The sequence below is a fragment of the Ruegeria sp. P8 genome (assembly GCF_056534665.1).
This window is the reverse complement of record NZ_JBQERC010000011.1, coordinates 56,232-111,026: the sequence shown is the minus strand read 5'-3', so window position 1 is coordinate 111,026 and position 54,795 is coordinate 56,232. Positions and strand designations below refer to the sequence as shown.

The following is a 54,795-nucleotide window of genomic DNA, read 5'->3' as shown; positions in this document are numbered from 1 at the left end:
CGGTCACGCCGGGACGACGGGCAGACATCATCCTCAGCTCTGACCTGACCGAATTGCCGGTCGAACTGGTCATAGCGCGCGGGAAGGTTGTTGCGGAAAACGGGGTGATCAAGGTTGATTGCCCCCACCTGAACTGGCCCGACAAGGCTCGTCGCACCGTTCATCTGAAGCAGGAACTGGCCGCGTCCGATTTTGAGATCGCGGCGCCGAAGGGTGCAAACAAGGTAAGGGCCAACGTCATTGGCGTGGTAGAAAACCAGGCCCCCACTAAAGCCCTGAAAGCCGAATTGCCGATAATCGGCGGGCTTGTTGAAGGTGAGGGTGACGTATGCCAGATATCACTGGTCGAACGACACCGGGCGACAGGGGGCGTCACCAACGCCTTTGTCTCGGGGTTTGGATATCAGGGAAAAATGGCCATGGCCTCGACCGTGGCGCATGACAGTCACCACATGATCGTCGTCGGCACGGACCGTGAACAGATGGCGCTGGCCGCGAATCGACTGGCCGAAGTGGGTGGCGGCATCACGATCTTCCGGGACAGCCAGGAACTGGCGATGGTCGAACTTCCCATTGCCGGTCTGATGTCCGACAGCCCGGCCGCTGAAGTTGCGGCCAAGGCGGACAGGATGGTTCAGGCTATGCAGGAATGTGGCTGCAATCTGAACAACGCGTATATGCAACATTCGCTACTGGCGTTGGTCGTCATACCGGAACTCAGGATCTCTGATCTCGGGCTGGTTGACGTGCGCACATTCGAAAAAATTGATCTTCTGGAACCCTTGGCATGACGACACTCCTGACACCTGAAGCCCTTTCGCCAGAACAGTTCACCGATCCCGCAGCCGCAGTAGCGCGACTGGAGGAGCTTTACACTCAAGCAACGGAATTTCTGTGCGACAGCTTCTCGAAGGTACTGCAAGGTGGTGCGCCAACTGCCAGATACAGAGCCTATTACCCAGAGATTCGCATAAAGACATCGACCTATGCACAAGTCGACAGCCGCCTGAGTTTTGGGCATGTGTCAGAGCCCGGCGTTCACGCTACAACCGTGACGCGCCCGGATTTGTTCCGATCCTACCTGACCCAGCAGATTGCCCTGTTGATCAAGAATCATGACCAACCGGTGACGATTGCAGCGTCGGACACACCGATTCCGGTGCATTTTGCCGTGGCAAATACGTCAGATCTGGTTGTGCCGCATCAGGGTGCGGCTGCTTTCACCCTGCGTGACGTGTTTGACGTGCCGGATCTGACCACCACGAATGACGACATCGTCAACGGTGTGCATGAAAATGAAGACGCCGTCGGACCTTTGTCGTTGTTTACTGCCCAGCGGGTCGATTATTCACTTGCGCGGCTGGCACATTACACAGCGACAGATGCCCGGCATTTTCAGAATCACGTTCTGTTCACGAACTATCAGTTCTATGTCTCGGAATTCGAAAACTACGCCCGCGAACAGTTGGCTGATCCCAGCAGCGGGTACACCAGTTTTGTCTCGACCGGGAATGTCGAGATCACGGAGCCAGACGCAGAAATCGAGCAGCCGCTGAAACTGCCGCAAATGCCAACCTATCATCTGAAGCGTGAAGACGGTTCGGGTCTTACTTTGGTGAACATCGGTGTCGGCCCGTCGAATGCGAAAACAGCAACCGACCATATCGCGGTTCTGCGCCCACACGCGTGGTTGATGGTTGGCCATTGCGCCGGGTTGCGCAACACGCAGGCATTGGGCGATTTCGTTCTGGCCCATGCATATCTACGTGATGACAAGGTTCTGGATGATGACCTGCCAGTCTGGGTGCCCATCCCGCCCCTGGCCGAGGTTCAGGTCGCGCTGGAACGCGCCGTGGCCGAGGTGACCGAGCTGGAAGGGTATGAACTGAAGCGGATCATGCGGACGGGAACAGTTGCATCGGTCGACAATCGCAACTGGGAACTGCGCGATCAATCCGGACCGGTTCAGCGCCTCAGCCAGTCGCGGGCCATCGCGCTGGATATGGAAAGCGCCACAATCGCCGCGAACGGCTATCGCTTTCGCGTTCCTTACGGCACTTTGCTGTGCGTGTCGGACAAGCCCCTGCACGGCGAACTGAAACTACCGGGCATGGCGTCTTCCTTTTATACCACTCAGGTCGGGCGTCATTTGATGATCGGGATACGCGCTATGGAGCACCTGCGCGGCATGCCGTTGGAGCGTCTGCACAGCCGGAAATTGCGTTCCTTCGACGAAACTGCCTTCCTCTGACGCAAAAAAGCAACGTTTTCCCCATATTTTTAGGGGTTTCTGCGCTACTATTCGTTGTGTTTGGCCACAATATCCCGTTACAGTTACGCGGTGAGGCCCTATAGATCGGGCACGTTAAGGAGACCAAGAAATGGCAAAACCTATGACAAAGACTCAGCTGGTTGCTGCTCTCGCTGAGGAAATGGGAACCGATAAGAAATCCGCGAACTCTGCGCTTGAGGCCATCACCGGCCTGATCACGCGCGAAGTTTCCGCAGGTGGTGCAGTGACCCTGCCCGGTGTCGGCAAAATCTACTGCCGCGAACGCCCCGAGCGTCAGGTCCGCAACCCGGCAACCGGTGAAACCTTCACCAAAGAAGCCGACAAGGTTGTGAAAATGACCATCGCGAAAGCACTGAAAGACAGCGTGAACGGCTGATCTCAAGCGCTTGGAACCATGTAAAGGGGTGGCGGTTACGCGGCCCCTTTTTTTGTGTCTAAACTTTACATCCTACGGCCCGCGCAATTATGTGATAAGGCATCAGGCTGTAACTAAAGGCTACAATCCAACACTGGATGTTCTTGGAACGTTTTTTACGGACAACCCTTTGATTTCCTGCTTGGCCCGCTAAATCCCAGTTCTATGGAACAGGATATAACCTTCACGCGACTGCCCCTCGTCTCAGCACCTGAGATACTGGCGCATATGAGAAATCCAATTCTTGCCGAACACATGCCTCTCCTGACGCAGGATTGGGATGAGGAAACAGTCGCCGGTTTCATTCACGCGAAAGAGTCGTGTTGGGCGCGGGACGGCCTAGGTCATTGGGCAATTCTGCACCGCGGGCAATATGTAGGATGGGGTGGTTTTCAAAAAGAAGGTGAAGAGTGGGATTTCGGGCTGGTCCTTAAGCCCAGTGCATTTGGACTGGGTGCCAAAATAGCGCGTCAGGCCATCGCATTCGCAAAGCAGGACAATCGTATTCCGTTCGTGACATTCTTGCTGCCGCCTTCACGCACGAAACTGCGCGCAATGACTAAACTCGGCGCGTATTTTGTTGGGCAAGTAGACTACTCTGGCCACAGCTTCCTCAAATATCGTCTCGACACGGAATGAGGCGCGAACCGGGCAGCGCCAAAACACGGCTGCGGGCCTCGATGTCGAGGCCCGCTTTTGTTTTGGTAGGTTAGAAACAATCAGTGAATCGTCTCAACCTTGTGGAAGTCCAGATCGCGATCTTCCGGCATGGCGTCGATACTCATCACCTCTTTGCGCTTGGTGACCAGGATGTAGACCACGCAAGCCAGGTAGAGACCGACTACGACGGCTCCGATCCACTGGATTTGCAACCACTGACTCTGGAACAGCAGCGTCAGCACAAACAGCAGCGCGACGTTGCCAGCGACATAGGTCGCCTTGCCAAACCGCTCGGCGGTCATGTTCAGGTTGTCCGTATAGAGCCTAATCAGCGAGTCCAGCGAGTTGATCACAAACGTCACGCCCACGATTACCATCGCGATATTGGTGATGCCTGCGGTGCTGATGCCGTTCAGGTGATAGTAGTAGAGAACGGTGAACCAAATCCCCAGCGGGATCGACGGGAAGATCAACAACGCCGCCAGCAGCTGCCAGGTCTTCAAACCGCCCACAAAGCGCGAAGTAAACTGGCCAATCATGATTGACCACGCAAACCACCAGAACAAGTAGAAGGCATGATAATCGGTCAGCGGCAGGACAAATTTGTGCACATTGATGAAATAGGCACCAATGTTACTGCCGGTTTCGATAAACCCGGTCATTCCCATGCCAGCTGCCGCCCACATACCCAGAATCAGTGCAAGGAACAGAAAGGTCGAACCGACCGACAGGATGCGCACATATTTCAAATCGGTCGACGAGTATGCCGCCGCCAGAATGACCACAAACACGATGACGTAGAAGGTGGTAACGACAGATTCTCCATCTCCGACCTCTGGCAGATAGCCAGGCAGGTAGATCAGGAACAGGCTGGCGGTAAAGGCGCAGGTGCCGATGATGACGACGTTGTTGATCAGCTTGACCAGCGGAATCTCAAAGAAGTTCACGCGCGGTTCGATCACGCAGAAATAGAAGGCTGTCAGGAAGTAAAACGCCCAGATCAGAAATCCCCAGAAACCGAACTCGATCGCCAGTGGATTGGCAAAGGCATAGGCCGGATCTTCGGCATAGCCACCAAATTCTGTCAGCGGGAACATGATCAGGCCAACATCCAGACCGGACGTAAACAGGATCGCGATGAACGTGAAAAGGTGGACAGGTGTAACGCCAACGCAGCGCAGGTTCCACCACTTCACTACGAAGAACGCGACTAGGCCCAACGCCAGCAGAACGCCAAAAGATAGAATGTACTCCAGAAGCACCGACAACCCTCCCTTGATATGTCAGATCCCGGAGCCGATAACTTTAATTGTTCAGTCAATCAATAAAAACATCCTTGTGACTTTCGTTGCATCACGGATGTGTCTTTTTTGACGCGCAGCGCTTGCGACCCATCGGAAAATCGGGGACAGTCCGCGCAAAGTGACAGGGGGTCTCCATGGATCTGCGCGCCATAGCCATGGGGCTTACTTTTGCCCTGATCTGGTCGTCTGCCTTTACCTCGGCGCGGATCATCGTGGCAGACGCCTCTCCTTTGTTTTCGTTGGCTCTGCGGTTTTTGATCTCAGGGGGTCTGGGGGTTCTGATTGCCCGGGCGATGGGGCAAAGTTGGCACCTGACCCGGAACCAATGGCGGGCAACGATCCTGTTCGGAACTTGCCAAAATGCCCTTTATTTGGGTCTGAATTTTTACGCGATGCAGACGGTTGAAGCCTCGGTCGCGGCGATTATCGCGTCCACAATGCCCTTGCTGGTGGCGCTGGCAGGGTGGCTGATTTTTGGCGAGAAACTGCGCCCTCTCGGGATTTTGGGATTGTTTGCCGGATTCACTGGCGTCGCCCTGATCATGAGCGGCCGGATCAGTGCTGGTGTCGACATTTTCGGCGTCGCGCTATGCGGCATCGGAGCTTTGGCGCTGACCTTTGCCACCCTCGCGGTTCGCGGCGCGACTTCGGGCGGTAACTTCATGATGGTCGTGGGTCTACAGATGCTTGTAGGCTCAGCCATGTTGTTCGTGGCCGCGCCGATCTTTGAGACCATTTTCATCCACCCGACGCTGCCACTGGCCTTGGCGTTCACTTACACAACCCTGTTTCCTGGGCTGCTAGCCACGCTGATCTGGTTCCTTCTTCTGGATCGCATCGGCGCGATCCGCGCAGCCACGTTCCACTTTTTGAACCCGGTATTCGGTGTCACGATAGCGGCCATATTGCTGGGCGAGAAACTGGGCGCGATGGATGCAATTGGCGTTACAGTCACGACACTGGGTATTCTTGCTGTTCAACTGTCACGCCAACCTGCCGGCAAAACGACTTCGGCCTAACACAAGGGCCTATCTGTTTGCGTCAGACCGACCGCACGTCTGTGAGAGCTGTTTGAAATATCGCTTTGCTTTCTAGTCGGCAGCCCCCAGATAATGGCACAACCGTCAAATCAGCCGGAGGATCCATGACACGTTACACCAAAGACCCCACGGTTATTGCGGCACTTTCGCCCGAAGAATTTCACGTCACCCAACGCAACGGCACCGAACGACCGGGGACAGGCAAGTATTTGGAGAACAAGGAACCGGGTATCTACGTGGACATCGTGTCAGGCGAACCGCTGTTTGCTTCGACCCACAAATACGAATCCGGATGTGGCTGGCCCAGCTTTACCAAGCCGATCATCCATGAGCATGTGGAAGAGTTTCGCGACACGACACATGGTATGATCCGGACCGAGGTTCGATCGAAACACGGCGACAGCCATCTGGGGCATGTCTTCCCCGACGGCCCGCGAGAACATGGCGGCCTGCGGTATTGCATTAACTCGGCCTCGCTCAGGTTCATCCATCGGGATGAGATGGAGGCTGAAGGTTACGCCGAATTCCTGATCCACGTGGAGGAAATCCAATGACTGAACAACGTGCTGTACTGGCCGGAGGCTGTTTTTGGGGTATGCAGGACCTGATCCGCAGGCGGCCAGGCGTCTTGCGGACCCGGGTGGGCTACACCGGAGGCGATGTGCCCAACGCCACCTATCGCAACCACGGCACCCACGCCGAAGGGATCGAAATCTGGTTTGACCCATCGCTGATCAGTTACCGCGACCTGCTGGAATTTTTCTTCCAGATTCACGACCCGACCACTGTCAATCGGCAGGGCAACGACCGAGGAATGAGCTATCGTTCAGCGATTTACCACGTCGACGAAGCCCAAAGAGCAACCGCCCTGGATACTATCGCAGACGTGAATGCCAGCGGCTTGTGGCCGGGAAAAGTCGTAACCGAAGTCGAACCCGTCGGCGATTTCTGGGAGGCCGAACCCGAGCACCAGGATTATCTTGAGCGCATCCCGAACGGATATACCTGCCACTTCCCACGCCAGGACTGGGTTCTTCCCAAACGCGCCAGCGCCGCAAAATAATGCACCACCTGCCCGGCCCCTCTGAACAAGTCAGAGGGGCTAGCCCGCCGCAACCCGCGGTCGCCCGCTAGCCTCGACCGTGATCATTGCCTCGACAAACACATCATTGGCTTCGACCCGCGCGGTTTTGATGTCGCGATCCACGATCACGCGGATATCTTCTGCACCAGCTTCGCGCACCGCGCCTTCAGCTTCCGACCTCAGAACATTTTCCAGCAAAGCCAGCGCATCTTCTGATGCGGAAAAATCCTTGGGCCCGCCCTCGAGATGTACACGATACCGCCCTTCGGCGGGACTTGTCACCGTGCCCGATCGCCGTAAGGTCACCCGCCCCACGACGGCACCAATCGCATTGGCTACACCCGCATGTTCTGGCAGGATCATTCGGCAGTGCAGCCGTTCACCGACCGCCGGGTAATAGCTGGCGGCTGACGCCCCAAGCCCCACAACATCAACGTTCAAGGCTGCAGTCAGCGACAACAAACCGCGATGCTGCGCCAATCCGCGCTGTGTCAGGATATGCCGCGCCAGCTCCTGTGACGGCAGCCCGAAACTGTCCGGTTCCTCATCAAAAGCAGCCTCTAACAAGGTCAAACTGGTCTGTTTTGTCAACTGGTCCACGATCATCTGCGCCAGCGCTTCAGGGGAGTTTGCCAACATATCCCCGGACCCGACCCGTTTGCGCGCGACCAGTTCAAGAGCCTTACGGGCGGCATCCGCATCCCAGGCATCCACCCGCCCCAGTACATGGCTGGCATCCGACGGTGTCACGCCCGAGATCTGAACGATCCCGCGATCCACCAACCGGGTCAATGCGCCGCTTTCCATTCGGGACCGAAGCAAAGAACCAATCGGCAGAACCTGATCTCCCAACCGCTCTAGCAGGGCTTCTTCGCGTACATCTATACCGTCGTCATGTATTCCCGGCACGCGACGGGCAAAGCGCGTATCGTGCTCACCCACCGTCGTGGCCCGCAATTGCTCGTCCAGAATGGCATGAACGATCTCGGGCGCTTCCGAAGCGATCAAGGATACCGGAAGAACGCGGCGCGGCCCCAGAAACACACCGCCCTGCAATCCCTCGGTCACGACATGCACCTGACTATCACCTCCAAGGCCATGGGTGCGCATCGCAACGGCCTCGACCATTGTGCGGAACCCGCCTACTTGTGCCCCGGCCGAGTCGATCGCGGGCTTGCCGTCACGGATCAACGCCACGTCAGTTGTCGTACCGCCAATATCCGACACCAACGCATTCTCTGCGCCGGTCAACCAGCGCGCGCCTACAATTGACGCGGCAGGTCCGCTCAGGATCGTTTCAATGGGGCGTTCACGCGCCTGTTCAGCACTCATCAACGCCCCATCACCGCGCACGACCATCATCGGGGCCATTATCCCCAACTCGCGCAGCTGGTCCTGCGCCCGCCCGATCAAACGGTCGATCATCCCGATCAGCCGTGCATTCAACACGGCCGTCACGGCGCGTTTCGGCCCGTTCAGCTTTGCCGACAAGTGATGCGAACATGTGACCGGAGCCCCGGTTCTTTCCAAAACGATCCGTGCGGCTTCCAGTTCATGCGCGGGATTTCGTGTGGCAAACTGAGCGGCTATGGCAAAGCCTGAAATGCCCTTATGAGAGCCTAAAAATTGCTCCAGCGCTGCAATATCCAATGGCGCAGCTTCGCTGCCTGAATGGGAATGCCCACCAGACATAACCAGGGCCGGGTCCCCTTTTAACGCGTCCTTCAAACCGTGCTTTTCAAGGTCGCTGTCTTTGAATCCGATATAGATCAACGCAACGCGCCCGCCCTGCCCTTCGACCAAGGCATTTGTCGCCAATGTCGTGGACAAAGAGGCCATTGAAATCTGATCCGGCGTAACTTTTGCCTGCTCCAGAACGGCAGAAATCGCCTTGCCTACACCAATTGCCAGATCCGCGCGTGTGGTCAAGGACTTGGCTGAGGCTATCACCTCTTTTTCATCCCGGACCAGTACCGCATCGGTATAGGTTCCACCCGTATCCACCCCCAAAGCCAGCGCCATCGGGTTCTCCTTACTGTTCGCTGCAGATTGGTGTAGCGATTGGGGCCGACACGTCCAGCCTGTTTGCGGCAATTACAAAAGTTGTTCCACCGCCCAGCGCGCTGCGTCGGCTACGGTTTCATCCGGGTCATCTGTCAAACCCTGGGCCGCAGCCCTCAAATTCGGGTGCCCCGAGTTTCCAATGGCGTAAAGCACGTTGCGCACAAACCGGTCGCGCCCAATCCGTTTGATGGGTGAGCCAGAGAACTTCGCTCGGAAAGAAGTATCATCAAGCGTCACCAGCTCTTCCAGCGCAGGCGCCGCCAGATCTTCGCGCGCGGCATAGCGTATGTCACTTGCGGCAACCGCAAACTTGTTCCACGGGCAAGCCGCCAGGCAATCGTCACAGCCGTAGATTCGATTGCCCAGCTTTCCGCGGAGTTCGGGCTCCACAGGGCCTTTATGTTCAATGGTCAGATAGGAAATGCACCGCCGTGCATCTAATTGATACGGGCCCGGAAAGGCGTCCGTGGGGCAGCTGTCCAAACAGGCCCGACAAGACCCGCAGCGATCAATCTCAGCAGGATCTGCGGGTATATCCAAAGTTGAAAAAACAGAGCCTATGAAGGCCCAATTACCCCATTCTCGGCTGACGAGGTTTGTGTGTTTCCCCTGCCAACCCAACCCGGCAGCCTGCCCCAAGGCTTTCTCCGGCACGGGTGCAGTGTCAACAAACACCTTAACCTCGCCGCCCGCCACGGCAATCAGCCACCGCGCCAGGCGCTTCAGTCGCTTCTTGACCAGATCATGATAGTCTTTGTTCTGCGCATAGACAGAAATCGCCCCGTGGCCGTGTTGCTGCAAGACGTCTGTCGGATCATGTTCCGGCGTGTAACTCTCTGCCAGCATGATCACTGATCGCGCCTCGGGCCAAAGGGCCGCAGGATCACCGCGCCAATGCGTCCGCTCCGCCATCCACCCCATCTGCCCATGATACCCGGCGTCCAGGAATGCGGCCAGACGCTCGGGAACCTTTGGAACATCCCACGGGCGGCAGACACGGCACGCAACAAACCCCTCTGCAAGGGCCTGCTGAACCAGCTTTTCCTTCAAATCCGATCCGCTCTTCATCTGGCCAAAAATATCCTCGGGGGGAATCGCGCATCTGCGCGATGGGGGGCAGACAGCCCCCCTGGCGTACCCTATCAGAAATCCAGATCAGCGTAATGGGGCGGCGGCCGGAACCCTGGCACCTGATCCGCCAGAATGGACCGAAATGCCGGTCGAGACTTGATCTTGGCATACCAGTCCTTGACCACCTGGCTGCGGTTCCAGTCCACGTCCGAGATGTAATCCAGCGAAGACAGGTGCGCCGCCGCCGCGAAATCAGCCAGTGTCATCTGGTCACCGGCCAACCACCGGCGGTGATCCAGCAGCCATGCCATATAATCCAGGTGGTACTTGATCGCTTTGGCACCCAGCTTGACATTCTTGCTGTCCGGATAGCCTTGACCCGTCACTTTTTTGTTTACCCGTTCGTACAGCAGCTTCGACGTCACCTCTTGGTGGAATTTGTCGTCAAACCAGCCGACAAGGCGCCGCACTTCGTATCGGGCTTCGGGGCTTTTTGGCATTAATGGCGGTTCGGGACGGGTTTCCTCGATATATTCGCAGATCGCCGCGCTTTCCGACATCATTTGCCCGTCCAGACGCAATACTGGTACTTTGCCCGCAGGGTTTCGGCGCAAAAAGTCGGGGTCTTGCTCCCAGTATCGCTCTTCGACAAGCTCAACCTCAATCTTCTTTTCCGCCAGAGACAGCCGAACCTTGCGGCAATACGGAGAGAGGGGAACATGAAACAGACGCGCCATGGGCTTCCAATCGAACCAGTGAGTACCCGACAGATTTAGCCTTTGCAGGCGATGGGTTTCAATCCTCGAAACAATCTGCGCGACCATCTGCGCGGATGGTGGCCGCCCCATCCAGAATAGATGCCGCCCGCCTTCGCGTTCGCGCCGTCGGGTCAGTGACCGATCTGTTGCGCGGTGACGGCAGAATGGCGGCAATCCGCGCCGCCTGAACCGAGGTAAGCTTTGAAGCGCTGGTGTTGAAATAACGTTGCGCAGCAGCCTCGACCCCAAAAACGCCATTCCCGGTTTCAGCAACATTCAGATAGACCTCAAGGATGCGCTGCTTGCTCCAGAAAATTTCGACCACAGGAGTGATCGAAGTTTCCAGCGCCTTGCGTATCCAACTGCGCCCTTGCCAAAGAAATACGTTCTTTACCACTTGCTGTGTAATGGTCGAGGCGCCGCGATTTCCGCCGTCCTCAAGCGCATCGCGAATGGCCTCTACGTCAAATCCCCAGTGCAGGCAGAAATTTGCATCCTCTGCTGCCACGACCGAACGCGCCATGATCGGGGTCATTTCTTCGATCGGCACCCATTCGCGCTCAACCTTTCCCAATCGACGCCATTCCGACCAGATCGTATGTGTTACAGGTGGGTTCACAACCGAATACAACAGGATTATCGCAAGCAAAGCTCCGGCAGTTGCCGCAACCACACGAGTCAGCCAACGGCGAATCTGGCGCACCGTTGGTGATTTCCTATTGGATGCCTTGTTTTTCTTACCGCTTGATTTGCGGGCTGCTTTCTTCGCCATACCTCAGCTATACGACGCGCGGTCCGGGTTTGAAACGGCCTAAATCGCGAAGGCACGCGCTTCGCGCGGGTGAACAACCGGGCGTGCGGTTTCCACCGACATCGGATCATGACCTGCCAACTCAGGGAACAAGTGCAAGACCTCGCTCTGCGTTTCGCGGTCCGAGGCCGACAACGCATGCCCCGGATAGTAGCTTTCGCTTTTGCCACCATTGGCAATGACGATCTCGTGCTGCTTGAACAAAAGGTGGAAATACTCCACCTCGCCACCTTCCACCCGGGTCACCGATTTTCCGTTGACCAGAGCATGTGCGGGAATCAGCGCTTCAGCGTGCCCGGACAGGTACGAGGCCCGCCAGTCTTCAACCAGCATCCGATGCTGAGGCGAAACAAGCAGCGGACGATCCAGGTCGAATACCCCGGCCTCAAACCGGATCGGGGCCAGCTTTCCTTCGGCCGCCACTACTGTACGCCCAACCCAGATCAAAGGCTGGGGGCCATGATCCACTGTGGTGACCAGATCACCGACTTCAAGATTTTCTACCGCGCGTTCCCCATCCGCGGTCATTATCATCGTGCCCGGTGTGAAACAGGGTGGACCCAGATTGCCGACATTCAGTGGCCCCTGTGTGTTGACGAAGGTGGCTGAAACAAATGTTCCCGGCTGCAGGACCTGACCGTCTGTCGGTGTGAATACCCGAGATCCGTCAGCCAGATAAAACGTGGTGCCTGTATAGGTTACGTTCCCGACGCCCGCCACGTTGATGGTAACAGTGTCCCCCGGCCAGGAATTCGTGACGTCCTGACCGTTGACGGTATCGCCACTTGGCGCATCGATTTCGTTGTCATCATCAGCATCGACTAAAGTGAAACTGCTAACAGCGACTGCCGTTCCCGCAGGCGGCGGGTTTGCTGGATCGAAAGTATAAAACTGATCCTGATACGGTGTTGGCATCCGGTTGCCCCTGTCTGCTTATCATCTGGCGCCTAGATCGGCCCATGATTGTCGCCTGAGTGTGAAGAAAGATTGGCGATTTTCGGATAAACGGGCAAGACCTGCACTGAAACGTCGTTAACATACGAACCCCGCGTGGTGCAAATGACACGCGGGGCCTTGAGAGACAAAAGGTTTCGGCTTATTCCGCCGGAACTGCTTTGGCTTCAACACTCAGCGGGTGGCTGAGTTTGTTCAGCATTTCCTTTGGGCAAACCTGCAGGAAGTTGCCTTTTTCCACATCCCAATGCTGAAGAATATCAGCAGCCTTGCGGCTTTGCGATTCAGCAGCATGGCGCATGATGAGCGTTTTCAGTTGCTCTTCCCAGTGGTCCACAGTGACCGGGCAAGTGACCAGCGTTTCCCTGTTCATCAGCGCCTCGGCCTTGCCTTCGGGATCATACAGATAGGCCATTCCGCCTGTCATGCCTGCACCAAAGTTGGCTCCGATCGCTCCAAGGATAACGGCAACACCGCCGGTCATGTATTCACACCCGTTGGAACCGCACCCCTCGACAACAACCTTGGCGCCAGAGTTCCGGACCGCGAACCGTTCACCGGCGCGACCGGCCGCGAACAGGTACCCGTCGGTGGCCCCATAAAGAACCGTATTGCCAATGATCGTATTGTCATCTGCTTTCAGCGGGCTGACCTGTGGTGGGCGCACGACGATCATGCCGCCGGACAGGCCCTTACCGACATAGTCATTGGCATCGCCCGACACTTCCAGCTTCAGACCAGGGGCCGCAAAAGCTCCCAGCGATTGCCCGGCAGAGCCTTGCAACTTCACATGCAGATGGTCGTCCTGAAAGGTGTTCCGCATCCCGAAATTCTGCACAATATGGCTGGACACACGGGTTCCAACGGTCCGGTGCGTGTTCTGCACGGCATAAGACAGCTGCATCTTTTCACCATCCTTCAGGAACCGGGCCGCATCACGAACGATTTCGGCGTCCAGCGTATCCGGCACCGCGTTGCGCTCTTTGTCGCGGTTGTAGACAATGTTATGTGCCCCATCGACAGTGATCAGCAGCGGATTGAGGTCCAGATCGTCCAGATTCGCCGATCCCCGGCTGACCTGAGCCAACAGGTCGGCTCGGCCGATGATCTCGTCAACCGAGCGCGCACCGAGGCTGGCCAGCAACTCTCGCACTTCCTGGGCATAGAAAGTGATCAGGTTCACCACTTTATCCGCATTGCCGGTGAACTTGGCGCGCAGGGATTCATCCTGCGTACACACGCCCACCGGACAAGTGTTCGACTGACACTGACGCACCATGATACAACCCATGGCGATCAGCGCGGCGGTACCGATGCCGTATTCCTCGGCCCCCATCATCGCGGCCATGACAATGTCGCGCCCGGTACGCAGACCACCGTCGGTCCGCAGGGTGACGCGATCCCGCAGGTTGTTCATCGCAAGAACCTGATGCGCCTCGGTCAGGCCCATCTCCCACGGCAAACCGGCATATTTGATCGAGGTCGCAGGCGACGCGCCTGTACCGCCATTGTGACCCGAAATAAGGATAATATCCGCTTTCGCTTTGGCTACACCGGCAGCAATCGTGCCAACGCCCGAGGACGCAACCAGCTTGACCGTCACCTTGCAGCGCGGGTTGATCTGCTTCAGATCGTAGATCAGCTGCGCCAGATCCTCGATCGAATAGATATCGTGGTGCGGCGGCGGTGAGATCAGCGTCACGCCCTTGGTCGAATGACGCAGGCGCGCGATAAGGTCAGTAACCTTCATACCCGGCAACTGGCCACCCTCACCGGGTTTTGCACCCTGAGCGACCTTGATCTCAAGCTCCTCACACTGGTTGAGGTATTCCGCAGTCACACCGAACCGACCTGAAGCCACCTGTTTGATCTTGGCCGAAGGGTTGTCACCATTGGGTTCAGGCACGAAATGCGCCGGGTCTTCGCCACCTTCGCCACTGTCGGATTTCGCACCGATCCGGTTCATCGCCACGTTCAGTGTTTTATGAGCTTCTGGCGACAATGCGCCCAGCGACATACCTGGTGTGACAAAGCGTTTGCGGATTGAGGTGATCGATTCCACCTCTTCGATCGGCACCGGCTTGCCCAGTGGTTTGAAATCCATCAGGTCGCGCAGATGGATCGGCGGGTTCGATTGCATCTTGGCAGAATACTGTTTCCACAGCTCATACGAGGCCTTGTTGCAGGCCATCTGCATCATGTGCATCGAGGTCGCTTCCCACGCGTGGGTCTCGCCCGACTTACGCGCCTTGTAGAAACCACCGATGGGCAGCACATCCAGACCGCTGTTCCAGCCCTTGGCATGAATTTCCTCGGCCTTGGCCTGAATACCTTTGATGCCTATGCCCGAGATACGGCTGGTCATTCCGGGGAAATACTCGGCCACCATTGCACGGCTGAGGCCAACGGCCTCAAAGTTCAGACCACCGCGATAAGACGAAATGACCGAGATGCCCATCTTGGCCATGATCTTCAGCAAGCCCTGATCGATCGCCTCGCGATAGCGCGCGACGTTTTCGGTCAGGCTTCCGTCCAGCAAACCGCGGTCGATACGGTCAGCCAAAGAATCCTCGGCCAGATAGGCGTTCACCACAGTCGCGCCACAGCCGATCAGAACGGCAAAGTAATGCGGGTCTACACATTCAGCCGAACGGACGTTCAACGAACAGAAGGTCCGCAAACCCTGACGCGTCAAATGGGAATGCACAGCGCTGGTCGCGAGGATCATTGGTATCGCAATCCGATCCTCGCCCGACCGCATATCAGACAAGACGATATGCCCGGCACCGGATCGCACCGCCTCTTCGGATTCGGCTCTGATACGGGTCAAAGCCGCGCTTAATGCGCCTTGACCAGCCTCGAAGCTACAGTCGATTTCCGCCAGCGGCGCATCGAAGTTCTCAACCAGCTTGTCCCATTGCGCGTTACCGACAAAGGGGCTTTCCAGAACCACGATCTCGGTCTGGCTGCTGTCTTCGTCCAGCACGTTCTTGAGGTTGGCAAACCGGGTTTTCAGCGACATCACGCGGTATTCACGCAAGCTGTCGATCGGCGGGTTGGTCACCTGGCTGAAGTTCTGACGGAAAAAATGGCTGAGCGGGCGGTATTGTTTTGACAAGACAGCCGAGGGCGTATCATCACCCATCGATGCCAAGGCTTCCTTGCCGTCTTCCGCCATCGGAGCAAGGATTTGTTCCAGCTCTTCCACCGAGTATCCCGCAGCAATCTGGCGCTTGCGCAACTCGCCACCCGCAAAGATCGGCGCTTCGGCCACACCCGCAAGCGTTTCGTCCAGATCGTTTATCTTGCCAACCCATTCGCCAAATGGCAGCGCGCGGGCCAGTTTGTTCTTGATTTGGGTATCGCGGTACAGCTTGCCCTTTTTCATGTCGACCGCCAGCATCTGACCCGGCCCCAACGCGCCTTTTTCGGTCACGGTAGCTTCGTTGATCGGCACCATTCCGGCCTCGGATCCTGCGATGACAAGGCCATCGCCAGTCACAACGTACCGCATGGGGCGCAGCCCATTCCGGTCCAGGCCGGCGCAGACCCAGCGCCCATCCGTCATCGCCAGCGCGGCCGGGCCATCCCATGGTTCCATCACCGAGTTGCAGTAGGAATACATGTCGCGCCACGCTTGCGGAAGTTCGACCGCCTGCTTGGACCAGCTTTCCGGAACCAGCATGGTTTTTGCCATTGGGGCAGACCGCCCCGCGCGCACCAGCACTTCGAAAACCGAGTCTAATGCCGCAGAATCTGACGAACCACCTGCGATGATTGGCTTGATATCTTCAGCATAGTCACCAAAGGTTCCGCTGGCCATCCGGATCTCATGGCTTTTCATCCAGTTGACGTTGCCCTTGAGGGTGTTGATCTCGCCGTTGTGGGCCAGCATGCGGAATGGCTGCGCCAGCCACCATTGCGGAAACGTGTTGGTCGAATAGCGCTGGTGGTAAATCGCGAATGCCGATTCAAAGCGTTCGTCCATCAGATCGGGATAGAATACAGCGACCTGTTCGGCCAGCATCATACCCTTGTAGATGATCGACCGGCAGGACAGCGACGCAAGATAAAGACCCGAGATACCCGACACCAAGGCCGCTTTTTCGATGCGGCGACGGATGACATAGAGCTCGCGCTCGAAAGTTTCTTCGTCCACACCCTTGGAGTTCGAGATCAGGATCTGCTCAATCTCGGGGCGGGTTGCGTTGGCCTTTTCTCCCAGGCAAGTCACATCGACCGGCACGTGTCGCCAGCCATAGATGTAGTAACCCATACGCAGAACTTCGCTTTCGACGATGGTCCGGCACCGCTCCTGCGCGCCGAAATCGGTGCGGGGCAGGAAAACCTGACCAACAGCAATCAGTTCATTCAGCTTGGGTTCATGACCCGTGCGGCGAACCTGATCATAGAAGAAGGGAACCGGAATCTGCACATGGATGCCTGCGCCATCGCCGGTCTTGCCATCCGCGTCCACGGCTCCACGATGCCAGATCGCTTTCAGGGCATCGATCCCGGCATCCACCACCTTGCGCGACCGTTTGCCATCCACGGACACAACGAGGCCTACACCGCACGAAGAATGCTCTTCTGCTTCGGAATAGAGACCATTTTCGGCCATCCACTTGCGTTTTGCTTCTTCTGCCCGCACCCAATCGGCATCATATTTGGTCATTGGCTGTCTCCTTCGTCAGAGGGGGAATACATGGCTTCGACCTCGGCTTTGGTCATTTGCCGACGTTCACCTGCGAACGCGTATCCCTCGGGCTTTTTGTCGATATAAAGTTCAAGTTTCAGCGGGTTACCTGCTGCATTTTCAAACAGGCCAGCCGCCATTTGTGTCTGTCCGTGCATCTCACCTGGCAGCGTGATCCGATACCAGAGCGAGGATCCGCAATCGCCGCAAAAAGCACGTTCTGCCCAGTCGGACGAGGTAAATGTCTTGACCGGGCCCAACGCGGCATAGCCCTCTTTCGCCTGAAACGTCACCAGCATCGAGCTCGTCCACCGACGGCATTGGTCACAGTGACACGCCCCCAGCGCATCCCGCGCTGGTGTAGCTGTTACTGTGACCGCACCACACATGCATTGGCCTTGAAGTTCCGACATTTCGAACCCTCCTGAAAGCTGGGGTTATTCCGCCGCGAAGGCTGCCCTGGCGTTGAACCGGTCGATGATCGCGTCGGCGCAGTCGCGCCCGTCACGGATCGCCCATACGACCAGTGAGGCACCGCGCACAATGTCCCCGATCGCGTACACACCTTCCATTTCGGTTTCCCCGGTCTGGAATGCTGCCCTGACCGTTCCCCATCGGGTGACGGGCAGGTTGGGCTGCCCGAACAGGGTGGGCAGGTCTTCGGGTTCAAAACCCAGCGCCTTGATCACCAGATCGGCGTCCTCGACATAGTCCGCGCCTTCGATCACTTCGGGGGCCTGGCGACCAGATGCATCGGGTTGCCCCAGACGCATCTTCTGCACGATCACGCCGGAAACCTTGTCGTCACCTGTGAATCCCTTGGGCGCACTGAGCCATTCGAATACCACGCCTTCTTCCTCGGCGTTCTGTGTTTCGCGCTGCGAACCCGGCATGTTTGCCCGGTCACGACGGTACAGGCATTTGACTGACGTCGCGCCCTGACGGATCGACGTGCGTACACAATCCATCGCGGTGTCACCACCACCGATCACGACAACCTTCTTGCCCTCGGCATTCAGCCGTCCGTTGTCGAAATCCTCAACAGTGTCACCAAAGCTTTTACGGTTTGATGCCGTCAGGAAATCGATTGCCTTCTCGATCCCGGCAAGACCACTGCCCGGCATGGACAGATCCCTCGACTTGTAAACGCCCGTCGCGATGATGACCGCGTCATGCTTGGCGTGAATTTCCGCGAATTTGGCAGCGTCCACGTCGCAGTTCAAAACGAACTCGACACCGCCGTCAGCCAACAGGTCGTTGCGCCGCTGGACGACTTCTTTTTCAAGCTTGAAGCCCGGAATGCCATACATCAGCAACCCACCCGCACGGTCGTAGCGGTCATAGACCGTGACCTGAATACCGGCCCGACGCAGCATGTCTGCCGCGGCAAGACCGCCCGGCCCGCCACCGATGATGCCGACGCTTTCACGGCGCTCTGTCGCAGGGACCACTGGTTTGACCCAGCCTTTGTCCCACGCGGTGTCGGTAATGTACTTTTCGATCGTGCCGATGGTGACCGTTCCGTGGCCGGATTGTTCGATCACGCAATTTCCTTCGCACAAACGGTCCTGCGGGCAGATGCGGCCACAAATCTCGGGGAAGGTGTTTGTCGCCTGGCTGGTTTCGTAAGCCTCTTCCAGCCGTCCCGTTGCAGTCAGCCGCAACCAGTCGGGAATGTTGTTATGCAGCGGGCAGTGCGATTGACAGTAGGGCACACCGCATTGACTGCAACGGCTGGCCTGTTCTGCCGCTTTCTCGGCGGCGAACTCGGCATAAATTTCGTTAAAGTCTTCTCTGCGGTCATTGGCGGCACGCTTTTCCGGCATGACGCGGTCGATCTGCACAAATTTCAGCATCGGTTGCTTGGCCACGGGTCAGACTCCATGAATTGGCTTGGTTGGATTTCTTTATGCGATGCGCAAACGGATGAAAAGTCATATATGCTGACCTATTGTGAGAATTTTCCACCCGCTCACTCGAAATCTGTGAATTCTTAAAGGAATTTTAGGTACGATTCGGACCTATATGAAGACTTTCCTTTTCCCCACCACCCTTATAGCCATACACCACATAAAAAACGTGGCGGCAGCACGGCAGGGCAGATGAGTCTTTTCCACCTGATTCTCGTGGCAATCATTCAGGGAATAACTGAGTTTTTGCCCATTTCGTCTTCGGGTCACCTGATCCTGCTGCCGAACTTGTCGGGCCTTCAGGATCAGGGTCAGGCCATAGACATCGCGGTGCACGTGGGAACCCTTGGAGCGGTCGTTCTGTATTTCTGGGCGGATGTGAAGCAGGCTCTTGCCGGGGTGCCGCGCGCCCTGACCGGCCGGACAGATACGCCGCAGGCCCGTTTGGCTCTTGGTCTGATCATTGCGACACTTCCAACCGTGATTGCAGGTCTGATTCTGCATCTGACCGGGTTAAGCGAGGCCATGCGTTCGATCGCTGTAATCGGGTGGACGATGCTGGGCTTTGGCCTGCTGCTTTATTGGATTGACCAGAAAGGCCCCCAAAAGAAAGAGGCGTCTGATTGGGGTATTCGCGATGCTTTCGTCATGGGGCTGTGGCAGGTTCTTGCGCTGATCCCCGGAACATCGCGGTCCGGGATCACCATTACAGGGGCACGTCAATTGGGCTATACCAGAGAAGACGGCGCGCGGATTGCCATGCTGATGTCAATCCCAACCATTCTGGCCTCTGGCACACTGCTTGCACTGGATGTGATACGCGACGCTGATGCGCAACTGGCCCGGGATGGGGCCATTGCCGCGGCATTTGCTTTTGTCTCAGCACTATTGGCGCTTAGCCTTATGATGCGACTGCTGCGCAGTGTCAGCTTTACGCCCTATGTGATCTACCGCGTCATTCTGGGCGCAGCATTGTTGTTCATGGCCTACAGCTGATCAGATACGCAGGTTTTTCGCCGAGTTCTGAATGTCGTCATACTGCCCCGATGGGCGGAATTTCCAAAGATATTCCGGCAGCACCGATTCCAGAGTGGTCGGCGCAATGCCTAGGTCCGCAAAGGACTTGGCCCCGTCAGATACCACGTTGTCATGACGCAGATTCCTGACCTGATCGCGGGTCAGAATGTTGTTCGAGAACAGCTGGAAGCTGACGAATTTCGCAATATCCAGCACGCCCGCCATAATCCGGGCAGCAAAGAACGGCAGACCGACAATGATGCGCCGCCGGTGGATCACTTCAAGCATCTGCTGCATCAGGGCGCGGAAGGTTTTCACTTCCGGTCCGCCAAGCTCGTACACGCCCGGCTCTGCCTGCCCCAGAATACCTTTGACCGCTGCCTGGGCCACGTCGTCCACGTAGACGGGTTGGAATTTGGTCTCGGCACCAACCACTGGCAGGAACGGACCCATGCGGGTCATCCCGGCAAATCGGTTATAGAACTGATCCTCGGTACCGAAGATTACAGATGGGCGAAGGATCACCGCATCCGGTATGTGCTTCAGCACACCTGCCTCGCCCAGCGCTTTGGTCCGGGCATAATCGCTGGCCGCGTTTGCATCCGCACCGATGGCCGAAATATGCACCATTCGACCAATGCCCTGCTGTGCGGCCAGGCGCGCAATACGCTCGGCCCCTTCGGCCTGAACGGCATCAAACGCGTTCTTGCCCAGTTCATTCAGCACACCTACGCAGTTCACCACGACATCGGCGCTCTGCATCGCCAGCGCGACCGAGGCGTCATCGCGGATATTGCACAGCACAGGCTCAACCTGTCCCACGACGCCGTAGGGTTTCACGAACATGGCTTCGTTCGGGCGTCGTACAGCCACCCGCACACGCCACCCCTCACTCGCCATACGTCGCGCGATGTAGCGACCGACAAATCCCGATCCGCCATAAATCGTCACCAGTTTCGACATGAGAGGGCTCCTGCTGAGAAATTGCGCTCTAGAACTAACGCTCGCAGGCCAGCCAAACAAGGCACTAATTCGCCGCGCCGGTCATGAAATACTCAGGCCAAAATCTCAGTTCGAAAACCGAATTCAAAAAACTTTCAAAATTCATTCAGAATCCGGTTGACGCCCCCCGCCAGTCAGCTTAAACGCCGCTCCACGACACCTGCCCAGGTGGCGGAATTGGTAGACGCGCTAGCTTCAGGTGCTAGTGTCCGTATGGACGTGGAGGTTCGAGTCCTCTCCTGGGCACCATTACTTCCCCAAAAATATATAAATTCCAAGAACTTAGCGGAAATTTTAGACCTGTAAAGGTGACACAAGAGGTGACGCAATGCCTCTAATCATCTTTGAAGCAGAAGCGATTCTGATCATGGCTAGATACACTGAACAAAAGAACTCCAATGGTGTTTGGTAATTTCGTAGGCGTGTTCCCCAAGACGTTCGAAAGCGCTACCCCAAGCTAAGCAATCGAAACGAACTCGATTTTCTCTCCAAACGAAAGACCCCAAGGAAGCGACTGTTCTGGCTCACAGAAAAGTCACCGAACAAGATAGGTTCTGGAAAAGTGTCAGAAGGGCCGAAAGAGTATTTCAGGTTGATGGGAAAAGACCCCGAAAGCAGGCAGGAAATGGTCGCGCTCGAATAGTCTGTCTGACGTCAGACAGAGGTTGAAAATGCCCAGTCCGAGAACAAAAGGAGGCACCATCATGGCGATGGCGGCGGGATTATCGATAAGGGCGGATATTTCTTTGGTGGCAAATAGCGGCAACTTTCTTCTCCGTTGTTTTGCGACGGAAAAGTGTGCTCCTCAGCAACAGGTACTTTTGATCACTGTCGGTGGAATGAATGCATACCCCGGCAACATTGCAGATCGTTCAGACCTGAGTGGGTAACGCAGAGGTTCGAAATCTGGCAGGCGGTTGCCCGATCTCTTTCTTGAATGCGCGACTGAACGCTGCTTCCGAGGAATACCCACTCAGATCCGCGGCCTCGGCAACACTGACACCTTTCTCTACCAACGCGCTGCGGGCAATCTGCATACGCCATGCAGTCACATATTGCATCGGTGTGATCCCAAGCTTCTCGGAAAACCGCATTGCGAAACTTGTCCGAGACAATGCCGCCCTGTTGGCCAAAGAATCGACACTCCACTGCGCTGTCGGGTCATTATGGAACGCCGTCAATGCGCGGGTAAGATGAACATCGGCGAAACCTGCGAGTTTCCCCCCTGTTCTGGCGGTATCTTCGATATGGCACCGGATAGCCTGCGCAAAAATCGCCTCTGACATCTTCAGCGCAATCAAATCACCTCCAAAACGGCCGAACCCTGCCTCGGACCCTATCACGCGCAACGTCGCTTCCAGCCAATCGCTGGCCTCGGCGCCATAATCCCGGATGACAATGCTTGGCGGCAATCGGTCAAGCAACAGATGCCTTGATCCTTCGGCTAGTGAAAAATGACCACAAATCAGCTGGTTTTCCATGTTGGGGTCGTTGCCGCCATACACCAGAACACCCTTACCATCATAGCCGGACCTTTCCAGCACGTCATCCAGCGGCAAGGCGTCTTCCGGGCCCGAAACACGACAATTCAACGTATGCGCCGCCCCGTGTGGAACCAGGACAAGATCGCCTTTGGTAAGGCGTAGCGCCCGATCTTCTCCTGCGACGCGCACTACGCACTCACCGCGATGTACATAGTGGAACCGGGCCACGTTCTGAAACGCCGGCACCTGGATCCCCCAGGGCTGTTCGCTAAGGCTGGTGCGGAAATACAGTGTCCCCTTGAGCGACAGGCGGGTCAGAATATCACTTAGCAGATCAAGCATGGTTGCTGATATTACCAAGAGTTCGATATCTGTCTACATGTTCGAACGATAGGGCATGTCTTCTGGACGGCAGGTAATTCAAAGACAAGGCAAACTGTACGCATATCAGGGCTTCAATCAACTTTGGAGATTCCAGATGAAAACCGTTTTCCTTTCTGCTGCTCTTGTCGTCGTCGGCTATGCTGCTGTTGCAGATGAGAACAAGATGAACGATCTTGAAATCGCGCATACAGCGTATACTGCCGGTGAAATCGACATCCGCTATGCGCATCTTGCTCTTGCTGTGTCCGACAATAACGACGTTCGGGATTTTGCGAACACAATGATCCGTGATCATGCGGCCGTGAACCAAGCTGCAGGGGCGTTGATCCAACAACTGAATGTAACGCCCCAGGACAACGCCCTCAGCCAGGCCCTGGTTAAAGGTTCGGTCGAGAAACGCGATGAGCTGAGCGGGCTGCGCGGTAAAGCCTTTGATTGCGCCTACGCTCAGAATGAGCTCGCTTATCATCAGATCGTGAACAAAACGGTTGAGGACGAGTTCATCCCCAACACCACCGTTGAGCCGCTCACCAACCTGCTGCAGGATGCTCTTGCCACATTCAAACAGCATGAAGGCCACGCCGAACAGATGGTGTCTGGGCTGGATTGCGGCTGATGGCTGTACTGTCACGCAGAAAGTTTGGTGCCGTACTGGGTGCGGCACCGCTTACTCTTCTGGCTGGCGCATTGGGTGCGTCCGCCGGGGCAACCAGCCATCAGATTTCTATTCGCAAATTCAAGTTCGCGCCTGAGAAACTCGAAGTTTCGGTCGGTGATGAGGTGATCTGGACCAATCTGGACATCGCGCCTCACACCGCAACGGAACAAAAGATACAAGACTGGGACACCGGACCGCTAGAGCGGAACGAAAAGGCAGCCGTGGTATTCGACAAACCCGGGGTTTATGCCTATTTCTGCGTGTTTCACCCGCATATGAAGGGGGCTATCGTAGTGAAAGATTAATCAGCGGCTACACGCGGGAAACTGAGCGTCGCCGTGCTTTGATTTCTTCATCAGAGTCACCTCATTCATCCGTTAAAAACCTACTTCCAAACGCCCCAAATTTTCGGTGAGATTACCACCCGGCGCGTTTGGTAATACGATTACAACAACATCAGACCACACTCATCACTCAGCAATCAGACACCCGCAGACGAGTGCCAGGCAATTGAGTATTTCAATGGCTTTCCGACAATTGCCCCCGAGAACGAGGGGGTCAAAACCTCGGGGAATGTCGGTTTGCATGAGTGGTTGTGGCAACCATAGGCCGTGCAAGGTGATGGCGTGGACCGTGTCCCGGCTTGGGAATGGATCAGCTTGTGGTTTCCGTGCAGGTGCCGTGATCCTCGAAGACTTCGGTTCCGTGCGCCGAAAGCTCATATGTCATTTTTGACAGATGCAGACTAAGTGTCCAAACATCCTTGCCCGCAATATGCAGGAACGTCACGCCGTCCAGCCCGTGCAGAACGGTGGCGTCACCTTCTGTTTTGTGAAAAACGACGGTTCCCTTGTCACTTTCTGCCGGGCGTTTGGCAATAATTTCCTGACCGTCGACATCCGATACACATGTAAAGACTTGTTGCCCTTCAGCAGCTGCGACATTGGCGGTCAGAGCAAGAGTGGTAGCGAACTTGGCTATCTTCATTTCATTGGTTCCAGTTCTAGGGACATATTGATCTATGCGCAGCGCCTTCAGGTGCACTGGTTGGTCACCGCAGGGTTATTGTGTTGAATTCGGGCCTTCAGGATGTTTTCTGCTTTGGCCTTCTTAAGAGGATTACGGGTCTATTTCCCCACGATCAGCTGGTGGGTGCGGTCTCTGAAATCACAGATTTGAATCGATGTTTCTGGATGCGATTTTGCGAAAAACGACCAAAAGTTCACGGTTGTTTACTCCACCAGCTTGGAACGCGTTGCCGACTTTGGCCCCAAGATTGTGGCCGGAAATTGGAGTAAATTTGGTTTATGCTGCGTTTATGCCTCAATTTTGGCGACGGAGAGCGACCGCTATTCAACTTATTGTTATATTGAAGAAAAATGTCGATCACAAAGGCGTTAGATTCCGATTTCCGTGGCGGAACCCTTGGTACCCTACGCCCTGTTCAGTGATGTGAATTGTGGCGCGGCTTTGAAACCCAAGCCGTCTATGGCATTTGCCAAGCGAATCCCTACGCCGCCCGCATTCCGAGGCGTGATGGTGTTCGCAAAAGGGCCATTACGGTTCAGTCGCCGCTGTTACGACAGATGGGCCATGAATGCCTCGACCACACGCTCATACACATCGCGCTTGAAGGGCACGATTTCCGCGATCAGCTGGTCGGGCTCTTGCCATTTCCAACGGGTAAATTCCGGGTGATCAGTTTCAATGTTGATCTGATCGTCGGCGCCGGTGAAGCGCAGCAGGAACCATTTCTGTTCCTGCCCGCGATAGCGACCTTTCCAAATGTGGGGCACGATGTCATGGGGCAGGTCATAGGGCAGCCAGCCCTCGGTTTCGGCGATGATTTCGACCAGATCAGCCGTGACCCCGGTTTCCTCCCACAGCTCTCGCAGGGCTGCGTCGCGGGGATCTTCGCCCTTGTCCACACCGCCCTGCGGCATTTGCCAGGCGTCTTGTGGGCCGTCGTTTCGCATACCCACAAAAACCCTCCCCTCGGCATTCATCAGCATCAGCCCGACGCAGGGGCGATAGGGCAGTTTGGCGATTTCTTCGGGGGTCATGCGCGGCCTCATCGGGTTGTTCCGCCCACCTCTAGCAATCACCGGCGCCACAGCAAAGAGGGTGACGTGGGGTTTCGCGTGACAAAGTTGACGCGAACGTCAATCTAGCGGGCAAATTCTGGAGGGAGAGTTCCGCCATGACTGCGTACCCGAATATGCTGGCCCCGCTGGATCTGGGCTTTACCACGTTGAAGAACCGCGTGCTGATGGGCTCGATGCATACGGGGCTTGAGGAAACCGGCGACTGGAACCGGGTGGCCGAGTTCTATGCCGACCGGGCGCGGGGCGGCGTGGCACTGATGGTGACGGGTGGGATAGGTCCGAACCTTGAAGGCTCGGTCCTGCCGGGGGCCTCGATGATGGTGAGTGAAAAGGACGTGGCGCACCATTCCATCGTGACGCAGCGCGTACATGACGCAGGCGGCAAGATCGCGATGCAGATCCTGCACGCAGGTCGTTATGCCTATGGGCCGAAATGCGTGGCACCCAGCCCGGTGAAATCACCCATCTCTCCGTTCCCGCCCACTGAGCTGGATGAAGAGGGCATCGAGAAGCAGATCAGCGATATCGTCAACGCCGCCGTACTGGCGCAAAAGGCAGGTTATGACGGGGTCGAGGTCATGGGGTCGGAAGGGTACTTCCTGAACCAGTTCCTTGTGACCCATACCAACAAGCGCACCGACCGCTGGGGCGGGTCTTATGAGAACCGGATGCGTCTGCCGATCGAGGTGGTGCGCCGCACGCGCGAGGCGGTGGGCACCGATTTCATCATCATCTACCGGCTGTCGATGATCGATCTGGTACCCAACGGATCGACCCATGACGAGGTGGTGCAACTGGCGCAGGAGATCGAAAAAGCCGGGGCCACGATCATCAACACCGGCATTGGCTGGCACGAGGCGCGAATCCCGACCATTGCCACCAGCGTGCCGCGCGCAGCCTTTGCCTGGGTGACCAAGAAGCTGATGGGCAAGGTGGGGATACCGGTGATCACATCGAACCGGATCAACACCCCCGAGGTGGCCGAAGAGGTTCTGTCGACCGGTTGCGCCGACATGGTCTCGCTGGCCCGCCCGATGCTGGCGGATGCGGATTTCGTGGCCAAGGCGATTGCGGGTGAGGCCGCGAAGATCGCGCCTTGCATTGCCTGCAATCAGGCCTGTCTGGATCACACGTTCAGCGGCAAGCTGACCTCGTGCCTCGTGAACCCGCGCGCCTGTCATGAGACCGAACTGGTGATTGAACCGGCCAAAACGCGCAAATCCATTGCCATTGTGGGCGCAGGTCCTGCCGGACTGTCGACCGCAATGATTGCGGCCCAGCGCGGCCACGATGTTACCCTGTTCGACCGCGCTGATGAGGTCGGCGGGCAGCTGAACATGGCCAAGCAGGTGCCGGGGAAAGAAGAATTCTGGGGACTGGTCGACTGGTACCGTACCATGATGGATGATCTGGGCGTGACTGTCGAACTGAACCGCGAGGCAGGCGCAGATGACCTGACCGGCTTTGACGAGGTGGTCATCGCCACCGGCGTCAGCCCACGTGATCCGCAGATACCGGGGCAGGATCGGGACAATGTGGTGAATTACATCGACGTGCTGCGCGGCAAGGCCGAGGTTGGCAAGTCTGCTGCCGTGATCGGGGCCGGTGGCATCGGCTTTGATGTGTCCGAGTTCCTGCTGGAAGAGGGTCACAGCGCCACGACCGACCTGCCGCTATGGATGAAGGAATGGGGCGTGACGGACCCGGCTGAGCACCGTGCAGGGTTGGCGCCCGAGGGGCCGCAACCCAGCGCCCCCGCACGTCAGGTCACCCTGTTGCAACGCAAGAAACAGGCGCATGGCAAGGGTTTGGGCAAAACCACTGGCTGGATTCACCGGGCAACGCTGAAGATGAAGAACGTCAATTTCGTGGGTGGCGTGAATTATGAACGCATCGACGATGACGGCCTGCATGTCAGCTTTGGCGAAGAGCGCGCGGACCCGACGGTAATCGCGGCCGATACCATTGTGTTATGTGCCGGTCAGGTGTCCGAACGGTCACTGGCGGACGCGCTGATCGAGCGGGGCATCACCCCCCATGTGATCGGGGGTGCGGATGTCGCCGCCGAGCTGGATGCCAAGCGCGCGATCAATCAGGGCACGCGGCTGGCGGCGAAGTTCTGATCGCCCCGGTTTAGCGTTTCCTAGTCGGACAGCGCGAGTTTTGCACCCAGAGCGCCAAAGGCCGTTGCAAAACTCCGCCTGATCCACGTCATCACCGTTGGACGGCGGATCACATAGTCGCGGGCCAGTGCGGCGCAGCCCCCGTATCCGACGAAGACAACAAAGGTCATGCCCATAAAGGCCAGGGCCAGCTGGATCAGCGCACCCCCTGCGTTCGCCGTGTCGGCTGGCAGGAACTGCGGCAGAAACGCCAGAAAGAACAGCGACAGCTTGGGGTTCAGCACGTTGATGAGCGTTCCGGTGACGGCAATCTTAAAACTGCTTTTCGCGGTCTTGTCGGCGGTGACATCCAAGGCGCCGCCACTCCTGAGGATGCCCCACGCCATGTAGAAAAGGTAAATGACACCAAGGTATTTCACGAGCTGAAACGCCACGGCACTGGTGTGCAGCAATGCGGCAAGCCCGACGATACTGGCCACGGCAGCGGGAACGATTCCCACTGTGCATCCGACCGCGGCGGCAACGCTGGCCCGGAAACCGCGGCCAAGGCCAACGGCCAGTGTGTAGATGACACCGGTGCCTGGCAGCAGCACGACGATCATGGATGTGATGAAGAATTCCAGTGACATTCAAACCCCCTGCAAATGCGCGCAGGGTCGCGAACATCCGCGAAGATGTAAATAGCGATCGGTCCGGGAACAGGGGTTGCGGCCCGGTGTCGCCGCTGGGCGGGGTGGTGAAACTTGGCTTTGAAAAGGGTTTTCGGGGTACCGTGTCCCCGGCCAAAACACCGGGACAGGGCAACGACGATGAAACCGGATTTCCTGACCCCCTCTGTCGTCACAAAAATGCCATTCTAAGATGAACAGAAACGTATGATTGCGTGGAAAACGCAGTATCGCAGGCGTCGGGGCCGGTTTGGAAACCACTGTTTCTGCGTTTCTCATACGCAAACGATCCGATTCAAATCCCTGATATTATCCCATGTATGCCCCGATTCCGCCCAGATTCAGAGCGATAGTCGGGTTGGAAATCAAGATCTGGGGAACGAGAATGGACCGACTGACCGAAATGGAAGCCTTCGCCAACGTGGTGGACCAGGGTGGCTTCACCGATGCGGCCAAGAAGATGGGCATCTCCAAATCGGCCGTGTCCAAACACGTCTCGAGCCTCGAAGCGCGTCTGGGAGCCCGGCTGCTGAACCGCACCACGCGCCGGGTGTCGCCGACAGAAATCGGCCTGGCCTATTATGACCGCGCGCGTCGCGTTCTGAATGATGCGGGTGAAGCGGATTCGCTGGTCACATCGATGCAATCGGCCCCGTCCGGACTGCTGCGCATCAGCGTAGCCACGGATTTCGGTGTCAATCACCTGTCGCCGGTCCTGTCCGATTTCCTGGCCGTCTACCCCGACATCACCGTGAACATGGTGCTGAACAACCGCTATGTCGAACTGATTTCCGAAGGATTTGACGTGGCCGTGCGCATCGGTGAGCTGGAAGACAGCACGTTGCGCGCCCGCAAGCTGACCGAAACGGTCAAACGCATGGTCGCCGCGCCCAGCTATATCGAACGGTTCGGGCGCCCGCAGAAGATCGACGATCTGAACGAACACAAGTTGCTGCACTATTCCAGCCAGTCGTCAGGCAATGTCTGGAAGCTGACCGCACCGTCCGGTGAAAAGCGTCAGGTGCGCACCGCGGGCTGGCTAAGCGTGAATGACGGCCAGTCGCTGCTGAACGCAGCCATCTCGGGGCTGGGGATCGCATATTTGCCCAGCTATCTTTATGCCGAAGCGTTGAAATCGGGGCGGGTTGTCGATGCCATGCCGTCCCTGCCGGACGAGGTACAGGGCATTTACGCAGTTTATCCGCCCGGCCGCTTCACACAACCCAAAGTACGGGCCTTCATCGATTTTCTGGTCGACGCATTCGAAGACAAAAGCCCGATGGATTGGTAGTTTCTCCCTGAAGACCTACCTTTGGCCCGCATGTTAAAGTGCGGGCCTTTTTTTATGAACCGATCACTGTCAGGCCGATGGATCGCGCGGAAGAGCGTAGGCTTTCCATCAACACGTTCTGACCCGGCGGCGGCGTTTCGGCATTGCGCGCCAGCAATGCGATATCGCGATTGGCATTGGGAATGGACAGCGGGCGCAGCCGCACTTCGTCGCGGTAAATGCCCTGTCTGCGGGCAAACAGATCCGGCAGAACCGCGACCCCGACCCCCGAGGCCGCCATCAGGACAATGGAATCAAGCGTTGTGCCTTCATATTCATCCGAAACCACACCGCCGCATTCCGCTGCCAGCGCATAGACGATGCGCGACAGGCGGTGGCTTTGGTCAAGGGTCAGGAACAGCCGGTTCTGCAAGTCGGCGGCACTGACGCCTTGTGGGTCCTGCGCCAGAACGTCGTCAACGGCCACCGCGACCCAGAGGGGTTCGTTGAACAAGCGGTGCTGCACGGTATTGGGGTGATCTTCAGGCGTTGACAGGATCAGATCAAACCGACCGGATTTCAGGCCCTGTTCCAGATCGCGGGTGTTTTCCTCGCGCACGACAATGCGTAATCCGGGGCGCAGGCGGTGCACCTCTTTGATGGCTTGCGGCAAGAGGTACGGCCCGATCGAAGGCAAAACGCCCAGTCGCAACCTTCCTCCGACAGGCATATCGTTGGTCATGGCGTGGCGCAGGTCCTTGACCTCGGCAAGGATCTTTTGCGCGCGCGAGATGAACTCTTCCCCCTTTGTCGTCACCTGAATTCCGCCGCGGTTGCGGTCAAAGATCCGAATGCCAAGCTCTTGTTCTACGGTTGCAATTTGCGCCGACAGGCTGGGTTGGCTGACATTCAGCACCTCGGCGGCCAAACTGAACCGCCCGAGGCGGCTGACCGTGACGATGTATTCCAGTTGGCGCAAGGTTGGACGCATTTCATACCCTGAAACTATGTTAAACTTAAAAAGATAGTATTTGGCGAAATCAATTTTGCAAGGCACCTAGCCCTGAAACGAGGGATCAGGAGTCAAGTATGCCCGGAGTGATCGAGACGCTGTCCAGCAATCTGCTGGTGCCCACCATTTTGTTTTTTGCCCTAGGGCTTCTGGCGGCTTTTGTGCGCAGTGATTTGTCTATCCCCGCGGGCGCGGCCAAGTTCATGTCGCTTTACCTGCTGCTGGCCATCGGGTTCAAAGGCGGTGCCAGCCTGGCCGCGCATGGCATCCACCTGCAACTGTTCCTGACCCTGCTGGGCGGCGTGGCCCTGTCCTTTACCATCCCCTTCGTGGCCTTTGCCCTGCTGAGGGTTATGACACGGCTGGATGCGTTGAATGCAGCGGCGGTCGCAGGGCATTACGGCTCGATTTCGATTGTCACCTTTGTCACCGCCACCAGCCTGCTGGATCTGGTGGGATTGACCCATGACGGGTTCATGGTGGCGGTTGCGGCAGCGATGGAGGTGCCGGCCATTCTGTCGGCGCTGTGGCTGGCGCACAAGACCGGCGGCAATGGCGTCAAGGATGACAAGCTGTGGCGTGATCTACTGGCCAATGGATCGATTGTGCTGTTGACCGGGGCGTTCCTGATCGGGGCCATAACCGGGGGTGAAGGCATGCAGATGATCGCGCCTTTCATCGTCACGCCCTTCACTGGCATCCTGTGCCTGTTCCTGCTGGATATGGGGCTTTCGGCGGGGCGCAGCCTGATCAGCAATCGCGACAAACTGTCGGTTGGCCTGTTCGCATTTGGCGTATTGATGCCCCTGATCGGCGCGCTGATGGCCTGGGCCGTCGGTGCGGTGATCGGATTGCCGCAAGGCAGCCTGTTCCTGTTCATGGTGCTGTCGGCCTCGGCGTCTTATATCGCGGTTCCGGCCGCCATGAAAATTGCACTGCCAAATGCCGAGGCCGGGATTTATCTGACCCTGTCGCTGGGTGTGTCGTTTCCGTTCAACATCACGGTCGGATTGCCGCTGTACCTGTGGTGGGTCAGTTGACGAGCAAGACCGCCTCGACCCGGCGGTTCAGCTCGCGCCCTTCGGAGGTTGCGTTCGAGGTGAGCGGGGACAGATAGCCGACGCCCTGCGCCTCGATCCGGTCGGCAGCCACACCATGCGCATCAATCAGACGGGTGCGGACCGACTCGGCCCGGCTTTTGCTGACCGCGATATTGGCCTGCAACGCGCCGGTGTCATCGGTATGCCCCACCAGCGCCAGGCGCATCTTGGGGTTTTCGGCCAGATACCCGGCCAGCAGGGTCAGAGAGGCGTATGTCCCTTCGCCCAACGCAACCTCACCGGTTGGGAAATGCAGATCGTCCAGTATCACGTGACCCGATGTTGCCAGCGCCTCAATCAGCCCGCCCGACCCCTCGACTGCCTGTTCGATCACGACCGGAACAGGGTCCGGTGCATTCTGGGGTGTGACGCGGATCATCTGGACATACCCGTCCGGGGGGTTGCGGCTGACCAACAGGCTGAGGGCAACAGGCCCCTTGGTGGCCGACAGGAACCGGTAATCCTGAATGGCGACATACATATCCGGGGTCGGAACGACCTCGGTGCCAAAGCGGAAATCGAACCCGCCACAGGCGCGGGCATCACATTCGAACAGAATCTTGTAGCCCTGCGCCTCGATCTGGTCGCGCAGCGGGGTCAAAAGCTGGAGGGTTGTGCTTGAGCCCGCCTGAAGCCGCCACGTGTAGCGTTCAACCCGGCCTTCGAGGGTGTCAGCAGGCACCGCGCCATTCGCGAAAGGCCCCGTTGGCAGGTCATAGCTGTCCAGCGGCGAGGTGCGGTCGCTGATCTGGCGGGCGCTGGCTGGAAGGGTCAGGTCCTGCGCCAGAACCGGCCCAGCCAGCAGCGTGGCAATGAGGGCGGCTGATCGGATCATCGAAACTGCGCGTGATACTCGGGGTTGGGCACCATTGCCGTGGCACTGGCCACCCGGTTGGACATGTTGAAGAACCCGGCGACATTGGCAATGTCCCAGATATCGCGGTCGGTAAAGCCTGCATCGCGCAGCTTCTGGCGGTCGGGTTCTTCGATCTCGGCGCTGGCGGTGGTCATTTTGGCGGCAAAGTCCAGCATCGCGCGCTGCCGGGGCTCGATCGGGGCAACGCGGTAATTCATCACCAGCATCTCACCCAGTTGCGGGTTGCCTGAAAGCTGCCGGACCGCCGCGCCGTGTGCGACCAGACAGTAGAAGCACTTGTTGATCGACGACACGACCACGGCGATCATCTCGCGTTCCAGCTTGGACAGGCCGCTGTTGGCCAGCATCAGATCGTTATACATCGCCGTGAAAGTGTTCAGCTTGTCGATATCGAAGGCGTTTGCCTTAAGCACATTCGGCACCATGCCCAGCTTTTCGACACAAATATCGAAGTATTTCTGCGTTTCCGGCGGCAGCGGATCGACCATGGGCAGGTTCAGCGCGGTGGGCATGTCTTTCTGTGTCATGGCGACCCCTTTTGTTCAGACAAGGTGACGGTAATGGTATTCACTGGCGATCTCCATCCCGAGGGCGCGATAGAGACCATTGGCACCTTCATTGGCCTTGGTGCAGATCACACTGAAGGTTTGAGCACCGTTGTCACCTGCCCAAATCGCCGCGGCGCGCATGGTCCACTGACCCAGCCCCTGACGGCGGTGCGCGGGCAGGATTTCAAGCGCATGTAGCATCGCGACATCGCCATGCATCGCCACGAAGGCTGCGCCGCTGGGTTGGTCGTTGTGGCGCAGCAGCAGACCGGTTTTGGGACCCTTCGCGCGCTCCATCACCGCCAGACGTTCGGGCCCGATCCCACCAGCCGCCCAGATTTCGCGCATGATTTCAAGCGGCTCCCAGACCGAAAACACCATGACCGGAGGGATCGGCTGATCGGTGAGGTGAGAGACGGGGCACGTATAGATGTTGACCGGATCAAGGATGTCATATCCCCGTTGCGCCAACTTTGCATCCAGCGCCTCATCCCCCGGACGCAGGCAGAAGATGGATTTCTGCCCCATGGCCTGCATCGCGGCCTCGGCCGCGTCGATATCGGCATCACTGGCCGGGGCCAGCGCATTGGCTGCAGAAACACGCGAGCCGCCGCCCTGCCCTTCGCGCAGCTGAAACGGCCCCAGCCTGCGATACCGCGCGGCAGGCCATGTGCCGTCGACGATGCCCGCCCAGTCGCCGCTCAAAGCGCAAGCTCTTTCGCCAGACGGGTCATGGCCGCGTCAATCCGACTGCCATCGGTGCCGCGCACCACCACGTTGGCCCCGAAGGCCCCGTTGATCTGAAACGGATAGCAGCCGATGGACAGATCGCTGAAATCCTCGGCCAGCGCGGACAGGTTTGCGGCGATATCGCCTTCGCCCCGGTCCACGCGCAGGGTTTGCGACAACAAGGGGCTGCCACCGGTCAGTGTGGGCAGGACGCTGGCGACCATGGCCTGAAACACCAGCGGTACCCCGGCCATCACATGCACGTTCTTCAGGGTGAAACCCGGCGCTGTCGAGACCGGATTGTCGATCAATGTCGCGCCATCCGGGATACGCGCCATGCGCAGGCGGGCGGCGTTCAGTTCCAGCCCGGATTTGTCGTAATGCGCCTGCAACAGCGCGCGCGCGTCGTCGCGAACGTCAATCGGGGTGTCAAAGGCGCGCGCAATACAATCGGCGGTAATATCGTCGTGGGTCGGGCCGATGCCACCGCTGGTAAAGACGGTGTCGTGGCTGTCAGACAGAGCTTTGACCGCCGCTTCGATGGCGGGGGCGTCATCGCTGACGATGCGGACCTCTTTCAGATCGATGCCGTGTTTTGCCAGCTCCTGCGCCAGATAATGCATGTTTGCATCGCGGGTGCGGCCCGACAGGATTTCATCACCGATCACCAGCATTGCTGCGGTTGGATTGGCCATGGCGCGGACTCCTCTTGATCGTCTTCAGGGGCAGGTATAGGCCGTGAGACATGCGTTTTGGAACCCCTCTTGTCCCCGCCCGCCTGATCCGTCGCTACAAACGCTTTCTGGCCGATTGCCGTTTGGAAGACGGGCACGAAGTGACCGCCCATTGCGCCAATCCGGGATCCATGATGGGGCTGGCCGAACCGGGCCAGTTGATCTGGCTTGAGCCCAATGACGACCCGAAGAAAAAGCTGAAATTCGGCTGGCGGCTGGTGGATCACGAAAACGGGCATTTCACCGGGGTCGATACTTCCGTCCCGAACCGCGCCCTGCGGGCAGCGCTTGAGGCGCGCGAGATCCCCGAGCTGGCTGCTTATGACACTGTCCGGCCCGAGGTGAAATACGGGCAAAACAGCCGTATCGATTTCCTGCTGAGCGGCCCCGGCCTGCCAGATGCCTATATCGAGGTCAAAAGCGTGACGCTGTCCCGCCAGCTCGGTCTGGCCGAGTTCCCCGACAGCGTCACCGCCCGCGGCACCAAACATCTGGGCGAGCTGGCACAGATGGCAGCGCAGGGGCACCGGGCGATCATGCTGTACCTGGTGCAACGCACCGATTGCAACCGGTTCACGCTGGCCGCGGATATCGACCCGGCCTATGCGGCAGCGTTCGAGGCGGCGCAGGCGCAAGGGGTAGAGCGGATGATTTGCGGGACGCGGATTTCGCCGGATGGGGTTTGGGTTGACGTCAGTACCTTTCCAGTAATCAACCAGCATGACCCTGGCCTGCTGACCTAGCCCAAAAATGCGCGCGATTGACTAATGCGCGCGATTGTCTAAGGAGCACTGATTGAGACTGATTGGTGCGCGTCTAAGACGCAGCAACCGCTTGTGCCATGAGTTTCAAATGCCTCATATCTGTACCGCAGCACCCTCCTATCACTGAAATTGACGGGTTGTTATGCACGACGTCCGCAATCTCTTGCCCAAGCACATGGGGGTCACCTTCGTCTAATTCCTCGGCCTCATCCAGTTCCGCATGAGAGCAACTTGATGCGTTTGCGACAACGCCTCTTAGTCTTGGATGGCGATTTAGCGCATCGGAAAAGTGGGTCGGATGGGCACAATTGACCATGAAGAACTGCGCAGCCGCATCCGTGGCGACATCGATTTGATCCAGCGCGTCGACAAGCTTTGTTCCATCAGCCAGACACCCGTCGGTTTCAACAACCAATGACATCACTATCGGTAGTCCAAAATCCTGCGCAGCCAGAATGCAGCCCGCTGCTTCGCTAGGTCTGTTGAACGTATAAGCTGTCACCAAGTCGACACTGGTTTGTTTCAAAACGGCAAGCTGCGCACTGTGATACCGACGGGCATCATCGATCGACATGGCCGGAACGTCCGCATAGGGATCGTGGCGTGGGCCGACGCAAGCGGAAACCAAAACGTCATCTCGACCAGCGCTCTGACGCACGTCTTCCATTAACGCGACAGCATCCCGGTTTATTTCATCCAGTTGTTCGGCATCGTAACCCAGAGGAGCAGCCCGATCGGCATTGGCCATCCAAGTCGGTGCATCAAGTATGCAACCCACCTCCATCTCGCCCGCCAACTGAACAAGCGCGTGCATCTGACCTGCAAGGACAGAACGGGTTTCTGGGTTCTCTAGCAATGGAAATGAGGCAAATCCCGGCAAATCTATGCCGTGGTTAAAGATCAGATCCGTGCCAGTTCCGGCAAAAACCAAATACTTCTTGTCTGTCTCGTGCGGGAGCTGTCGTGGCACTTCAGTGCGCTCCTTAGTTGTTGGAGTTCATCGCAACAATAACAGGGCAGAGGCTGTCTGTGAAATTTGCTGTGTAAACTGAACAAACACCAAACCGTTATGCGTCAACGCAATGGTCGATGGGTCAAACCGGATTTGAAACCTAACTGCAGTTCAAGTTCTTGAACTCTCGTGGTTCTGCCCCATGTGCCGCCTGATACACTGCGCCCTCTGGTACTTTCTGCACAAGCAGCGTAAAAGAAGTGCCGCGCGTAACAATTGGAGCTTTGCGTCGATGAAAGAGCATCGTGGCCGCCTGACCAAGGACGGTATCCGCATCTATGAACAGGGTGATTTTGCCGGGATGCACGCGGCGGGCGCTCTGGCGGCGCGGATTCTGGATGACATTGCCGCGCATGTCTTTCCCGGTCAGACCACGGGTGCGCTTGACGGGCTGATCACGCAGATGGTCGAGGATGCGGGCGCGACCTCGGCCACGATCGGCTATAAGGGGTATGAACACGCCAGCTGCATCAGTGTGAACCATGTGGTCTGCCACGGCATTCCCGGTGACAAGAAGCTGAAGGATGGCGATATCCTTAACATCGATGTGACCGTCATCGTGGATGGCTGGTTCGGTGACACCTCGCGCATGTATGTGGCGGGCAAGCTGCCGCGCAAGGCCGAGCGTCTGATCCAGGTAACCCATGACGCGCTGTTCAAGGGCATCGAGATGGTCAAACCGGGCAACACGTTCGGCGATATCGGCCATGCCATTCAGGCCTATGTCGAAGCGCACCGGATGAGTGTTGTTCGCGACTTTTGCGGGCACGGTCTGGGCCGCGTGTTCCACGCACCGCCGAATGTGCTGCATTATGGCCGCCCCGGCACAGGCGCGGTTCTTGAGGAAGGCATGTTCTTTACCATCGAGCCGATGGTCAATCTGGGCCGCCCCGAAACCAAGACGCTGGCCGATGACTGGACCGCTGTGACCCGCGACAAGTCGCTGTCGGCACAGTTCGAGCATTCGGTGGGCGTAACGGCGAATGGGGTCGATATCTTTACCCTGTCACCGGGCGGCAAGTTTCACCCGACCTATTCGTCCTGATCGGCGACCTGTTCGCGCAGGAGTTTCAGCAGCATCGTCTCAGCCCCCCAAGGGGTAACCGCATCGTGGATGAACACCGGCGCGCGCAGGGGGTTGGGGTCAGGTTTCGTCGTGACCTCGGCGTCGCGGGAGACTGTCCAGACAAAGGGTGTCAGAGCATGGTCCATGGCTGCACCCTAGCACAGTTGGGGGTCAGAGTCCCAACAGCGGGTGCGCCTGTGACATATCCGTGATCACCTCGGCCCCAAGATCGGCCAGCCTGTCACCACCGCCATGCGGCGCGTAGGCCAGACAGCGCATATTGGCCCGGATTGCGGCCGTAACGCCATTGTGGCTGTCCTCGATAACCACAGGGACCTGTGCGCCAAAATGTTCGGCCGCCAGTTGAAACATCTTTGGATCAGGCTTGCCGGTGCCCAGCACATGGGCCGAGAACATCACATCTTTGAACCGGTCCCAAAGCCCGTTCTGGCCCAGCGTGATCTGCATCTTGTCCGGGCTGCCGTTTGAGGCCACGCAATAGGGGATGCCCTGCTGATCCAGCGCCGCAAGCAGGTCCGCGACGCCCGGCACCAAGGGCACACCGGCGCGCAGGCGGTCGTAGGTTTCGGCATAGACCTGATCAATCCAGTCTTCGGGCAGATCAGCGCCCATTCCACGCGCCTTGTCGCGCACCCCAACCATGGTTCCACCCACAAACAGGGACATGCATTCGGGCAAGGTCAGGTGCAGGCCATAGCCTGCCAGATTGTCCGCCAGCACCTGGTTCGAGATCACCTCGCTGTCGACCAGAACGCCATCGCAATCGAAAATGACCAGATCATGCACTTTGAGCACCGTTCCGCATCAATGAGATATACGTGTCGCCATATTTGCGGCTGTCGTGCACCGTGAACCCGGCCGGAGCCTGCATCCGTGAGTTTTCTTCCCAAACCAGCAGCGCATCATCCGCGATCCAGCCATTGGACAGCGCGGCAATGGCTTTCTGACCCATGGCCTTGCCATAGGGCGGGTCCAGAAAGATCAGATCATAGGGCGCGCCCGGATTTTCGCCCATCCGGGTTGCATCGCGGCGGATCAGGTCTGTGCGCCCGGCACTGCGGGTCAGGTCGATATTCTTGCGGATCAAACCCTGCGCCACGCGCCCGTCATCAACGAAGGTGACATGTGCCGCACCGCGTGACAGTGCTTCGAGCCCGAGCGCCCCGGTGCCAGCAAACAGGTCCAGCACGCGCAGGCCGTCGAAATCGATCTGATGGGCCAGCACGTTGAACAGGCTTTCGCGAACCCGGTCGGTGGTCGGGCGCAGATGTGCGCCCGCATCGCCCTTGCCGATGGGGGTCAGGGCGCGACCGCGGAACTCTCCGGCGATGATCCTCATGCCTTGAGCAACGGCTTAAGGTCTGCATCCGGGTCGGCCACGACGGCCGGGTCGGCCGTTTTTCCCATCTCGATTAGGCGCTTGCCAACCATATAGGCGCGCGGATCGTTCATCGCGTCGACCGCAATCAGCTTGTCACCGTTGTAATACCAGAAGGATACGGTCTGCCCTTCGCCCTGCCGCGTCACCACGCGGTCATACCCGGTGTTCAGGCCCGCGATCTGAAGCTTGACGTCGTATTGATCCGACCAGAACCACGGGGTTGCCACATAATCCTTGGCCGCGCCCAGCATGTTCTGGGCCACAATCTCGGCCTGATCAATGGCGTTGGGGACGCTTTCCAGACGGATGCGGCCTTCGCCATGGGGAAAGGAGGCGCAATCGCCAGCCGCCCAGATCGACGGGTCAGATGTGCGACCATGGGCGTCGGTCCTGATGCCGTTGTCCAGGTCCAGCCCCGCCATCTCAGCCAGTTGGGTTGCGGGTGCAATACCGACGCCAACCACGACGAAATCGACCTCGAGTTTTGTACCGTCAGTCAGAACCGCGCCGGTGACCTTGCCGTTTTCGCCGATCAAGTGATCCAGTCCCACGCCTTCGCGGATGTCAGCACCGTATGCACTGTGCAACGCGCGGAAATAATCGCTGGTCTCGGGCGCTGCGACCCGTTGCAGGATACGGTCGGCCATCTCGACCAGAGTGACCTTGACACCGCGCTTGGCGCAGACGGCGGCAGCTTCGAGCCCGATATACCCGCCGCCCACGATCAGCGCGCGGGCGCCTTCGGCCACTTTGGGCTCCATCTCGTCGATATGGGCCAGATCGCGCACCACGTGCACGCCGTCCAGATCGCCACCAATCGCGGCAGGCAGGCGGCGCGGGTCCGATCCGGTGGTCAGCGCCAGTTCGTCGTAAGAGATAACCTCATCCCCCAGCGTGACCGTTTTGGCCTTGGGGTCGATACCGGTGACGCGCTGACCCAGACGCAGGGTGATGTTGTTTTCCGTATAAAAACTTTCAGGCCGAAGGAACAGACGCTCAAGCTCCATCTCGCCCAGCAGATAGGCTTTGGACAGGGGCGGGCGCTGATAAGGCAGATGCGGCTCGGCCCCGATCAGAGTGATTTCACCCGCAAACCCGTCCTTGCGCAGACGGGCCACCAAAGACGCGCCTGCCTGCCCCGCGCCGATCACGACAATATGGCTCATGCTTTGCCTACCCCGCAGTTTTCAAGTGGTCACCGTGTTCAGACCACCTATATTGCGGCTAAGCACATTTCTGCAAATCCAAACGACAGGAGCTGAATAATGATTTCAACAGGAGATACCCTGCCCGAAGCAACGCTGATTCAGATGGGCGCGAACGGGCCGGAAGAGGTGCGGATTTCAGACAAGACCAAAGGCCGCAAGGTGGTGATCTTTGCCGTGCCGGGGGCTTATACCGGCACCTGCACGACCGCCCATGTGCCCAGTTTCATCCGCACGAAGAAACAGTTTGACGCCAAGGGCGTGGACGAGATCCTGTGCCTTTCGGTCAATGATCCGTTTGTGATGCAGGCGTGGGGGCAATCCACGGGCGCGACCGAGGCGGGGCTGACCATGGTGTCGGACGCAGCGGCAGAGTTCACCAAGGCCATCGGCATGGATTTCGACGCGCCGCCCGTGGGGCTTTTCGCGCGGTCCAAGCGGTATGCAATGCTGGTCGAGGATGGCACGGTCACGGTGCTAAATATGGAAGAAAACCCCGGCGCCTGCGAGATTTCCGCCGGTGAAGGCCTGTTGGATGTGATCTGATTTTGATCGGCCCCGGTCCGACCGGGGCCTTTCGCCGCCAAATTAACTTGAAGCACCGCCCCAGAGCGCGAATACTTGGCGTATTCACACGGGGAGTTTTTTCATGAAACTTAACGCGTTCTACATAGTACTGTCCGGCGCGGCCCTTTTGGCGGCCTGTGGACCGGCCCCAACTCCGCAACAGCAAGCTGCACGCCAGCACGAAATCGCCTGTCTGGGCGGAACGTTGGGCGGGGCGCTGATCGGGGGCGCAATCGGCAACCAGTTTGGTGGCGGATCAGGCAAGACGATCCTGACCGCAGCGGGCGCTGCCGCTGGCGGCATCGAAGGTCAGAGATTCGCGTGCTGAGGAGGTCGATATGAAACAGCTAAGCCTAGTGATGTTCATGGTGGCTTTGGCCGGTTCGGGTCACGCCGAAAGCGTGGCTGAACTGCACGAAAACGAGTTGAAGGCCATCGACGCCAACAATGACGGGTTCCTGTCCAAAGACGAGTTCGATGCTTTCTCGGATTACGCCTTTCAGACGATGGACGAAGACAGGAACGGCACTTTGGGTCAGGCCGAGGCCAAACCGTTCATGGACATCAAACTGTTCCGCAGCGCTGACCGAAACGGCGACAACGTGATCTCAAGACCAGAATTTGACACCCAGATGGGCGAGGATTTCCTGTCCGCCGATCAGGATGGGAATGGTCAGCTTGATTAACAGCAGGAGTTTGGGATGAACAAATGGCTTGGGGTGACGGCGCTGGGGCTGGTTGCAGCCTGTGACGTGCCGCAGGCCCCGTTGGTGACAGGCCCGGACGGGCAGGCCCGCATACAGATCAACCTGTCTGGCCTGACCTGTTATGAAAACAAGTGTCTGGATATCAACCCGGTCGCGCGCAGCGTGCGGCAGATCGGAAACAAGACCACGGGTATTCCAAGGGCGATTGATGTCAGCGACGGCACTGTCACGCCTGTCGAGTTCCGGCAGATGGGCACTGCCGCATCGCTGGCTGGCGGTGAAGGGTCAGGCCGCAACGATCGCTAGCACAGACTGTCCATCTTGCGGGCCAGCTTAGCATCCAGCGACGACAGGCCGCCCACATCATGGGTGGACAAGACGACCTCGACCGTGCGGTAAACATTGAACCATTCGGGGTGATGGTTCCACTTCTCGGCCCAGATTGCCACCTGTGTCATCCAGCCGAAGGCGTGGACAAAATTGTCGAAAATGAAGGTCTTGGTGATCGCATCGCGGCCTTCAACCATGGTCCAACCGTTTTTGAACAGCGGATCCAGCAGCGGGCCACGGGTTTCGGTCGACAAGAGTTCGGTCATTGCTGTTCCTCCGGGTTCGATTTCCTGAACGGGCCGTAATCCGTCAGAATCTCGATCTCTTCTTCCACTGCGTGGCCTTCGGCGTCCAGATATTTCTTGACCGCATCAGCAAAACCCGGATCGCCGACCCAATGCAAGCTATGCGTGCGTGTTGGCAGGTACCCTCGCGCCAGCTTGTGTTCGCCCTGTGCGCCTGCCTCGACCCGGGCCAGACCGTGAGCAATGGCAAAGTCGATTGCCCTATAATAGCACAGTTCGAAATGCAGGCAGGGATGATGTTCGATGCAGCCCCAATAGCGCCCAAAAAGGGTTTCCCGGCCGATAAAGTTCAACGCACCCGCAATGGGAAAGCCATTCCGTTCGGCCAGCACAAGGGCCATGTCATCTGCCATCGTATCCTGTGCAATATCAAAGAACCGCCGCGTCAGGTAGGGTGAGCCCCATTTGCGCGATCCGGTGTCCTGGTAGAACCGCCAGAACGCGTCCCAATGTTCGGGGCGCAGCTGGTCACCGGTCAGAGTGCGAATCTCGCCGCCAAAACCACAGGCCTGCGCGCGTTCTTTCCGGATAGTCTTGCGCTTGCGCGACGACAGCGCGCTCAGAAAGCCGTCGAAATCCGAATAGTTATCGTTCAGCCAGTGAAACTGCTGCGATCGGCGCAGCATCAGACCCATCTGTTCGCCAGCCAATGCTTCATCCTCGGTACAGAAGGTCGCGTGAAGGGACGAAACCCGGTTGTCAGCCGCAAGCTGCACCGCCCCCTGAACCAGCGCCGACATACCGATCCGTTCATAGCCCGGACGCACCAGAAACCGCCGCCCGGTTGCCGGGGTGAACGGCACCGCGATTTGCAGTTTGGGGTAATACCGCCCGCCCGCATTTTCATAGGCATGGGCCCAGCTGTGATCGAAGATGTATTCGCCCTGGCTGTGCGACTTGGCATACATCGGGGCCGCCGCGATCAGCATCCCGTCAAGATAGGCGGTCAGGTATTGCGGCTGCCAGCCGGTGCCACGCCCGACCGAGCCGCTGTCTTCCAGCGCCAGCAAAAAGCGATGTGTGGTAAAGGGATCAAGCGGCCGCCCGCCATCGGCAGCTTCGGGGCAGGCGCAGGCATCCCACTCTGCCGCTGCAATCTGCGACAGAGCGCCCAGTACCTGAACCTCGATCTGTGCCTGATCCATATGTCCTCCGCGCCTGTCCTTTATCTGTGACCGCACGGAGGGGGTTCAAGTCGAATGCGCAGCCAAATAGCCTTCGAAGGTCACATTGTCGGCAACCCTGCGGGCTTCTGCCTCTTGTTCGGGCGACCGGATTGTCCAACACAGGATCGGCACGCCCCGCGCCTTGAGTTCCGCCACGCGGGGGCGCGACAGGTCTGCGGCTTCGTGGCTGATGAAACTGGCGCCGACACGGTCGAAATCCGGGATATCGCGCAAGTGATCGCAGACGCTTTGCGGCAAAAGCTCGACACTGGGCTCATACGCGCAGGTCGTGATCCCGCGCGGCAGATGCGGGGCCAGCCGCGCCAGTTCAGCGACCGAGTTGGGATTGAAGGACATCAGGGCCACCGGGCCTTTGTAGCCCAGCAACGCGCGTACGGTGTCGCGTTCAAGCGCGCCCACCTTCGTGCCCATCGCCCCGTCCTGATCCTTTAATTCGATCAGCAACGGCACCCGGCCCGCGACAATTTCCAGCACATCATCCAGTGTCGGAATGCCGTCATCCCCATGCAGAAGCGGCGTGCCAGAGGCGGCCAGTGCCGTGACCTGCTGAATGGGCCCCGACTGCCCGGTCAGACGGGTCATGTCATAATCGTGAAAGACCATTGCCTGGTCGTCCGATGTCAGTTGAAGATCGATCTCGATCCCGTAGCCAGCTTCAATCGCGGCACGAATGGCCGCCCGGCTATTTTCCGGGCGGTTCTTGGTAATGTCATGCAGCGCCCGATGCGCAATCGGGGCCTGCAAAAACACATCTGGTAGGGGCGGCGTCATTCGATTTCGAAAATGCCTTCGATCTCGACCGCAACACCCAGCGGAAGCGACGCCGCGCTGACGGCGGAACGCGAATGGCGACCGGCATCGCCCAGCACCTCGACCAGAAAATCGGACGCGCCGTTGATCACCTGCGGCTGTGCCGTGAATTCAGCGGTCGAGTTCACGAATCCGGTCAGTTTGATCACGCGGACCAGCTTTTCGATATCGCCGCCGCAAGCCGCCTTGACCTGTGCCAGCAGGTTGATCGCGCAGACACGTGCCGCCGCAGCCCCGGCTTCGACATCCAAGTCGTCGCCTAGTTTACCGGTGATCAGCTTATCAGTCTTCGAGATCTGGCCGGATACATACAGGATATTGCCGACACGCACGAAAGGCACATAGTTGGCCGCAGGCGCGGGTGCTTCTTCCAGCGTTACACCGAGGCTTTCCAGTTTGGCAGCGATGCTCATTGCGAGGGTCCTTCCCTAAATTCAACTCTGCGGGACGCTAACCGGGAAGCACGAATTGGGAAAGACGGAAACCGGCAAATTTCGGCCTTCCTGCGATCTGAGCGTATCTTTACTGAAAATTCACTGTTGATCGACGGTCACTTTACCCCACCGTGATGAACAGGTTACACGCAAGGTGTTTCATTTAAGACCTGAAACGACTATGTGACTGCAACTTGTGCCGCCCCGGCACGTGGATTTTGGTGGATTATTGATTGAATGTCCGGCAGGCGCATGTGCCGGGCCATTTAGGAGAGACAAAGATCGTGTCGAGCAGATTTCGCCTGAAACACCTTGTTTTACTGTCGCTCATGGCCCTTGTGTCCGCTTGCGCAACGACGCCGCCCGAGGGTGCCTCGCGCAGTGACGTGTTTGATCCGTATGAAAATGCGAACCGGGGAATTCACAAGTTCAATCTGGGTGTTGACCGGTTTCTGTTCCGGCCGGCCTCGAAAGGCTATGTCAAAATCGTTCCTGACCCGATGGTCACCAGTTTCAGCACTTTTGCCGAAAACATCTCGCTGCCCGGTCAGGCTGTTGACTACCTGCTTCAGGGCAACCCGAAACAGATGGGCAACGCCCTGCTGCGCTTTGTGATCAACATGACCGTGGGTGGCTTTGGCCTGTCTTCGCCCGCTGATGAGCTGAACCTGCCACCGGTGGACACGGATTTCGGTGAGACCCTGCATGTCTGGGGGGTTGGCGAAGGCGCTTATATCGAGCTGCCATTCTATGGCCCGTCGACCCAAAGGGATGCGATCGGGGTTGTGGTCAACCTGTTCTCGAACCCGATCAATTTCAGCCCGACCCGCCCCGCCGATAACCTTGGCGTCTACGCCGAGATCGTGCGGCGCATGGGCGATCGGGGCCGGTTCTCGGATACTGTCGATTCCATTCTTTACGAAAGTGCTGACAGCTATGCGCAGGCCCGCCTGATCTATCTGCAAAACCGCCGCTTCGAACTGGCAAGAGATGACGAAGACGCCTATCTGGACTTGTACTCTGACCCCTATGCCGAAACCGGAACGGACCCGGTGAGGGACCCCTATCTTGACCCCTATGAGGACCCCTATGCTGAATAACGCGTTGAACCGTCGTCATTTTATCGCAGCCGGGCTGGCGCTGGCAGTGCTGCCCGCACCTGCCTTTGCCCAGACCGAGGCCGCCGCCAAGGCGCTTGTGACCAGCGTGGTTTCCGACATCAACCGGGTGATCGAGTCGGGTAAATCCGAAAAAGCGATGCTGCGCGATTTCGAAAAGATCTTCGCGCAGTATGCCGACGTGCCGATCATGGCGCGCTATGCGCTGGGTGCGGACGCCCGCACAGCCAGCCCGACCCAGCTGAAACAGTTCACCGCTGCCTTTCAGGGCTATATCTCGCGCAAATACGGCCGCCGCTTTCGCGAATTCATCGGCGGTGAAGTCGATGTGCGCAATGCCCGCAAGATCAAGGCCGGGTTCGAGGTTCGCACAATGGTCAAGCTGCGCGGATCAGCCCCGTTCGATGTGACGTTCCTTGTTTCCGACAAATCCGGCCGCGACAAGTTCTACAACATGTTCATCGAAGGCGTGAATCTGTTGCTGACCGAACGCACCGAGATTGGCGCAATGCTGGATGCCCGCAAAGGCAACCTAAATCAGCTGATCACGGACCTGAAAAAGACGGGTTAAGCCGTTTCCGGCGCAAATGAGCGCCGGAAAACGCGTTTTCTGTGCAAATCTGAAGGGCCAGGCTTGTCTGGCCCTTTTTCGTGAGGGTCCCCTTGGGCAAATCTAGGGCATGTAGCTGCGCACCAGCGCGCCTGCGATCAAAGCCCACCCGTCAGCGATCACGAAAAACGCCAGCTTGAACGGCAGTGACACTATGGCAGGTGGCACCATCATCATGCCCATCGACATCAATACCGCCGCAACCACAAGATCGATGATCAGAAAGGGTAGGAAGATCAGGAACCCGATCTGAAAGGCACGCGCGATCTCGGACAGCATGAAAGAGGGCATCAACACCGATAAGGGGGCCTGCGCAGACAGTTCGATCGCGTCACCGCCGGGGCGCAGGGCCGCCATTGCGTAAAACGTATCGGAATCCAGCCGGTTGGCCATGAAGACGCGAAACGGCTCTAACGCGCGTTCCAGCGCGGGCTCAACCGCCATGGTTTCTTCCATCATCGGGCGTATGCCCGCGGTCCAGGCCTCGGTGAACACCGGGTCCATGACGAAATAGGTCAGAAACAGCGCAAGACTGACCAAAAGCATATTCGGCGGTGATTGCTGCAGGCCAACGCCCTGCCGCAGGATCGACAGCACGGTGATCAGAAACGGGAAACAGGTGATCATGATCGCCAGACCCGGAGCAACGCTGAGCACCGTGATCAACAGGATCAACTGGATGGTGCGGGCCGAGATCGAACCGCCTTCGCCCAGCGACAGGGTCACATCCTGAGCCGCCGCCATTGACGGCAAGGTCACCACCACAGCCAGACCCAGCCAGATCACATAGCGCATCAGCCGATTCCGTTTTGCAGATCTGCAATCTCGGTCAGGCGCACGGCCAGTTGCCCCGCCTGATCGCCATCCATCTCCTCAAGCACCCCGCGTGCCACCAGCTGATCCCCGACATACAGGTCGACCGGGTCCTCGATCCGCTTGTCCAGGGTCAGCACCGCGTTCTCACCCATGTTCAGCAAATCCCGGATCAACGGGCGGGCGCGGCCAACCGAAACGGTCACTTCAATCGGAACCGTTTCGAAAGGATTGGGTTTTTCGGTTTTCGGGAACTGGGTGTCATTCATTGGACAAAGCCTTTCTTGCCTCAAAGACGTATGCTTCAAATGCCTGTGCAATGGTGGATAGCAGGGCCGCGCAATCAATCTCGCGCCGGCTTGTGCCGACCTGTAATCGCGCCTGTCCAGGCGCCAGGCCAGGGTCTTCGATGACTCGCGGTGCGGAGTGCAGGGTCCGCGGCAGCAGGGATTGCACGGCTTGCGCGCACCCTTCCGGCACCATAATTTGCATCGGTTGTTCGATTTCGACGCGCGCCATCTCGCAAAGCTGTTCGACGATCCGGGCGGCCAGCCCTCGTTCGACCATGTCAGGCAATACAGTCTGAACCAGGCTTTCGAACATCGGTTCCAAAGACAATGTCATCCGGGCAAGCGCCTCGTGACAGGTGAAGGACATATCCTCGAGCGATCCCGCCAGTTCGGCCGAAACACGGTCGCGGTTCTGTTCCTGCGCCTGCGCGGCATCCTCCCAACCGGCATCGTACCCGCTTTCGAACGCGGCAAGGCGTTGTTCTTCCAGCGTTTCCTCGTCCAGATACAGAACGGCTCCGGCGTTGGTCCGGGTGGTGAAATCCTCAAGCAGATGAGCGATGGACATCACACGCGCTCCTCACCTTCTTCAAGCCAGCTGCGCAGGATCTCGACCGTTTCTTCCTGCTTGTCGCCAATCATTGCGCGCAACCGATCAACCGGATCCCCGGTGGCACTGACCCCAAGCACGGGAACGGCCTCTTGTTGGGGCAGCGGCGTGAACTCTGCCGTTCCGTCCGCCGCGATTTCACCGGTCAGGACCGACGGGGCCGGTGCCCCCCCCTCCGCAGCTGGCAACAGCGCCGGGACCATCGCAGGTTTCATCAGGATCGGACGGATCACGAACAACGCCAGCACCAGCGACACCAGCGCCAACGCTGCCATCTGGATCAGTGACATGGCGTCCAGATGGATGTTTTGCCAAAGCGAAGAGGAAACCAGCGTGCCTTGTGGCGCGACCGTTGGTAAATCCAGCGATTTCAGAGTGATGACATCCCCACGCGCGGCGTCAAATCCCACAGCCGAGGCCACCAGCTCCTCAAGTGCGTCGAGTTCCGTCTGCGGCAGCGGTGTGAAGGATTCAGCGCCCGAGGCATCCACCGCCCGCGTTCCGTTGACCAGAACGGCAACCGTAAGGCGTTTGATCGCACCGGGGGCGGTGTGCACCTCCAGCTCGGTTTCGGAAACCTCGTAATTCACCCTCTCACGTGTCTGGGTCGCGGTCGAATTCGATTCGTCCCCCCCCGCGCCATCGCCGTCGGGCAGGTTTGAGGCCACGGTGACATCGGCTGACTGGTTGCGCGCGCTGTCGGAGCGTTCCTCGACATCTGTACTGATCGCCACCCTGCCCTTGGGGTCAAAGCGCCGCTCACGCAGGGATTCTGTCCTGGTTTCAGTATCGACGCTGACCTCGACAACGGCATTCCCCGTACCGACACGCGCTTCGACCAGACGCAGAACCCGTTCCCGCAGCTGCCGCGCCTTGTCATCTGCCGTGTCAGCGGCCACGGCGGTGTCCTGCCCGCCAATCACGGACCCGTTCGAATCGATCACTGTCACGCTTTCAGGCGACAGACCACTAACGGCCGAGGCGACAAGAAACCGGATAGCCTTGGCCTGATCGCCGGTGATCTCGCCCCCCGAGGGCACCAGATAGACCGAAGCCGTCGGTGCGACGCTGCGCTGAAACGGATTGGCAGAGCCATTGGCGATATGAACGCGGGCCTGGCTGACATGCGGGCTGCCCACGATTGTACGCGCCAGTTCACCCTCTTTCGCGCGCCAGTAGGCGGCATCAAACATCTGGGAAGTGGTGCCGAAACCGTTCAGCGAATCAAGCAGTTCGTAGCCCTTGTTGCCGTTGGCAGGCAGACCTTCGCTGGCCAAAGTCATCCGCAGCTCGTCCCGCTGTGCGCCCGAGACATAAATTGATCCGCCCCGAATCTCGTAGGCCACGCCACGCTGATCCAGCACACGCACGATATCCCCGGCGGCCCCGCTTTCCAGACCCGCGTAAAGCAGGGTCATCGAAGGCGCTGTCGCAAGGCGCGACATTCCGAGGATCCCGAGAAACACCAGCACAACCGCACCGGCAACGACGATTTGTTTACGCCTGTCCAAACTTGCCCAGACAGTTCCGATCTGCTGCACGCTCACCTCCGACTCGCCGACATTCTGCCCGGCGTATCCTCTGTTTGGACGATTGCCCTTAACAATCGGTTAGTCCCTGCAAGGTTATGACAGGACAGATCACAGGAATGAGGACGTCATGACCGACGCAACGGCTGAACAGGCGGAAACCCCGGAAAAGAAGGGGAAAAAAGGAATGATCGTCGGGGTGATTCTGGCCATCGCCGGTGCCGCCGGTGGGTATTTCCTGACCTCATCCGGGCTGCTGCCGCTGGGGAACAAGGCCGAGAAGGCGGAAAGCCATGACTTGGAAAAGGAAGAACCGGCCAAGGCATTGGCGGATGTTGCCTTTCTCGATTTGCCGCCGGTGATCGTTTCGGTGAATTCCGGCGGCGCGCGGCATCTGAAGTTTCACGCGCAGCTTGAGGTTAACGCCCCGTACATGACTGACGTGGAAAAAATGCGACCGCGAATCATGGATGTCCTGAACGGGTATCTTCGGGCTGTCGAATTGAAGGATCTTGAGGATTCACTGGCGTTGATGCGCATCCGGGGCCACCTGCTGCGCCGCATCGAGATTGTCGTTGGCGAAGGTCGCGTGCGCGACGTGCTGGTGATGGAATTTGTTCTGAACTAGGAGGCGAAATTGGAGCTGATTGCGGATATTTTGCTGGTCGCCGGCGCCATGGGTGCGGGTCTGTATTGTTTTGTGCTGTCGCGCCGTCTCAAGCGTTTTGCCGATCTTGAAAAGGGCGTCGGCGGCGCGGTAGCGGTGTTGTCGACCCAAGCGGAAGAGCTGCGGAAATCACTGGATGATGCGCGAAACGCCTCTGATCAGTCAGGCGACCAGCTTAAGGCGCTGACGGGGCGCGCCGAAACGGTGGCACAGCGGCTGGAACTCATGATGGCGTCAATGCACGACGTCGTGCCCGAAAAAGACGCTGATCCCCAACCCGAGGCAGAGGTTTCAGAGACAAGTACCATCACCGAAGTTCAGGAGAGCGTGAAGCACGAAGGCAAACCCGAGCCGCAGGCCAGCGAAGCCGCTGCGCCCCAAGAACAGGCACGCGCACCTGAGGGGCTGATGTTCTTCCGGCATGACCGCAAGCAAGGCGAGGCGCAGGCATGAGCCGCCCGCGGATCAACACTCCCAACGCGCGGCCCCGCGGAGGGGTGCTTGCCGTGATCTCATTGCTGATGATCGGCTCGGCCGCTATCCGCATCGGACTGGAAGCCGGACCCGCCTTTGCCAAACCAGCCAAACCTGAGGTGGAACACGATGAACCCGCCCCGTCCGACACCCGTGACATGCAGGTTCTGCTGACCGAGCTTCTGCGCCGGGAAGAGCGTGTCAAACAAAAGGAAGACATGCTGCGCGAGCGGGAAAACGCTCTGGAAATCGCGGGTCAGGCTATCGAGATGCGCATGGCCGCGCTTGAGGAGGCCGAGGAGTCGTTGCGCACCACTCTGGCGCTGGCGGACAGGGCGGCGGAAAACGACCTGACGCGCCTGACCGATGTCTATCAGAACATGAAGCCGAAAGACGCGGCTGCGCTGTTCGAAACCATGGACCCGACCTTTGCCGCCGGGTTTCTGTCACGCATGTCACCGGATGCGGCAGCCGGGGTTCTGGCGGGGCTCAGCCCCGAAGCGGCCTATACGATCAGCGTTGTCATGGCGGGCCGAAACGCCTCGGCCCCTCAGGAATAGTCGCCCGTGTTCCCCGCGGTTGCAACACACATAGCCGGAGATCTCAGATGATTGGAATTGTTGGAATTGTCGTCATTTTCGTGATGGTCTTCGGCGGCTATCTGGCCGCTGGCGGCAAGATGACCATCATTCTAAAGTCGCTTCCGTTTGAAATGATGATGATCGGTGGTGCCGCGGTTGGTGCCTTTTTGATCAGCAACGACATCGGCGGCGTGAAACACACGATCAAGGACATGGGGAAGGTCTTTAAAGGCCCGAAATGGAAGCCCGAGGATTACCGCGACCTGTTGTGCCTGCTGTTTTCGCTCATCCGCATTGCCCGCGCCAATCCGGTAGAGGTGGAACAGCATATAGAAGATCCCGGCAGCTCGGACCTGTTTTCGTCCTACCCCAGAATTCAGGCCGACAAGGAAGCGGTTGATCTGATTTGCGACACGATGCGGTCCGCGGCGATGAATTACGACGATCCGCATCAGGTCGAAGAGGTTCTTGAGAAACGGATGGAAGCGAATTTCCACCATGCCCTGCATTCGAGCCACGCCTTGCAAACCGTGGCCGACGGCCTGCCCGCACTTGGAATTGTCGCCGCCGTTCTGGGGGTAATCAAGACAATGGGGTCCATTGATCAGCCACCGGAAGTTCTGGGAAAACTGATCGGCGGCGCCCTTGTGGGTACCTTTCTGGGTGTCTTTCTGGCCTACGGTCTGGTTGGTCCCTTTGCGGCCAAGCTGAAATCCGTGGTCGAGGAAGACAACCACTTCTATCAGTTGATCAAGGAAGTTTTGGTTGCAAACCTGCACAACCACAATGCTGCCATGTGCATTGAGGTCGGACGCCAGAACACACCAACGCATAACCGCCCTGGTTTCTCTGAGCTTGAGGATGCGTTGAAAGAGATTAAACGGGCCGCGGCATGAGGCAAACCGCGATACTGGTTGCAGCGTTGATCACGCTTGCAACGGCCGCAACCTCTGAAGAGGTGACTGTGCGGTCCGGTGAACATGACGGCTACACCCGGCTGGTTTTCACCGTTCCACCGGATACGGGCTGGGTTCTGAGCCAACGCAAGAACGGCGCCAAGCTGGCAATTGACCTGAAGGATGTCACATTTCGGGCGGGTTCGGTGTTCGGGCGGTTGACATCAGATCGGCTGGCCGCGCTGTCGCAGGCGCAACCCGGTAGTGCGCTTGAGCTGGAATTCGGGTGCGACTGCACGGCGTCGGCGTTCCTGTTTCGAAACTCGATGATCGTTTTGGACATTGCACCAGCAATAGCTCTGCCGCCCTTGCTTGCGGAAATCCCTCCGCCGACCCGAAAAAAACCGGCAGCGCCGAAAGCTTCTCCCGCGGAACACAAGCTTCTTTCCCAGCTGGACCTGCCGCTTCTGACCGGGAAGACGCACGGGATCAGGGATCAATTGTCGACCCGTCTGGTGCAAGGGGCGGATCGTGAGCTGCTGGACCTGAATTTGGCACCTGTCGGACCGCGCCGTTCTGCCTCGTCCGAGTCCGTGACGCTGTTACCCGGATTGACATCGAACATCCGCGTGACCTCGGTTCTGGATGATCTGCAGGACATTCTGAACTCTGGTTTGCAGCAGATCGATAACAACCCGGTTTGTATCTCAACGGCTGAACTCGGGTTCACGACATGGTCCGGGACGCGCCCGTTTCCAGAGCAGGTGTCCGCCTTGCGCACCGCCCTATACAAAGAGTTCGACCGTCTTGACGCGGAAAGCGCGCTGAAGCTGGCAAAGCTCTATGCCTATAACGGCTTTGGGGCCGAGGCGCTGAAGGTTTTGCAGTTATTGCCCCCCCCACCTGATGAGGCTGGACGTGTTGAAGGGATTGCACGGCTGGTGGATGAGCGGCCAGCACAGGTTTCAAATCCATTCAGGGGCCAGCAACGGTGCAACAGCGACGTCGCACTTTGGGCCGTGCTATCTGAGGGAAAGCTGGCACCTGATGCACATCTTGAAGCCATCGAACACAGCTTTGCAAAGCTGCCAGAGCATCTTCGCCGCCACCTTGGCGCGCGACTTTCGGATATCCTGACAGACGCGCAGGAACTGGAGGCCGCGCGAAGAATCATGCGTTCGGTCGACCGGGTTGAACAGAAGCCGTCCCCGAACACCACGCTGGCCCGTGCTGGCGTCGCCGAAGCCGAAGGCGACAGCGCCCTTGAAGAGGCGCTGTTGACCGAAGTCGCGACCTCGGCCGGGGCCAAGTCCGAGGCGCCTTTGGCTTTGGCGCGGCTGGTGGAAAAGCGGTGGTCCGACCGCAAGACTGTGTCTTCAAGGGAACTTGAACTGGCCGCGTCTTACGCGATCGAGTTCCGGCGATCTGAACTGGGCCCGATGATGAACCGCACCCATGCGATTGCCCTGGGTCTGAGCCAGGATTTCGACAGCGCATTCGATGTGATCCAGTCTTTGCCAGACGGTTCGGACAGCAACAGCGCTTTCAACCGTCACCTGCAACTGCTGGCAGAACGCTCAGACGACCTTACCTTTTTGCGTCAGGTCACATTGGTGCAGCAGTCGGGTCGGGCGGCGGCGCTATCCACGGATACCGTGATTACACTGGCCGAACGCCTGGCCGTGCTTGGCTTTGCCGATCAGGCCGTTGCGCTGGCAAACAGGCCTGAGGATCGGGCCCGGCGGTCAGAGCGTGCCCGTCTGCGCGCCCGTGCGGCGTTGTTGTCGGACCGCCCGCAACAGGCCATGCTTGAGCTGGCCAATGATACCTCGGACGAGGCGCTCGTCCTGCAGGCGCAGGCGTTGGACAAGGTGCAGGACTATGCGGCGGTGGCCGAACTCATGCAGAACCGCGGGCAACAGGAAGAAGCAAACCGATACCTATGGCTGGCCGGGTTACCGGAGGAAAGGATTGGGCCCTCTGACGGAAAGTACGCAAGCCTCAACCAAACCTCCGAGGCCCTTTTGGCCCCGCCGATTCGCGTGTCAGGCAAGCCGTTGGCGGATGCGGGAAGCCTGCTGGAGGACAGTCTGGCAACGCGGCAGAGGATCGTCGAAATGCTGAACACGGTCAGGGTGGAGTGAGGTTTCACAGCCAACCGGTCCAGTTGCCCGGATCGTTGCAGGCGGGTCGGGGCGCGGTTCACGGTTCTGGTGGATCAAAAATCAGCGGTGTCAGGTCTGCATACCGCGCGCTTTTGTCCGGCCAACTAAGTATCACTTGACGGATGCGGTCGGCACGATCTTGTCCAAGCACGGGGGCCGCAAACTGCGTATACTTGGCGATGACATCGTCCCGTGACATGGGGGCCTCGGGGCCGCCGCGGGCATGAATATCCCCGGATTTCAGAACACGGCCATCCGTTGTCGTGATCGTGACGTCTGCCCAGCGCCCTTCGGGAAACCGGGAGCTGTGGTGTTCGCTTTCCGCGACCGTGATGCGGGACATCAGATTGGCGACCGCAGGATCAGACAGGCCAGACCCTGAGATATGTTCAACGCCGATGCGCCCGTAAACGGCCTGAACTGCCACGGCAAATGGCAGGGAATACTGCGCTTGCGAGGTTGTTTCGGGCAGTCCCGCAAAA

The 54,795-nt window shown here is 58.3% G+C and carries 60 protein-coding genes and 1 tRNA gene (2 of these 61 running past the window's edge); 27 read left to right on the top strand and 34 right to left on the bottom strand.

The annotated features are described in order from the left end of the window. From ade to ACR0BZ_RS13835, 4 genes are all read left to right on the top strand, one after another. On the top strand, positions 1-791 hold the end of the coding sequence (gene ade / locus ACR0BZ_RS13850) for an adenine deaminase (protein ID WP_480920499.1). The gene continues 1,012 nt to the left of window position 1, outside the view; the window shows 791 of its 1,803 coding nt (coding positions 1,013-1,803); its start codon lies beyond the left edge, outside the window; the stop codon is at positions 789-791. After that, entirely contained in the window at positions 788-2,251 is a 1,464-nt protein-coding gene (locus ACR0BZ_RS13845; RefSeq protein ID WP_480920498.1) for an AMP nucleosidase, read from the top strand. The genes ade and ACR0BZ_RS13845 overlap by 4 nt, the downstream gene beginning before the upstream one ends. Before the next feature lie 130 nt (positions 2,252-2,381). Continuing rightward, positions 2,382-2,669, top strand: a complete 288-nt coding sequence (locus tag ACR0BZ_RS13840; RefSeq protein WP_117871130.1) for an HU family DNA-binding protein — start codon at positions 2,382-2,384, stop codon at positions 2,667-2,669. A 204-nt stretch (positions 2,670-2,873) separates the two neighbouring features. Then, a complete protein-coding gene (locus ACR0BZ_RS13835) occupies positions 2,874-3,347 on the top strand; it encodes a GNAT family N-acetyltransferase (protein WP_480474614.1) in 474 nt (157 codons plus the stop codon). Positions 3,348-3,427: 80 nt separating this feature from the next. Here the strand turns inward: ACR0BZ_RS13835 and ACR0BZ_RS13830 are convergent, their stop codons facing one another. After that, positions 3,428-4,624, bottom strand: coding sequence for a BCCT family transporter (locus ACR0BZ_RS13830; RefSeq protein ID WP_480920503.1), 1,197 nt, complete (start codon positions 4,622-4,624; stop codon positions 3,428-3,430). Between the two features lie 182 nt (positions 4,625-4,806). On the opposite strand from ACR0BZ_RS13830, the gene ACR0BZ_RS13825 reads away from it, so the two are divergent. The 3 genes from ACR0BZ_RS13825 to msrA all read left to right on the top strand — a co-directional run bounded on the left by ACR0BZ_RS13825 (position 4,807) and on the right by msrA (position 6,775). Next, positions 4,807-5,691, top strand: a complete 885-nt coding sequence (locus ACR0BZ_RS13825; protein WP_480920497.1) for a DMT family transporter — start codon at positions 4,807-4,809, stop codon at positions 5,689-5,691. Positions 5,692-5,816: 125 nt separating this feature from the next. Next, positions 5,817-6,266, top strand: a complete 450-nt coding sequence (msrB, locus tag ACR0BZ_RS13820) for a peptide-methionine (R)-S-oxide reductase MsrB (protein ID WP_209506998.1) — start codon at positions 5,817-5,819, stop codon at positions 6,264-6,266. Continuing rightward, entirely contained in the window at positions 6,263-6,775 is a 513-nt protein-coding gene (gene msrA / locus ACR0BZ_RS13815) for a peptide-methionine (S)-S-oxide reductase MsrA (protein ID WP_480920496.1), read from the top strand. Before msrB ends, msrA begins: the two co-directional genes overlap by 4 nt. 39 nt (positions 6,776-6,814) lie before the next feature. On the opposite strand, the gene ACR0BZ_RS13810 is transcribed toward msrA, so the two are convergent. The 8 genes from ACR0BZ_RS13810 to ACR0BZ_RS13775 form a co-directional block, all read right to left on the bottom strand. Further along, on the bottom strand, positions 6,815-8,818 hold the full coding sequence (locus ACR0BZ_RS13810; protein WP_480920495.1) for a hydantoinase/oxoprolinase family protein: 2,004 nt from the start codon (positions 8,816-8,818) through the stop codon (positions 6,815-6,817). Positions 8,819-8,890: 72 nt separating this feature from the next. Beyond that, positions 8,891-9,928, bottom strand: a complete 1,038-nt coding sequence (gene queG / locus ACR0BZ_RS13805) for a tRNA epoxyqueuosine(34) reductase QueG (RefSeq protein WP_480920494.1) — start codon at positions 9,926-9,928, stop codon at positions 8,891-8,893. A gap of 74 nt (positions 9,929-10,002) precedes the next feature. Continuing rightward, complete coding sequence (fzlA, locus tag ACR0BZ_RS13800; RefSeq protein ID WP_480920493.1) at positions 10,003-10,668, bottom strand: FtsZ-binding protein FzlA; 666 nt, start codon at positions 10,666-10,668, stop codon at positions 10,003-10,005. Between the two features lie 58 nt (positions 10,669-10,726). Further along, entirely contained in the window at positions 10,727-11,461 is a 735-nt protein-coding gene (mtgA, locus tag ACR0BZ_RS13795) for a monofunctional biosynthetic peptidoglycan transglycosylase (RefSeq protein ID WP_480506935.1), read from the bottom strand. 39 nt (positions 11,462-11,500) lie between these two features. After that, a complete protein-coding gene (locus tag ACR0BZ_RS13790; protein WP_480920492.1) occupies positions 11,501-12,415 on the bottom strand; it encodes a Hint domain-containing protein in 915 nt (304 codons plus the stop codon). A 181-nt stretch (positions 12,416-12,596) separates the two neighbouring features. Beyond that, positions 12,597-17,129 (bottom strand): glutamate synthase large subunit, encoded by a 4,533-nt coding sequence (gene gltB / locus ACR0BZ_RS13785; protein ID WP_480920491.1) that lies wholly within the window; start codon positions 17,127-17,129, stop codon positions 12,597-12,599. Then, on the bottom strand, positions 17,126-17,563 hold the full coding sequence (locus ACR0BZ_RS13780) for a GFA family protein (RefSeq protein WP_267363158.1): 438 nt from the start codon (positions 17,561-17,563) through the stop codon (positions 17,126-17,128). The genes gltB and ACR0BZ_RS13780 overlap by 4 nt, the downstream gene beginning before the upstream one ends. Positions 17,564-17,587: 24 nt before the next feature. Next, the gene (locus tag ACR0BZ_RS13775; RefSeq protein ID WP_480920490.1) at positions 17,588-19,021 is read right to left on the bottom strand and encodes an NAD(P)-dependent oxidoreductase; all 1,434 of its coding nucleotides are present in this window, start codon (positions 19,019-19,021) and stop codon (positions 17,588-17,590) included. Positions 19,022-19,252: 231 nt separating this feature from the next. Between ACR0BZ_RS13775 and ACR0BZ_RS13770 the strand changes: the two genes are divergently transcribed. Then, positions 19,253-20,056, top strand: a complete 804-nt coding sequence (locus ACR0BZ_RS13770) for an undecaprenyl-diphosphate phosphatase (RefSeq protein WP_480538274.1) — start codon at positions 19,253-19,255, stop codon at positions 20,054-20,056. On the opposite strand, the gene ACR0BZ_RS13765 is transcribed toward ACR0BZ_RS13770, so the two are convergent. Continuing rightward, positions 20,057-21,040: a complex I NDUFA9 subunit family protein gene (locus tag ACR0BZ_RS13765; RefSeq protein WP_480920489.1), complete on the bottom strand. Its 984-nt coding sequence runs from the start codon at positions 21,038-21,040 to the stop codon at positions 20,057-20,059. A 201-nt stretch (positions 21,041-21,241) separates the two neighbouring features. Between ACR0BZ_RS13765 and ACR0BZ_RS13760 the strand changes: the two genes are divergently transcribed. Further along, a tRNA-Leu gene (locus tag ACR0BZ_RS13760) sits at positions 21,242-21,328 on the top strand. A gap of 316 nt (positions 21,329-21,644) precedes the next feature. On the opposite strand, the gene ACR0BZ_RS13755 is transcribed toward ACR0BZ_RS13760, so the two are convergent. Beyond that, positions 21,645-21,845 (bottom strand): hypothetical protein, encoded by a 201-nt coding sequence (locus ACR0BZ_RS13755; protein WP_480920488.1) that lies wholly within the window; start codon positions 21,843-21,845, stop codon positions 21,645-21,647. 106 nt (positions 21,846-21,951) lie between these two features. Next, complete coding sequence (locus ACR0BZ_RS13750; RefSeq protein ID WP_480495906.1) at positions 21,952-22,905, bottom strand: AraC family transcriptional regulator; 954 nt, start codon at positions 22,903-22,905, stop codon at positions 21,952-21,954. Positions 22,906-23,041: 136 nt separating this feature from the next. On the opposite strand from ACR0BZ_RS13750, the gene ACR0BZ_RS13745 reads away from it, so the two are divergent. Together ACR0BZ_RS13745 and ACR0BZ_RS13740 are read left to right on the top strand one after the other, a co-directional pair. Further along, the gene (locus ACR0BZ_RS13745; RefSeq protein WP_480484586.1) at positions 23,042-23,563 is read left to right on the top strand and encodes a DUF4142 domain-containing protein; all 522 of its coding nucleotides are present in this window, start codon (positions 23,042-23,044) and stop codon (positions 23,561-23,563) included. Beyond that, positions 23,563-23,910, top strand: coding sequence for a cupredoxin domain-containing protein (locus ACR0BZ_RS13740; protein WP_480920487.1), 348 nt, complete (start codon positions 23,563-23,565; stop codon positions 23,908-23,910). The genes ACR0BZ_RS13745 and ACR0BZ_RS13740 overlap by 1 nt, the downstream gene beginning before the upstream one ends. 349 nt (positions 23,911-24,259) lie before the next feature. Here the strand turns inward: ACR0BZ_RS13740 and ACR0BZ_RS13735 are convergent, their stop codons facing one another. Both ACR0BZ_RS13735 and ACR0BZ_RS13730 read right to left on the bottom strand, forming a co-directional pair. Beyond that, positions 24,260-24,592, bottom strand: coding sequence for a hypothetical protein (locus tag ACR0BZ_RS13735; protein WP_480920486.1), 333 nt, complete (start codon positions 24,590-24,592; stop codon positions 24,260-24,262). A gap of 590 nt (positions 24,593-25,182) precedes the next feature. Next, entirely contained in the window at positions 25,183-25,668 is a 486-nt protein-coding gene (locus tag ACR0BZ_RS13730; RefSeq protein WP_480773098.1) for an RNA pyrophosphohydrolase, read from the bottom strand. A 137-nt stretch (positions 25,669-25,805) separates the two neighbouring features. On the opposite strand from ACR0BZ_RS13730, the gene ACR0BZ_RS13725 reads away from it, so the two are divergent. Then, positions 25,806-27,833 (top strand): FAD-dependent oxidoreductase, encoded by a 2,028-nt coding sequence (locus ACR0BZ_RS13725; RefSeq protein WP_480920485.1) that lies wholly within the window; start codon positions 25,806-25,808, stop codon positions 27,831-27,833. A 20-nt stretch (positions 27,834-27,853) separates the two neighbouring features. On the opposite strand, the gene ACR0BZ_RS13720 is transcribed toward ACR0BZ_RS13725, so the two are convergent. After that, positions 27,854-28,462: a LysE family translocator gene (locus ACR0BZ_RS13720; RefSeq protein WP_480920484.1), complete on the bottom strand. Its 609-nt coding sequence runs from the start codon at positions 28,460-28,462 to the stop codon at positions 27,854-27,856. Between the two features lie 424 nt (positions 28,463-28,886). Here ACR0BZ_RS13720 and ACR0BZ_RS13715 point away from each other — a divergent pair, with 424 nt between their 5' ends. Continuing rightward, entirely contained in the window at positions 28,887-29,792 is a 906-nt protein-coding gene (locus ACR0BZ_RS13715) for a LysR family transcriptional regulator (protein ID WP_209505110.1), read from the top strand. Between the two features lie 52 nt (positions 29,793-29,844). Here ACR0BZ_RS13715 and ACR0BZ_RS13710 read toward each other — a convergent pair whose 3' ends face one another. Then, entirely contained in the window at positions 29,845-30,762 is a 918-nt protein-coding gene (locus ACR0BZ_RS13710) for a hydrogen peroxide-inducible genes activator (RefSeq protein ID WP_480920483.1), read from the bottom strand. Positions 30,763-30,860: 98 nt separating this feature from the next. On the opposite strand from ACR0BZ_RS13710, the gene ACR0BZ_RS13705 reads away from it, so the two are divergent. Beyond that, positions 30,861-31,823 (top strand): sodium-dependent bicarbonate transport family permease, encoded by a 963-nt coding sequence (locus ACR0BZ_RS13705; RefSeq protein ID WP_480920482.1) that lies wholly within the window; start codon positions 30,861-30,863, stop codon positions 31,821-31,823. Here ACR0BZ_RS13705 and ACR0BZ_RS13700 read toward each other — a convergent pair. The 4 genes from ACR0BZ_RS13700 to ACR0BZ_RS13685 are packed head-to-tail and all read right to left on the bottom strand — an operon-like array spanning position 31,816 to position 34,732. Beyond that, a complete protein-coding gene (locus ACR0BZ_RS13700; protein WP_480920481.1) occupies positions 31,816-32,718 on the bottom strand; it encodes an OmpA family protein in 903 nt (300 codons plus the stop codon). The genes ACR0BZ_RS13705 and ACR0BZ_RS13700 overlap by 8 nt on opposite strands. Beyond that, entirely contained in the window at positions 32,715-33,287 is a 573-nt protein-coding gene (locus ACR0BZ_RS13695; protein ID WP_209505114.1) for a peroxidase-related enzyme, read from the bottom strand. Before ACR0BZ_RS13695 ends, ACR0BZ_RS13700 begins: the two co-directional genes overlap by 4 nt. A gap of 15 nt (positions 33,288-33,302) precedes the next feature. Next, entirely contained in the window at positions 33,303-34,013 is a 711-nt protein-coding gene (locus ACR0BZ_RS13690; protein ID WP_480920480.1) for a GNAT family N-acetyltransferase, read from the bottom strand. Continuing rightward, entirely contained in the window at positions 34,010-34,732 is a 723-nt protein-coding gene (locus tag ACR0BZ_RS13685) for a competence/damage-inducible protein A (protein ID WP_480474277.1), read from the bottom strand. The genes ACR0BZ_RS13690 and ACR0BZ_RS13685 overlap by 4 nt, the downstream gene beginning before the upstream one ends. A gap of 50 nt (positions 34,733-34,782) precedes the next feature. On the opposite strand from ACR0BZ_RS13685, the gene sfsA reads away from it, so the two are divergent. Then, entirely contained in the window at positions 34,783-35,514 is a 732-nt protein-coding gene (sfsA, locus tag ACR0BZ_RS13680) for a DNA/RNA nuclease SfsA (RefSeq protein WP_480920479.1), read from the top strand. Between the two features lie 73 nt (positions 35,515-35,587). Here sfsA and ACR0BZ_RS13675 read toward each other — a convergent pair whose 3' ends face one another. After that, positions 35,588-36,505, bottom strand: coding sequence for a homocysteine S-methyltransferase family protein (locus tag ACR0BZ_RS13675; protein ID WP_480547220.1), 918 nt, complete (start codon positions 36,503-36,505; stop codon positions 35,588-35,590). 274 nt (positions 36,506-36,779) lie between these two features. On the opposite strand from ACR0BZ_RS13675, the gene map reads away from it, so the two are divergent. After that, the gene (map, locus tag ACR0BZ_RS13670) at positions 36,780-37,592 is read left to right on the top strand and encodes a type I methionyl aminopeptidase (RefSeq protein ID WP_209598440.1); all 813 of its coding nucleotides are present in this window, start codon (positions 36,780-36,782) and stop codon (positions 37,590-37,592) included. Here the strand turns inward: map and ACR0BZ_RS13665 are convergent. From ACR0BZ_RS13665 to ACR0BZ_RS13650, 4 genes are read right to left on the bottom strand one after another with little or no spacing between them, the layout of a single operon-like run. After that, positions 37,580-37,759: a hypothetical protein gene (locus tag ACR0BZ_RS13665; protein WP_480506529.1), complete on the bottom strand. Its 180-nt coding sequence runs from the start codon at positions 37,757-37,759 to the stop codon at positions 37,580-37,582. The two genes, map and ACR0BZ_RS13665, sit on opposite strands and share 13 nt — an antisense overlap. 25 nt (positions 37,760-37,784) lie before the next feature. Then, on the bottom strand, positions 37,785-38,420 hold the full coding sequence (locus tag ACR0BZ_RS13660) for an HAD family hydrolase (protein ID WP_480920478.1): 636 nt from the start codon (positions 38,418-38,420) through the stop codon (positions 37,785-37,787). Continuing rightward, positions 38,413-38,973: a 16S rRNA (guanine(966)-N(2))-methyltransferase RsmD gene (rsmD, locus tag ACR0BZ_RS13655; protein WP_480920477.1), complete on the bottom strand. Its 561-nt coding sequence runs from the start codon at positions 38,971-38,973 to the stop codon at positions 38,413-38,415. The genes ACR0BZ_RS13660 and rsmD overlap by 8 nt, the downstream gene beginning before the upstream one ends. Next, entirely contained in the window at positions 38,970-40,181 is a 1,212-nt protein-coding gene (locus ACR0BZ_RS13650) for an NAD(P)/FAD-dependent oxidoreductase (RefSeq protein WP_480920476.1), read from the bottom strand. Before ACR0BZ_RS13650 ends, rsmD begins: the two co-directional genes overlap by 4 nt. A gap of 99 nt (positions 40,182-40,280) precedes the next feature. Here ACR0BZ_RS13650 and ACR0BZ_RS13645 point away from each other — a divergent pair, with 99 nt between their 5' ends. The 4 genes from ACR0BZ_RS13645 to ACR0BZ_RS13630 all read left to right on the top strand — a co-directional run bounded on the left by ACR0BZ_RS13645 (position 40,281) and on the right by ACR0BZ_RS13630 (position 41,800). Then, positions 40,281-40,766, top strand: a complete 486-nt coding sequence (locus ACR0BZ_RS13645; RefSeq protein WP_480474293.1) for a redoxin family protein — start codon at positions 40,281-40,283, stop codon at positions 40,764-40,766. Positions 40,767-40,869: 103 nt separating this feature from the next. Then, on the top strand, positions 40,870-41,115 hold the full coding sequence (locus ACR0BZ_RS13640) for a glycine zipper 2TM domain-containing protein (RefSeq protein ID WP_480518023.1): 246 nt from the start codon (positions 40,870-40,872) through the stop codon (positions 41,113-41,115). 10 nt (positions 41,116-41,125) lie between these two features. Then, the gene (locus ACR0BZ_RS13635) at positions 41,126-41,473 is read left to right on the top strand and encodes an EF-hand domain-containing protein (protein WP_480518025.1); all 348 of its coding nucleotides are present in this window, start codon (positions 41,126-41,128) and stop codon (positions 41,471-41,473) included. 15 nt (positions 41,474-41,488) lie between these two features. Then, on the top strand, positions 41,489-41,800 hold the full coding sequence (locus ACR0BZ_RS13630; RefSeq protein WP_480554376.1) for a hypothetical protein: 312 nt from the start codon (positions 41,489-41,491) through the stop codon (positions 41,798-41,800). On the opposite strand, the gene ACR0BZ_RS13625 is transcribed toward ACR0BZ_RS13630, so the two are convergent. The 4 genes from ACR0BZ_RS13625 to ACR0BZ_RS13610 are packed head-to-tail and all read right to left on the bottom strand — an operon-like array spanning position 41,797 to position 44,539. Beyond that, positions 41,797-42,090 carry a 4a-hydroxytetrahydrobiopterin dehydratase gene (locus ACR0BZ_RS13625; RefSeq protein WP_209505128.1) on the bottom strand — a complete coding sequence of 98 codons (294 nt, stop codon included), beginning with the start codon at positions 42,088-42,090 and terminating at the stop codon, positions 41,797-41,799. The genes ACR0BZ_RS13630 and ACR0BZ_RS13625 overlap by 4 nt on opposite strands. Then, positions 42,087-43,274 carry a GNAT family N-acetyltransferase gene (locus tag ACR0BZ_RS13620; protein ID WP_480920475.1) on the bottom strand — a complete coding sequence of 396 codons (1,188 nt, stop codon included), beginning with the start codon at positions 43,272-43,274 and terminating at the stop codon, positions 42,087-42,089. The genes ACR0BZ_RS13625 and ACR0BZ_RS13620 overlap by 4 nt, the downstream gene beginning before the upstream one ends. A gap of 45 nt (positions 43,275-43,319) precedes the next feature. Continuing rightward, positions 43,320-44,087: a glycerophosphodiester phosphodiesterase family protein gene (locus tag ACR0BZ_RS13615; RefSeq protein WP_480920474.1), complete on the bottom strand. Its 768-nt coding sequence runs from the start codon at positions 44,085-44,087 to the stop codon at positions 43,320-43,322. Beyond that, positions 44,084-44,539: a RidA family protein gene (locus ACR0BZ_RS13610; RefSeq protein ID WP_480898573.1), complete on the bottom strand. Its 456-nt coding sequence runs from the start codon at positions 44,537-44,539 to the stop codon at positions 44,084-44,086. Before ACR0BZ_RS13610 ends, ACR0BZ_RS13615 begins: the two co-directional genes overlap by 4 nt. Positions 44,540-44,889: 350 nt before the next feature. Between ACR0BZ_RS13610 and ACR0BZ_RS13605 the strand changes: the two genes are divergently transcribed. Beyond that, positions 44,890-45,660, top strand: coding sequence for an MlaA family lipoprotein (locus ACR0BZ_RS13605; protein WP_209505277.1), 771 nt, complete (start codon positions 44,890-44,892; stop codon positions 45,658-45,660). After that, a complete protein-coding gene (locus tag ACR0BZ_RS13600) occupies positions 45,650-46,249 on the top strand; it encodes an MlaC/ttg2D family ABC transporter substrate-binding protein (protein ID WP_480559289.1) in 600 nt (199 codons plus the stop codon). The genes ACR0BZ_RS13605 and ACR0BZ_RS13600 overlap by 11 nt, the downstream gene beginning before the upstream one ends. A gap of 102 nt (positions 46,250-46,351) precedes the next feature. On the opposite strand, the gene fliP is transcribed toward ACR0BZ_RS13600, so the two are convergent. The 4 genes from fliP to fliF are packed head-to-tail and all read right to left on the bottom strand — an operon-like array spanning position 46,352 to position 49,542. Then, positions 46,352-47,083 (bottom strand): flagellar type III secretion system pore protein FliP, encoded by a 732-nt coding sequence (fliP, locus tag ACR0BZ_RS13595; RefSeq protein WP_480920473.1) that lies wholly within the window; start codon positions 47,081-47,083, stop codon positions 46,352-46,354. Further along, complete coding sequence (locus ACR0BZ_RS13590) at positions 47,083-47,370, bottom strand: FliM/FliN family flagellar motor switch protein (protein ID WP_209598452.1); 288 nt, start codon at positions 47,368-47,370, stop codon at positions 47,083-47,085. The genes fliP and ACR0BZ_RS13590 overlap by 1 nt, the downstream gene beginning before the upstream one ends. Continuing rightward, positions 47,363-47,959: a FliH/SctL family protein gene (locus ACR0BZ_RS13585; protein WP_480920472.1), complete on the bottom strand. Its 597-nt coding sequence runs from the start codon at positions 47,957-47,959 to the stop codon at positions 47,363-47,365. Before ACR0BZ_RS13585 ends, ACR0BZ_RS13590 begins: the two co-directional genes overlap by 8 nt. Beyond that, positions 47,959-49,542, bottom strand: coding sequence for a flagellar basal-body MS-ring/collar protein FliF (fliF, locus tag ACR0BZ_RS13580; protein ID WP_480920471.1), 1,584 nt, complete (start codon positions 49,540-49,542; stop codon positions 47,959-47,961). Before fliF ends, ACR0BZ_RS13585 begins: the two co-directional genes overlap by 1 nt. A 118-nt stretch (positions 49,543-49,660) precedes the next feature. Here fliF and ACR0BZ_RS13575 point away from each other — a divergent pair, with 118 nt between their 5' ends. The 5 genes from ACR0BZ_RS13575 to ACR0BZ_RS13555 are packed head-to-tail and all read left to right on the top strand — an operon-like array spanning position 49,661 to position 54,292. After that, entirely contained in the window at positions 49,661-50,158 is a 498-nt protein-coding gene (locus tag ACR0BZ_RS13575; RefSeq protein ID WP_267364614.1) for a flagellar basal body-associated FliL family protein, read from the top strand. 9 nt (positions 50,159-50,167) lie between these two features. Further along, a complete protein-coding gene (locus ACR0BZ_RS13570; protein ID WP_480920470.1) occupies positions 50,168-50,650 on the top strand; it encodes a hypothetical protein in 483 nt (160 codons plus the stop codon). Further along, the gene (locus ACR0BZ_RS13565) at positions 50,647-51,231 is read left to right on the top strand and encodes a MotE family protein (protein ID WP_480920469.1); all 585 of its coding nucleotides are present in this window, start codon (positions 50,647-50,649) and stop codon (positions 51,229-51,231) included. Before ACR0BZ_RS13570 ends, ACR0BZ_RS13565 begins: the two co-directional genes overlap by 4 nt. Before the next feature lie 47 nt (positions 51,232-51,278). Next, complete coding sequence (motA, locus tag ACR0BZ_RS13560; RefSeq protein ID WP_480920468.1) at positions 51,279-52,148, top strand: flagellar motor stator protein MotA; 870 nt, start codon at positions 51,279-51,281, stop codon at positions 52,146-52,148. Next, positions 52,145-54,292, top strand: coding sequence for a hypothetical protein (locus tag ACR0BZ_RS13555; RefSeq protein WP_480538301.1), 2,148 nt, complete (start codon positions 52,145-52,147; stop codon positions 54,290-54,292). Before motA ends, ACR0BZ_RS13555 begins: the two co-directional genes overlap by 4 nt. A gap of 58 nt (positions 54,293-54,350) precedes the next feature. On the opposite strand, the gene ACR0BZ_RS13550 is transcribed toward ACR0BZ_RS13555, so the two are convergent. Beyond that, on the bottom strand, positions 54,351-54,795 hold the final stretch of the coding sequence (locus tag ACR0BZ_RS13550) for an MmgE/PrpD family protein (protein ID WP_480920467.1). Its footprint extends 923 nt past the window's final position; the window shows 445 of its 1,368 coding nt (coding positions 924-1,368); its start codon lies off the right edge, out of view; its stop codon occupies positions 54,351-54,353.

Excerpts from the sequence above, each read along its gene's own strand:
- ACR0BZ_RS13845 (WP_480920498.1), top strand. The coding sequence starts at position 788 with ATGACGACACTCCTGACACCTGAAGCCCTTTCGCCAGAACAGTTCACC.
- ACR0BZ_RS13840 (WP_117871130.1), top strand. The coding sequence starts at position 2,382 with ATGGCAAAACCTATGACAAAGACTCAGCTGGTTGCTGCTCTCGCTGAG.
- ACR0BZ_RS13835 (WP_480474614.1), top strand. The coding sequence starts at position 2,874 with ATGGAACAGGATATAACCTTCACGCGACTGCCCCTCGTCTCAGCACCT.
- ACR0BZ_RS13825 (WP_480920497.1), top strand. The coding sequence starts at position 4,807 with ATGGATCTGCGCGCCATAGCCATGGGGCTTACTTTTGCCCTGATCTGG.
- msrB (WP_209506998.1), top strand. The coding sequence starts at position 5,817 with ATGACACGTTACACCAAAGACCCCACGGTTATTGCGGCACTTTCGCCC.
- msrA (WP_480920496.1), top strand. The coding sequence starts at position 6,263 with ATGACTGAACAACGTGCTGTACTGGCCGGAGGCTGTTTTTGGGGTATG.
- ACR0BZ_RS13810 (WP_480920495.1), bottom strand. The coding sequence starts at position 8,818 with ATGGCGCTGGCTTTGGGGGTGGATACGGGTGGAACCTATACCGATGCG.
- queG (WP_480920494.1), bottom strand. The coding sequence starts at position 9,928 with ATGAAGAGCGGATCGGATTTGAAGGAAAAGCTGGTTCAGCAGGCCCTT.
- fzlA (WP_480920493.1), bottom strand. The coding sequence starts at position 10,668 with ATGGCGCGTCTGTTTCATGTTCCCCTCTCTCCGTATTGCCGCAAGGTT.
- mtgA (WP_480506935.1), bottom strand. The coding sequence starts at position 11,461 with ATGGCGAAGAAAGCAGCCCGCAAATCAAGCGGTAAGAAAAACAAGGCA.
- ACR0BZ_RS13790 (WP_480920492.1), bottom strand. The coding sequence starts at position 12,415 with ATGCCAACACCGTATCAGGATCAGTTTTATACTTTCGATCCAGCAAAC.
- gltB (WP_480920491.1), bottom strand. The coding sequence starts at position 17,129 with ATGACCAAATATGATGCCGATTGGGTGCGGGCAGAAGAAGCAAAACGC.
- ACR0BZ_RS13780 (WP_267363158.1), bottom strand. The coding sequence starts at position 17,563 with ATGTCGGAACTTCAAGGCCAATGCATGTGTGGTGCGGTCACAGTAACA.
- ACR0BZ_RS13770 (WP_480538274.1), top strand. The coding sequence starts at position 19,253 with ATGAGTCTTTTCCACCTGATTCTCGTGGCAATCATTCAGGGAATAACT.
- ACR0BZ_RS13765 (WP_480920489.1), bottom strand. The coding sequence starts at position 21,040 with ATGTCGAAACTGGTGACGATTTATGGCGGATCGGGATTTGTCGGTCGC.
- ACR0BZ_RS13750 (WP_480495906.1), bottom strand. The coding sequence starts at position 22,905 with ATGCTTGATCTGCTAAGTGATATTCTGACCCGCCTGTCGCTCAAGGGG.
- ACR0BZ_RS13745 (WP_480484586.1), top strand. The coding sequence starts at position 23,042 with ATGAAAACCGTTTTCCTTTCTGCTGCTCTTGTCGTCGTCGGCTATGCT.
- ACR0BZ_RS13740 (WP_480920487.1), top strand. The coding sequence starts at position 23,563 with ATGGCTGTACTGTCACGCAGAAAGTTTGGTGCCGTACTGGGTGCGGCA.
- ACR0BZ_RS13735 (WP_480920486.1), bottom strand. The coding sequence starts at position 24,592 with ATGAAGATAGCCAAGTTCGCTACCACTCTTGCTCTGACCGCCAATGTC.
- ACR0BZ_RS13730 (WP_480773098.1), bottom strand. The coding sequence starts at position 25,668 with ATGACCCCCGAAGAAATCGCCAAACTGCCCTATCGCCCCTGCGTCGGG.
- ACR0BZ_RS13725 (WP_480920485.1), top strand. The coding sequence starts at position 25,806 with ATGACTGCGTACCCGAATATGCTGGCCCCGCTGGATCTGGGCTTTACC.
- ACR0BZ_RS13720 (WP_480920484.1), bottom strand. The coding sequence starts at position 28,462 with ATGTCACTGGAATTCTTCATCACATCCATGATCGTCGTGCTGCTGCCA.
- ACR0BZ_RS13715 (WP_209505110.1), top strand. The coding sequence starts at position 28,887 with ATGGACCGACTGACCGAAATGGAAGCCTTCGCCAACGTGGTGGACCAG.
- ACR0BZ_RS13710 (WP_480920483.1), bottom strand. The coding sequence starts at position 30,762 with ATGCGTCCAACCTTGCGCCAACTGGAATACATCGTCACGGTCAGCCGC.
- ACR0BZ_RS13705 (WP_480920482.1), top strand. The coding sequence starts at position 30,861 with ATGCCCGGAGTGATCGAGACGCTGTCCAGCAATCTGCTGGTGCCCACC.
- ACR0BZ_RS13700 (WP_480920481.1), bottom strand. The coding sequence starts at position 32,718 with ATGATCCGATCAGCCGCCCTCATTGCCACGCTGCTGGCTGGGCCGGTT.
- ACR0BZ_RS13695 (WP_209505114.1), bottom strand. The coding sequence starts at position 33,287 with ATGACACAGAAAGACATGCCCACCGCGCTGAACCTGCCCATGGTCGAT.
- ACR0BZ_RS13685 (WP_480474277.1), bottom strand. The coding sequence starts at position 34,732 with ATGGCCAATCCAACCGCAGCAATGCTGGTGATCGGTGATGAAATCCTG.
- sfsA (WP_480920479.1), top strand. The coding sequence starts at position 34,783 with ATGCGTTTTGGAACCCCTCTTGTCCCCGCCCGCCTGATCCGTCGCTAC.
- map (WP_209598440.1), top strand. The coding sequence starts at position 36,780 with ATGAAAGAGCATCGTGGCCGCCTGACCAAGGACGGTATCCGCATCTAT.
- ACR0BZ_RS13665 (WP_480506529.1), bottom strand. The coding sequence starts at position 37,759 with ATGGACCATGCTCTGACACCCTTTGTCTGGACAGTCTCCCGCGACGCC.
- rsmD (WP_480920477.1), bottom strand. The coding sequence starts at position 38,973 with ATGAGGATCATCGCCGGAGAGTTCCGCGGTCGCGCCCTGACCCCCATC.
- ACR0BZ_RS13650 (WP_480920476.1), bottom strand. The coding sequence starts at position 40,181 with ATGAGCCATATTGTCGTGATCGGCGCGGGGCAGGCAGGCGCGTCTTTG.
- ACR0BZ_RS13645 (WP_480474293.1), top strand. The coding sequence starts at position 40,281 with ATGATTTCAACAGGAGATACCCTGCCCGAAGCAACGCTGATTCAGATG.
- ACR0BZ_RS13640 (WP_480518023.1), top strand. The coding sequence starts at position 40,870 with ATGAAACTTAACGCGTTCTACATAGTACTGTCCGGCGCGGCCCTTTTG.
- ACR0BZ_RS13635 (WP_480518025.1), top strand. The coding sequence starts at position 41,126 with ATGAAACAGCTAAGCCTAGTGATGTTCATGGTGGCTTTGGCCGGTTCG.
- ACR0BZ_RS13630 (WP_480554376.1), top strand. The coding sequence starts at position 41,489 with ATGAACAAATGGCTTGGGGTGACGGCGCTGGGGCTGGTTGCAGCCTGT.
- ACR0BZ_RS13625 (WP_209505128.1), bottom strand. The coding sequence starts at position 42,090 with ATGACCGAACTCTTGTCGACCGAAACCCGTGGCCCGCTGCTGGATCCG.
- ACR0BZ_RS13620 (WP_480920475.1), bottom strand. The coding sequence starts at position 43,274 with ATGGATCAGGCACAGATCGAGGTTCAGGTACTGGGCGCTCTGTCGCAG.
- ACR0BZ_RS13615 (WP_480920474.1), bottom strand. The coding sequence starts at position 44,087 with ATGACGCCGCCCCTACCAGATGTGTTTTTGCAGGCCCCGATTGCGCAT.
- ACR0BZ_RS13610 (WP_480898573.1), bottom strand. The coding sequence starts at position 44,539 with ATGAGCATCGCTGCCAAACTGGAAAGCCTCGGTGTAACGCTGGAAGAA.
- ACR0BZ_RS13605 (WP_209505277.1), top strand. The coding sequence starts at position 44,890 with ATGGCCCTTGTGTCCGCTTGCGCAACGACGCCGCCCGAGGGTGCCTCG.
- ACR0BZ_RS13600 (WP_480559289.1), top strand. The coding sequence starts at position 45,650 with ATGCTGAATAACGCGTTGAACCGTCGTCATTTTATCGCAGCCGGGCTG.
- fliP (WP_480920473.1), bottom strand. The coding sequence starts at position 47,083 with ATGCGCTATGTGATCTGGCTGGGTCTGGCTGTGGTGGTGACCTTGCCG.
- ACR0BZ_RS13590 (WP_209598452.1), bottom strand. The coding sequence starts at position 47,370 with ATGAATGACACCCAGTTCCCGAAAACCGAAAAACCCAATCCTTTCGAA.
- ACR0BZ_RS13585 (WP_480920472.1), bottom strand. The coding sequence starts at position 47,959 with ATGTCCATCGCTCATCTGCTTGAGGATTTCACCACCCGGACCAACGCC.
- ACR0BZ_RS13575 (WP_267364614.1), top strand. The coding sequence starts at position 49,661 with ATGACCGACGCAACGGCTGAACAGGCGGAAACCCCGGAAAAGAAGGGG.
- ACR0BZ_RS13565 (WP_480920469.1), top strand. The coding sequence starts at position 50,647 with ATGAGCCGCCCGCGGATCAACACTCCCAACGCGCGGCCCCGCGGAGGG.
- motA (WP_480920468.1), top strand. The coding sequence starts at position 51,279 with ATGATTGGAATTGTTGGAATTGTCGTCATTTTCGTGATGGTCTTCGGC.
- ACR0BZ_RS13555 (WP_480538301.1), top strand. The coding sequence starts at position 52,145 with ATGAGGCAAACCGCGATACTGGTTGCAGCGTTGATCACGCTTGCAACG.